This is a genomic window from Colwellia sp. 5_MG-2023 (assembly GCF_030547795.1).
Taxonomy (GTDB): Bacteria; Pseudomonadota; Gammaproteobacteria; order Enterobacterales; family Alteromonadaceae; genus Colwellia.
In genome coordinates, this window is sequence record NZ_JAUOPW010000032.1 from 1 (window position 1) to 41,966 (window position 41,966).

Consider the following 41,966-nt stretch of genomic DNA (forward strand, 5'->3'; position numbering starts at 1 on the left):
TTTATGCGCTCGCTTAATGAGCCCATTGCTCGAAAAGCAAATCAAGAAGATAAATGTACAGGTCATTTTTGGGAAGGGCGTTTTAAATCACAAGCACTCTTAGATGAAGGTGCAATAGTGTCGTGCATGGCGTATGTTGATTTAAATCCTGTTCGCGCTGGTATTGCACCAACACCAGAGCAATCGAATTTCACCAGTATTCAACTACGCATAAAAGCGGCGATAAAAGGTCAACAGCCAACCGCGTTATTATCATTTGCAGGTAATGAGCACGAAGACCAAACAACCGGCATTCGTTTTAGTTTACAAGATTACTTAACCCTTGTTGATGAAACAGGACGTATTTTGCGTGATGATAAAGGTGGTGCCATTAACAGCAAAACCGCAAGCATTTTAACAAGACTGCATATCAGTAATGAAAGCTGGTTAAAACTAACCACTAATTTTGAAGGTATCTTTACAGGTGCAGTAGGTACCGTTGAGCACTTATGTGAATTTAGCGAACATGTTGGTTTGCAACGTACACATGGCATAGGCAATGCAAGAGCCTGTTTGAATAGCGCATAACTCACACACTAAAAGCATTAGTTATTAAATTTGATGTTATTTCAAAATAACGGTTTTAACTCGGCTTAAATTCAACCATTTCAGCAACATTCATAATATGTCAGCAGATAATCTTAATTCCCTCGACTTAATAGATATTTAAGTAACCGAAAAAAAGCTAAAGAGGCTGTCTATTATTGCTTGCTGTTATTATGGATGGCCTAATTATGTGATATGTCAGCAGATAATCTTAATTCCCTCGACTTAATAAATATTTAAGTAACCGAAAAAAAGCTAAAGAGGCTGTCTATTATTGCCTGCTGTTATTATGGGTGGCCTAATTATGTTGCCTAATTATGTTTCACGCTATTTACATAATAAAGCAGGCTCCGGGCTTGTCCAACACCCGAATAAGGTGTCGGCTTTGCGACACCTATTCTTATTTGTTAGGCATGATTTTTATCAGGTTGGATGTCTATTCCTTTGATTAATAACCAAAGGCCAAACGTTATTTCAAAAACAGCTCCCGGCATCATGAAGTAACTCAATATTTGAGGTGGATTAAGTAGAACAATATTTGAAAAACCATACACCACCATCGAAATATAAGTGAATGTCCCCCAAAGAACCAACCACTTAGGTACGTAATTGGAGACGTAGAACAAATACATGAAAATCGTGGCACCAATACCCATAATAATTAAAAGAACATCCCACATCGAGCCACTTATTTTCACAAATATGCTAGCTAATGTATGCAACTGCTCATCTTGAAATACAGTTGAAAATTCTGGATTCTTTAAAACTGCTATCACTGCTAATGTAATGATTGTTGCGACAAAGCCGAGAAGCCCTTCTCCAAACCTGAAAAGTAGTGCCACGAGAGCAAAATTTTTGTTTATCGTTTTAGTAACTAAGTACTGTGCCCATGAAGCCCAAATAACAGCTATAAACATAATAATATCTATAGTTTGAGCAAGTCTGAACTTTATCTCAACCTCATCAAAGGCCCCAAAGTTGTATATACCTTGCTTAAATAGTAGTGAATTAAACATCCCTAAAATTATATAAATCAAGTACGCAGCACCTAAATGCTTAACATACAACTTAAATGATGAACCGTTATTCCCCATTGATAATTATCCTGTGATTGCTGAGTGTTTAAATGCCTAACGCTTGCAGCAGCGGAGAGCGAAGCGAATCCGCTGACTGCATTTGTTAGTGTTTAATTCTCCCCAACAAGTCGATGACTTCCTGAACGACCATATCTGGCTCATCTTTCTGTGGGAAATGGTAACTCTTGTTTGTTAATACAGCCTTTCCTTGTGGAAATGCGTTTGCCCATTCAGAGTGTAATTCTCCCCACATTTCCCGGGCTTCATCTGTGAAAAAGAGTAATGGAGGATTTTCATATTTTTTTATTGATGCAATGACTGTTACAGGAATATCCTGTATCTCTGGATAACCGGGCAGTGGTCGTTTAGCCCAGAAATCTAGGTATTGGTTAGACATTCCGTTTTTCATATCGTCCAGTTTCACTTGAGCAATTTCTTTTTCTGCTTTAGTAAGATCAATTCTTCTCATAATATCAACATCATGTTCTGAAGCTGGCTCAACTAGCATTAACCCGGAAACCCATTCAGGATAGGTAGCAGCAAAGCGTCTAGCGATGTAAGCGCCATATGAATGGGCCACATAAACTACTGGTTTTTTAATGTGAAGAGCTTCAAGAACTAAACGAGCCTCTTCAGCATACTCCTCAGAGCTATAATTCTTCACAACGAGCTCTGAGCCACCATTACCAATTCTTGAGTAACGAATAACTTTAGCGTCTTGAGCTAGGTTATCGAAAATAGGATCCCAATCAGACAACCCAGCAGAGCCACCAGCTTCTAAGAAAACAACATGCTTTCCATTACCTTTAATTTCATATTCAACATCAAAGCCTTTTACTTTAACGAAACTAATTTCAGCCGAAGCACTAAAAGCAATTATAGAGATTAAAAACAACAATCCGAATTTCACGTATTTTCCTTAAACACTAACGAGTTTGTAGAATAACTCGTTTATTATAAATTTCCCCATAAAATAGGGGTACTAAATACATTACCTGTATCGCGTTAACACTCTACAGCCTGCTACAGGAGCTAAAAAAACTCGTCGTTTTGACTGAGTTAGTTATTCTACAGCCTCAACGCCCGCATAAACTGCGGAGTGAACTTGGCGGCTTTTTTGCGTCCCTTTGCAAAAAAGACGACAGGTTTACGGAGTCAGATTTAATGCGTTTGTTAGGCAAATTTAAATCCCCTTGCTAGACTAGATTTAAGCTCATTCACGTAGTCATCATTTAGCGATGCTGGAATTAATCTAGATAACTCATTACCTGCTTCGGTAAATTTTAGTGTTAACATGCCTATTTTTGTTCTTTTGCAAATAGCAGTTATAGTCGTATCGTTATTATAAACTGTGACTTTTTTTCCATAAGATGTGCTACCACTTATTAATGACTCATTGTGAATCAAGCCTATCGCCTGCAATGCAAATAGATCAGGGAGGCTTAGATAGTTATTCAATTCAAATTCATGTCTAAATGTCGGGAGCAGCATTAGCATAGAGAAACTTGTGTACCCATTTATAAGCACTTTTTGGCTAGATCGTTCTAAAGTTGATGCTATAGAACATGCGCGTTGAAATGCATCAGCTTCTTGTTGGGTCATATTCTTCAGAATGTCTAATGATTTTAAAGAAAAACTACCCGGCGTACTTACTTCCCCTGCTAGGACTTTACCCCACAACCTCTGCATTTTTTCAGTAGAAGCATTTTCTGCGTAGTTAGTTAATTTATTTATCCAGTCGTCATCAACTTTTTCTTTAGAAACATTTTCCTCTACATTATTTAATCCATGTTCAATGACTTTTTCTAAATTTATTTGTTTCCGGTATTCCTTATATTCTTTTTTTGCAGCAATCCTGTCTTGTATTGTGTGCTTAGACTCACTTATTTTTTCGAAAGCTTCTATCTTTGCTTTAGTTATTAGTGTTATTTCATTTGCTTTTGAATCTAACTTTGCCATGGCAATTGCACTTTCTTTATAAGCCAAGGCATCTCCTTGCCGCCGTATTCTATTAGGCTCATACAAAACACCAATCGCGTTACTGACAGCATCGATAAGTTTTTCAACACCTTTCCCTAGCCCTGCAATGTCACCCATACTTCCATTTCTCCTTTTATTTGCCTAACGCCGCATTAAGCGGACTAAAATTGTTGGTTATAATGTGTAGCGAAGCGAAACCTAACCAACTGTTTTAGTTCCGTTTAAATGCCTTGGTACGCCCAGCATGGGCATGAACTAATGAGGTGAAAGTCCTCTGTAGGAAGATCACCGTTTAATGAGTTTTATTAAACGCTAACTACTAGCGAATGGCAAGGGCTTTTCTGTGAAGAATGGTCTGAAGGAAGCCGCTAGCAAATTTGTGAGCTGATGAACAAGAACATCATATGAGGCGTAGACTAGAGGTGAGTTAGCCAAGCATAACGAAACCATGTGATCTAATGGTTACCGTAAATGATGCAGCAGTGCAAAGAAAGTGCATGTTCTTATCTGGGGAGATCTGCTTAACTAGCATTCAACCTTAAACCATTCAGGCTATGGTACAAATAAGTCTTGGCTTTTAAGTGTGAGCAACTTAAAAGAACGAAATTGCTCAATATGAACGCGCGATAATAGGTAACTATTCTCGTGATTAAGCAGAAGTCAGCAGACGGCATAGTAGCCAAATGCCCATCGTAATGGTTGGGACATGGTGAAGGCCTGAACATTAACTTAAGGAGGAACATTTATGCATTTGAATACATCAAGATTACCGTCAGGTAATGATGTTATTGAGCATGGCATATCAACCCCAGCCTTACATGAAAATCTCATCGAAAAACTGTTGAGCCCTGCTAATTTGGATAGTGCTTGGAAACGAGTCAAAGCCAACAAAGGTAGTGCAGGTATTGATGGGATGACGATAGATGATTTCCCCGCCTTTGCTAACGCAAACTGGGAACACATCAAAACACAAATAACTCAAGGAACATACCGACCTAGCCCCGTGCTACGGGTCAACATTCCCAAGCCTGATGGTGGCATGCGAAAACTGGGTATTCCTAATGTACTCGATAGGTTTATCCAACAAGCAATCCACCAAGTACTCAATCCACTATTCGACCCACATTTTTCACCTTACAGCTATGGTTTTCGCCCAAACTGCAATGCAGCACAAGCGGTAGCACATTTGCAAACAGGTATTAAATCGGGTCGTAAAATAGCTATTGATATTGACTTATCTAAATTCTTTGACCGAGTTAATCATGATTTACTCATGCATAAACTCGGTTTAAAAATAAAAGATAAAGTATTGATGAAACTGATTGGGCGGTACTTACCCGCAAGGATTGTTGAACACGGTAAACGAGTAAAACCAACCCAAGGCGTACCACAAGGAGGGCCATTGTCACCGTTACTCTCTAATATCATGCTTGATGAGCTTGATAAAACGTTAGAAAAACGAGGACATCACTTCGCCCGTTATGCGGACGACTTCACCATTTTGGTGAAAAGTAAACGAGCAGGCGAACGCGTTTTAACGAGTATTAGCGTGTTTATAAAGCAAATCCTTAAACTCATCGTTAACGAGAAGAAAAGTCGTGTAGGCGCGGTAAAAGAAACCAAGTTTTTAGGTTTTGGTTTCAAATACGGGCGCATCAAAATACATGATAATTCATTGCAGCGTTTTAAATACCGTGTGCGAGAGTTAACTAACAGAAATTGGGGAATTGCCATGAGCAGGCAAATTAGTAGCCTTAATCGATACCTGCGAGGATGGGGGAACTACTTCCTCATCGCCAACGGCTATCAGTTATGTGTCGATTTAGATCAATGGATCCGCCGAAGAATACGGATGTGTTATTGGCGGCAATGGCGAAAGCCTAGATCCAAAGTGAAAAATCTATTAAAACGAGGTGTTCCATTAGCGCTAGCGGTGAGCTGTGGGTCGACAAGAAAAGGGGTATGGCGAAGTGCGAAAACGAAAGGGATAAATCAGGCATTGAGCAACGAGTATTTAGCCAATGCAGGTTTATTGTCACTTAGGAATATTTGGGTCAAAATCCATCATGGTTAATGAACCGCCCTGTGCGGAGCCGCATGCAGGGTGGTGTGGGGGCTGGAGGGTAGAAACCTCCGGCTACCCGATTTAGGTATACTTTAACTGCACTATTTTTTTTAGGCGCCTTTTAATCAATCTTTGTTCACAATAAAGTCCAATAAAATCGCCAACACCAAAAGAAACAATAACTAGCAACCAATATAAAGGACTGGTAAATGATTGAATACCAGAGATATAAAGATATAGGTTAAACGGGAGAATAAAGAGCAAACCTCCTAAGACTTTAATAAACTCTCTAAGAAGTTCAGTATCAGATTTCGCTTCATCAACATATGAGATAATAATTTCATTTGGGGTATCTTTCAGTTTAGGAAATACCTTTTGTAACCAATTTAAATAATTCAATTATGCACCCTTGTTTGCTTGTATACCTAACGCTAAGCTAAGCGGAATAATACAGTTAGGCTAAACTGCGCGAAGCGCGAGCCAACTGTAATTTTTCCGTTTAAGCGCCATGTTATGTGAATTATTTACCGTACCTGCGAATTACTGATACTTTACCATTTTCTAACTCAAGAACATCTAGTACCACTTTGCTATAGCTAAACTCTGAGCCGTCTGAACGTAAGCCTGTAGCGGAGAAAGTATGTTTAAGTGCTATGGAATTATAACCAACAATATACTCAAGAATTTTTGCTTTATAATCGGTATGAACGCCTAGATATCGAGACATACCTTCACGCATTAATTTTTTACCATCAGGCTCTCTTGAGTCATCTGGCGCGTTAGGAAAATGTTGATTACCAACATCATCAGTTAAGAATGACAAGTAAATCTCTAAGTCTTCTTTAGATGCTCCTGGTTGTTGTGTATTAGTCATTGCTTGATGGTATTGCTTAACAAAATTCTCATAATCAAATTTATCATCACTCGCAAAAGCAATGGTTGAGATTAGAGAGATTGAAATAGCTAGAATTGAAATATATTTGTTCATTGGTACTCCTTACCGTGAGATTCACATAACGCTTTGCTAAGGGGCAATTAGCAGGTGGCTATACTTGCGCGAAGCGCCAACTGTTAATTGTCCCAGTGAGTTTACGAACGAACTTGAGCAACTTGTTATATTCCGCTCTAGCCACTACACCTTTTATTATTTTTAGCCTGATTACATATTTCATTTAGAATACTTTCACCAGCCTCTTTATACCCATTACTAGATAAATAATCAGATATTTCAAATAGTGAGTCTATACCTTCTGATGATTGATTAATTGTGAAAGCTATATGTTTATAAAGTTCTTCAGTCGCATTTTCAGAAATTGCATAATGAGCGGTTAGCTTTTGTAAGGTTTCTGTAGGGACAAGTACTTTAAATCCATACTTTTTAGATAAATCAGTATAGTGTTCTTTTAAGCCATCTAACCCTGAAATTTTTACTTCGTAAGTTGGTTCCCAGCCAGCGAATGTTGATTGTAAAGCATACTGCATCGAAGGGTGTTTAGTCGTTCTGTGAGATTGGTTTGGGAAGTTTTGGAATTCAAAAGAACCTTTGGGTAGATTACTTAGCTTCTTAGTTAATTCTGTAAAAGGGTTTTGCATATGTTCACCTTCATTTGCGATGGTGATCGTAAGAGGTGCTTTTGTTTTTAAAACTTCAGAATTTGATTTAGATACTTTGTCTACGATGTAGCCATCATCAAGAGAGGAGCTAAAAGCAAAGTATTTCGAAAAAACGGGGTTGTCACTTAACCAATAATCCAATACGAAGCGCCCTGAATTGGAGTGTCCAGACAAAATGCTATAAGCCGCAACTCGATAATTTTCATTAACATATGGAACGACTTCTTTTGCTAGGAAGTTAGCAAAAGGTGTTGTTTTTCCATTTTCAGGACTAAGTTCTTTTCCTCTACTTTCGATACCGACAACTATAAAGTTTGGAACTTGGTCTTCTAAAAGATCAAGAGTCGATAAAGTTGAAAGCATATCCCATTGCCCGTGAAGTACGTATAAGACAGGATATGAATTATCTTCATTGTGATATTTCTTTGGAAGTTTAATTAATAAGTTTCTTTCTTCACCAAGTGAATTGGACTGTAACTTAATTTCCTCAGCTAACATTAAACCTGATGCAAGTGAAAACTTTGAACAAAGTAAAACAATACTAAAAAACAATACTCTCATTTATAACTCTCCATATTGATGAAACTCTGGAATATAACGCCTCACTAAGAGGCGAGTAATTGTTGGCTAAAATGTGAAGCGTAGCGGAACCGAGCCAACTGTTACGAGCCCTGCTTTAGTGACTTGTTATGGCAACAAACGCTTAATGTAGGCATATAGGTCAACACTTTTGGTCAGTAACTTCCATTTTAATCTATCATCCTGATGAAGGCTTAGAGCTGAATATAAACCTGATGGGTTCTTAAGGTTTTCTTCTTTTATCAGCGATAAAGCATTACAAGAAAACTCTAACTGCTCTTTGATTGAACTATACGCAGTATCTTGACTTGAGTTATCAAGCTTTAATTCAATTTTCAGGAATTCACCTTTGATTTCAGTGAATAACAACAACATTGGGATATTTTTCGTATCTTCGATTTCAAACAGTTCTATTAACTTTTTATTCTCAGCTGGTTCTTTCCACATTTGAACCATCATTCCAATTGTACCCGGAGGGAAAGTTGGAAATTCATATTTTCCTTTTGCTGGCTTCACCGAGAATACACAAAATCGATCGCCTGTTAGCTCATTAAAGGAAAGCCAATAATCGTCATCTCTTAATACTTTTTTTATATTAGGGTGTTGATCAGTATAAAGTAAAACACCGAACAACTGGGCTACCCCCTCTTTGCCTTTATACTCTTCAATTAATGTGCGAAATGAATCCAAAGCAAACTCCTTGTTGCTATAACGCCTCATTAAGAGGCTAAAAATAGTTGGTTAAAATAAGCGAGGCACGAGCAAAAACCAACTGTTTTTTGTCCTGCTTTAATGACTTGTTATATCTCAAGTCCTAGTTTTTTGGCATTTCTTTGTGTTATGCAAAAGAATATATCAGGGTACTCTTTAAATTCTATTTTAAATTTAAATATCAAATTGCGCTTTTCAATAGAAAACGATAGATCTTGAATTGGCACAAGTAAATTTGGCGTAAAGAATTTAAAGAATGGATTTATAGATAAATGCATAAAACTATCGTTAACACCAATATTTAAAATCCCATTAAAATAATCATTTTTTGTAAAGTTTGCCGATATATTTTTAATTATTACATCATCAAAATCTTCTTTATTTTTATACTTCTCACTCAATTTTAACCATCCACTGGTTTTCGAAAAAGATGAGAAAATAAACAAGAAGAAGCAAATAAAAATAAGTAGGAAGATTAACTCGAAACTCAACGCTCACTCCTTGAGATATAACAGTATATTATCCATAATTCACGATAGTAACGGATTATGAAATAAAATAATAACAAAACAATAATAATTAAATTATTACTTGTCAAAGCTTTATAGTAAAATAGGTGGTTTTATTTTAAACATTAAGTTTGTAGAAACTAAGCACTGCGTCATACTCAGCTATTTTGTGCTGAGTATGACGCAGTCCTTAAAAAATTAAATAATAAAAATCAATAAATTAGAAGTTTACCTATGTAGAAAGTGAGCATATTCGTGCTCACTTTCTACACAAAAAATTGTGTTTTTGGGGAAAATACATTATAACTGTATATAAATACAGCTTGGTAAAGTGTTTTTTTATGATCATAAAATCTCCTTTTTTACAGCCTCTTCGAGATGTAATTCGAGTTAAACGCTATAGCTTACAAACAGAAAAAATTAACGGGGACGCCACTCAAAATAACTAAATTTCTATCCGTCATTTTTTCTCCATCTATTTTCGCAGCGCCTTATTTAATCATGCGGTAAGCATCTGACGTACTTCCCACTAAACCAGCTTCTTTTAATAAATTCTTGATGAGCCACTTCCGCTGCTGCTTGATCATGGAAACGTGCGATTAACTCTTTTGCTAAGTCAATTTTAACATCGCGTGGGTTTTTACCTTGTTCAATTTCAGTTTTATACCCTTCAATTTCTGTTAAAGGTTTAAAGCTTAATAATTCATAATAACGTCACATAAGCACATCGGAAATCGACATTATTTTGCTAAACATATCGGTAGGACTATCGGTAATATTACCTTAACAGCTAAAGCAAAGGCCGACGCAGCATCCTGTTTCGACCTTTATTTTAATGGATATTTACCAACTTACTCTTTTAATTCATGACTGACAGAGCTGTCTGATTGAATAGCAAGCCCCTCTAAAAGCATTTTAGCTGCTCGGTCTGCTGTATCCTGAAAAGGCTCTAATATGAGTTCAACATCGAGTAAGTTTAATTCTTCGGTATCTATACTGCTTTGTGAAACAGCAGCTAATTTACCCTTATACCCAGCTGATCGGGTTAATTGAATCACGGTTCTTCTAATATCTTCTGACGACAAGCCTGTATGTAAATGTGGGATTGTTGAAACAACCCAATTTGCATGATTTAATGGTAACTCGATGATAAATTCAGCATCGGTTGCGTCGCCATATTTACATTCTAAACCTAACAGTCGCCAATGTTTTATAGCAGCAGGGTTGAAGTCGATACCTAACACGCTAATACCTTGTTCTTTAAGTCGCATCGCAATGGCAGTGCCAAGGCGACCTAAACCAAAGATAATAACGGGGTAGTGAGCATCAGTATGATCATCCGTCATATTTTCGCGAGGAACGCTTGAACGTTCAAACATACCAATAACGGGCGCAAAAATAGAATAGAGTTGATGTGAGTAGGTGATCATATACGTTGATGCGGCAATGGTGATAATGCCAACTAATGTTACTAATCCCAGAATATCTTGTGGTACATGTCCTAAGCTAATACCCATCGCAATGAAAATTAATGAAAATTCACTAATTTGAGCTACGGTTAAACCAGCAAGGAAACCTGTTCTTTTACCATAGCCCATAAGCCCCATAATAATCATGACAATGAGTGGATTACCAATAAGTACAAACAGTGAGAAAAGCATTGCGCCTGGTAGATGCGCGCCTAATAAAGACAAGTCTAATGTTGCGCCTAAGGCGATAAAGAAAAACAGCAATAAAAAATCACGTAAGGGCGCAAGTCTGGCAGCGATACTTTCTCGATAAGGGGTTGAAGCTAAGGCAACACCTGCGAGTAATCCACCCACTTCCATACCTAAACCAACGATATCTCCTATGGCGGCAAAAAGGGCTGCTTGTGCAATGGCGTATATTACTAATAGCTCAGGCGCTTTAGCGAGCTTTTCAGTAAGAGGATTAGCTATGTAACGCACAAAAATAATAACAAAACCGAGTAATCCAACACCTGAAATAGCGACTTGCCAAACGGATGAATTATTTGAGTCGCCATGCCCAGAGCCAATGCCGATAGTTGCCAGTATAATCATAGCCACTACAACAACGAGATCTTGAACAATTAAAAAACCCAGTGCGATTTGACCATGTAATGATTCAATTTCTCGTTTATCAGAAAGTAACTTTACAATGATAATAGTTGAAGAAAAAGTAAGTGATACTGCAACATAAAGACTAGTGATATGGTCTAGGCCAATACCTAAGCCTATGTAATAACCAAATAAGGATGTGAAAGCAACTTGACCAAGACCCGTTAGAACAGAAACGCCACCAATAGACTTAATTAACTTTACATCTAATTTGATACCAACAAGAAATAACAGTACCGCGATGCCTAATTCAGAGAGTAGCTTGATTTGATCTTTGGAATGAACAATATCCAGTACGGAAGGTCCTGCTATTAACCCCACTGCAATGAAACTTACAATAAGGGGTTGCCTTAATAATAGTCCGATAAATCCCATGAGTGCAGCTAACACGAGCAGCGCTGCTATTTCAGTAAATGACGACTGTGAAATTAGTTCAATTAAATTCATTACATAATCCCTATCCTGTGAATATAGTATTAGATAATTTTACATTAATAGAGGGGGGAGTGAATATATTAATTATTGAATAACATAGTTTTTATAAGGTTATTTGATCTGGATACTTAATTATAATAATAACGATGAAGTTAGCGCGTTAATTTACGCTAAAGTGTTTGTTAGTTATTTAAGCTTTTTAGTAATCATTCGGTGTTTATTCTCTGAAATACATGGTGTTCAATTCCTGCTTGTGGTTAAATTTAGGGTATCAAGCTTTATACGGTAAACACTACATTGATCAATCTTTATCCCGCTAACAAAATGGAAAATTTGTTACTGCTGCTTAATAAAATTTCCCAACTATCTCCCCTAGGTGTATTCAGTCAAGAAGTGATTGTGGTGCAAAATCCAGGGATGCAGCATTGGTTAAACCTCGCTATTGCCGAAGAACGTGGTATTAGCATGAATATGGGTTACGCGTTACCAGCTCAGTATCTATGGAAGCTAATAAGAACGCTGGCTAGTGATGAAGATGTACCAGAACAGTCACCTTACTCAAGAGAAGTGTTAACTTGGCGTATTTATGCTTTATTAGCGACAAAAAGTGTAATTGATGACAGTGATTTTATCGCTGCAACTCGGTATTGGCATAAGTCATCAGCAACAGAAAATGCTTATTCAAATCAAGAGCAGCCGAACGCTAGCAAAGAAAATATTTTCAGCAGTCAGGAGAATTTAAAGCGCTATCAGTTAGCAGAGCAAATGGCTGATTTATATGAACAGTACTTAATATTTCGTCCTGAATGGTTAGACTCTTGGCAAAAGGGACAAGAAGTTGACTTACTGTCTAATGACAGTAGGTGGCAAGCTAAATTATGGCAACAACTTATTAAACAACTCGCTTATAACCCAGTAGAGTTATTAAATAATGCTATTGCTAATATTGAGAATAAGCTTGCAGCAGATCCCTTGTTATTACCTAAACGGTTAAGTTTTTTTGGTATTAACAGCATGGCTCCGATGTGGTTGACCTTTATAAACGCATTAAGCGAGTATATCGAAGTAGACTTTTATCATCTCAATCCTTGTTTTTCTTATTGGGGCGATATTATTAGTGAAAAACAAGCTATTAGTAAACTCTCTCACTGGTCTAACGGTGTTGATGATGAGCATCTATTTGTTGGTAACCCTTTATTAGCTAATTTAGGACAGCAAGGGCGTGAATTTTTAGCTTTATTACAAGATTACAGTACGGTTAATGTTGAGCTATTTGTTAAAGCGAGCTCGGATAATCAAGGTGCAGATAATAATTCAATCAGTAGTGACAATGATAGTGATAGCAACAAGCCAGCAGAGCGAATTTTACATAAGTTACAAAATGATATTTTAGCGTTAGATGATGCCACGAAAGCACCAGAGGTGTTAATTGATGACTCTATTACATTCGTTAGTTGTCATAGTGCTTTACGCGAAGTACAAGCATTACATGACTTTCTCCTTCATCAATTCAATGAATCTGCTAATCAGTCAAACAATACAGATAAGTTAACACCAAAAGATGTTTTGGTTATGTGTCCACAAATTGAGCAATATGCACCTTATGTAAATGCAGTGTTCACGCGGGGTTGGCAAGATTTAAATGACGAAGTACCGCCATTACCTTGTTCTATTGCTGATCGCAGTGCAAAAGATAGTGATCCCTTGATTGCTGCGTTTAGTGAGCTGTTAACCTTACCAGACTCTCGGTTTCAAGTGTCTCATTTATTAAGCTTTATTCGTTTGCCTGCCGTTGCTAATAAATTTTCTATTAATGAAGAAGACGGCGAAAAAATAGCGGTTTGGTTGAAACAAGCAACTGTTCATTGGGGCTTAGATAAGTCGCATAAAGCTAAAATACTGGGTGATAATGTCAGTAATAGCTTTACTTGGCAGCAAGGGTTATCTCGTTTATTAAGAGGGTTCGCTTTTTCTGATAGCGATAGTATTTATCAAGAGCAACTCTTACTGGCAGCAGTTGAAGGTGATGACGCAATATTACTTGGGCAATTAATGTTATTTATTGAACAACTACAAAGCTTAGCCCAACAGTTAAATACACCCAGAACAGCTAAAGATTGGCAGACTTTCTTACTAAGCCAACTGTCATTGTTGTTTACTACTAATCGTTATTTTTCTAACGACACGAAATCGAAAAGTGCTTCACAAGCAATAAATGCACAGCTAAATAATCAAATTGAAAATAGCTTAGCGATTATCGAACAGGCAATCAGTGCCTTGGTTGAATATTGCTCTCATGCACATTTTGAAGAAGTAATTGATTTAGCCATTGTTGTAGACTTTCTCAATAACCACTTCAGTCAAGGTGATGCTAGTCGTCAATTTATGGTTGGACAAGTAACATTCTGCTCTATGCTGCCTATGCGTAGTATTCCATTTAAAATTATTGCGGTCTTAGGTTTGAATGATGGTGAATTCCCAAGACAACGACAACCATTAGGTTTTGATTTAATGGCAACTAGTCCAGCAAGGTTAGGGGATAGATCTCGTCGTGGAGATGATCGTTATTTATTTCTAGAAGCAATCATCTCAGCAAGAAATTCACTGTATTTAAGCTATCAAGGCCGTAATATTAAAAACAATAACGAAAAGCAGCCTTCACTCGTGCTTAAAGAGTTAATGGATTATCTTACGCAAGGTTATGGCTGGAACTTTGATAAAGACAATGAAGATGAAAATCCACCGAATCAATTGCAGCAAATGCCTATGCAGCCTTTTAGTGAAGGTAATTACTTGGCCGCGCCAGACTTAACCGCTAAATCGTCAGCAGCTAATTCTTCCATAGTAATTACTGCTTCACCAATAAAGGCGAGTTTTAATGCTAACTGGTTTAAGTTAGCACAAAATAATGGTCAAAATGTCCAGCGTGATAAAACGTCGTTAGTCATAACAGATGAAGAAATTGAGTTAGAATCAATCACCGCAAACGATTTAATACGGTTTTTTCAACACCCAAGCAAGATGTTCGCTCAAAAGGCATTAAACTTATACTTAGATGATAATAGCGTGCAACTACATGATGTAGAGCCTTTTAGCGCAGATTATTTAGATCGCTATTTATTAAAACAAGATTTATTAACTGCAAGTTTAGCAATGCTATCCGAACAAACCACAATACCGATGGTCAATAGCATAGAGCAAGTATTACATGCTGCTAAATTATCCGGAAAATTCCCTGATGCCCCTAGTACTCAAGCTGATTTTGATAATTGGTTAGACGAAACGCAACAATTTAGCCAAGAAATTGTTGATCACGGCTGTGATAATCCAGAATTAATTGATTGCCAGATAACCGTCAATCCACATAAAACAGCAAATTCTAGTAGGAGTCTACAGGCAAGCGCCCCTATTATTTTGATGGCAAAAATACCGGTTAAACAGACTCATGATGGTGTTCAGTTAGTCTTTTATCGTAGCTCTGTTGCGAAAGTGAAAGATTTATTTACGTTATTTTTACATCATTTGATTGTGCAGTTATGGCAACAACAAAATATGGGCACCAAAGATTATGCGAGTAATATTCTTAGTCAAGTACAGAGTACCTGTGGTTTCTACTTTAACGCTAAAGCACAAAGTGTCGAACATTATAGTGTTTCTAGTATCGAAAATGCTGAAGCTGAGCTGAATATGCTATTAAGCACTTATGAACAGGGCCAAAAACAAGCCTTGTTATTGAATAGTGAATTAGCGGCTCATGTGTTTAAGCAAGTACGCGGTAAAGCTGTGGAAATGACACAAGATCGTTTTGAAGGTATTTGGTATGGCGATGATTCTGTTCCAGGGCTTAGTCATGATCCTTATATTGCGTATTTTTGGCAACAATGTCCTGACATTACCGCATACTTACCGCAATTAAATACTGTTTATCAAAGTTTATTTAAGCATGTAAGCAAGCGTAAAAGTAAGGCTAAAGGTGAAAAGTCATGAGTCAGTCATCAAAATTTACCTTAACTAATTTAGATTCATCCACCATCCCATTAACTGGCCGACATTTAATTGAAGCCAGTGCTGGTACAGGAAAAACTTACAACATAACTCGTATTTATTTACGTTTATTGCTTGAGCGTGAGTTGAAAGTTGAAGAGATTTTACTGATGACTTTCACTAAGGACGCGACTCAAGAGCTAAGAGGGCGTATTGATGCCTTTATTCGTGAAGCGCTTAATAACTGGCCTACCTTGTGTAGTCAGGATCCTTATTTTAAAGCCATTGATAAGCGAGTGAACCCAGATAACGCTAACCCTAATAAAATCGAGTTTTTATTAAAACGTGCATTATTGTTTTTAGATGAAGCGGCCATTTTTACTATCCATGGTTTTTGTCAACGCGCGTTAACGCAACATGCTTTTGCGAGTGGTTTACCTTTTAACGCGAATATGTCGACCAATAGTAACGAATTAGTACTAGAAGCAACGCAAGATTGGTATCGTCAATTGGCGAAACAAAGTATTGAAAATTTTGTCTTAGTTGAAGCTTTTTGGGCAACGCCTACGGCCTTTGTTTCAAGTTTTGCTAAAGCTATTTCACATCGAAGTGAGTTGTCGGTTATTGATGTACAAAGCTTAGTGGCTAATTTTATCCAATTAGCCAAACATGCCAGTGTAGCTTTAAATAATAATACAAGCTTACTTGATGAAGGATTAGTGGCACACAAAAAACCAGAAGAGCAAGAAAAGCGCGCTGAAGAGCTTGTTAAATTAAAGCAATGGTTAGATAACATCGCGCAGTGCCAAGACCACAACGCTTTATTGGACGCTGCCGCCTATCCTATGCCAGATTACTTGCTAAATGGTAGTCGCCATCCTAAAGCATTTAAAGTGCAATTAGCGCAGGTTTTAGCCAGTGCTAAAGAAATTAAAGCGCAAGTGAAAAACTTAGCTAAAAACATCAATAAAGCCCAAGCTTATCAAATTGTAAGAGGCGCTATTTATCAAATCAGACAACAAGTAAAACAAACAAAAGAGCAGCTTAATTGTTTAGATTTTGACGACCTTATTAATACCTTGGCTGATTGTTTGCAACAAACGCCTAAAAAGGATTCCTCAAGTTCACAGCAAGCAAGTAATATTTTAGCGCAAACTTTATTAGCGCAATACCCTGTGGCGTTAGTTGATGAATTTCAAGATACAGATCCTCAACAATTTGCTATTTTGCAGGGAATTTATTATCAAAAAGATCAATCAGGTGTGAGCAGTGATAACACTAGCAGTGATGAAGAGAGTAAAAATGCACTCTATTTAATTGGTGATCCTAAACAAGCTATTTATGGTTTTCGTGGTGGTGATATCTTTGCTTATTTAAATGCTCGTAGTGATTGTGATTATCATTGGTTGATGGATACTAATTGGCGCTCAAGTCCTGATGTTGTCGAAGCGTATAATCAGGTGTTTTCTGGCTCGGCTACTGAGAGCAGTGTGAAACAATCAGTTTTTGGTTATGGCATCGACTATCAACCGGTACTTGCAGGGAAGAAAGCCGATGCTAAGGTTGACTCATTAACCAATAAGGGACGAGCATTAAGGTTTGTACATTTTACTGGCGAGGGGTTTACTGACAAAGTGCCGCAGTCGGTAAGACCATTAATGGCTACCTGGTGTGCTAATGAAATTGTCAGTTTACTTAATAAAAATGATATTACTAATCTTGCTGCTGAGCAGACAACAGATAATAAACAAATAAAACCAAAAGATATTGCCATTTTGGTACGTGATGGACGAGAAGCAAGTGCTATTAAAGAAGCGTTGTTACAAGCTAATTTAGCGAGTGTCTTTTTATCTGATCGGGCTAATTTATTTGATAGTGAACAAGCAGAGCAGCTGATTAAATTATTAAGAGGTATATTAGCACCAGAAGACGAACGTCTCTATTTAAGTGCTATTACTTGTGGATTACTTGGTATTAACGCTTCTGCGTTGTATAAACTGCAACAAGATGAATCGGCATATCAAACATTAAAATTTCACTTCTTCGACTATCGAGAACAATGGCAGCGTCAGGGTTTTATCTCAATGGCGATTACTATTATGCATCAGCATTTTGATTTCTCTGGTGCTAATGACAGCGGTAATAAATCTCGTGCATTGACCAATCTTTTGCATTTATTTGAGATTTTACAATCAGCAAGCCAACAGTTTTTACAACCACAAGAATTACTCTATTGGTTTGAACAACAGTGCCATGATGATAATGCTCGGGCAACAAATGATTTAGAAACAGAGCAACGACTTGAAAGTGATGGCGATCTAATTCGTATTGTTACGCAACATGGTGCTAAAGGTCTTGAGTATCCAATTGTTTTCATTCCTTTTGCCACTCGTCATAACGATCCACTTAAGTTTGGTAATAAATCCGTTAGTTATATTGAATACCATAATGAGCAAGGACAGTTATGTCTTAGTCTAGATGGCGATGAACAGGCTAAAATTGCTATGGCAAATGAAGCTTATGCTGAAAGTATTCGCCTTTTATATGTTGCCATAACACGAGCTGAACGTCGGTGCTACATTTTAAGCACAGCCTTTGATAAGTATGCATTGTCGCCTTTAGGTAAAACCCTGCAATGGCAACCTGAGCAAGATATTGTTCAAAGTCTTAACCAGTTAGTGGCTAGTTCACCAGAGACTATTAGTTTACAACTTGAATCGTTTGATAGTCTTGCTAATGATATTGCTAGCAATGTTATTTCGCAAAAACAGCAAGTTGAAAAAACAGCTGAACTAGAAGTTAGTAAATTTATTGGTAAAATTGAACGAGATTGGTGGCTAAGTTCATTTTCTGCCTTAAGTAAAAACTTACGCCATGGTGGGATTTCTTCGCCGGATAGAGACTCAGTAGAAGTCGTTGATAGCAGTGTAACAAATCGGAAAAGTGAAAAAGCATTACTCCGCTTTCAATTAGTAAAAGGCGCACATAGTGGTAATTTATTACATGATATTTTAGAGCACAGTAATTTTAAAAGCAGTGATGTGATTGAAAATAACATGCTTGAAAGTACTAAGTGGCCTTTACTTAAATATGGAGAGCTAACAACAGGTTTTACTGACGTTGATCTAGTGTGTTGGCTCGATGAAATTGTAAAAACCCCAATGACTAATAAAAGCGATACGCTTGATACTTTTTGTTTAGCTGATATTCCTGTACAGAAAACCCTGCGTGAAAATGAGTTTTACTTCCCAATGAATGAAGCCAATATTACAGATTTAGAGAAATTGTTAACCGATCATCGAAATACTAATACAACTACAGTGAAGCAAAATAATGTTAGGTTACCAAGCTATAAATCCTTAAAGGGCATGATGCATGGCTTTATTGATTTAGTGTTTGAGCAAAACGGTAAATATTATGTCTGTGATTATAAGTCTAGCCATTTAGGTGATGACTATAACGATTATGATTACAATGCATTGCGTGATGATATAGAAAAAAACTACTATGATTTACAGTATCTTATTTATAGTTTAGCGTTACATCGTTATCTTCAACAAAACCTACCTGATTATGATGTAGGGGAACATTTTGGCGGTATATATTATTTATATCTACGTGGTATGACAAACGATGCCAGCCATCAAGGGAAGGGCGTTTATTATCGACAGATCACGGAGAATGAGCTAATTCAATTAGATGATCTTTTTTTGGGCAAGCCGTTAGCTAACAAGTTAATGAAGGAGCAACAATAATGGCTCACATAATCGTTAACTTTAACCAAGCGCAACAACAATTAGCTAATATAGAGGCGATAGATTATTTTTTTGGGAAAGAATTACTCGCAGCGTTAACTGCTAGTGCTGATTTATCTGACGAACAACAACAGATTTTAATGCATTTATTAATAGCATTAAGTGTTAGTTTACGTGCAGGACATACATGTCTACCAATAACTAAAATTGCTGGGGAGCATTGGGGTGTTGCTTTCGATGAACTCGGTGAGTGTAGCCATCAAGGCTATCTTTTCCCAAGTATTGATATTTTAGAAGGGCTATTAGTAGCCCTTAATCTTTCGGCTGAAGAACATCAACCCGTAGTTTTCGATAATAATAGCTTATATATGCGTCGCTATTACCAATTTGAATGGGAGCTTGCTCAAGGTATTCATAAACGTTTAACGCAAAAATCTGCCGTGTCAGTGAATGATATTAGTAGCATTGTTAGTCAATTATTTCCAACAAGTCAGGGAAAAGATATCCTTCAGAATGAAGCTGTTAATATTGTAGAAAATAAGCGTGAAGAAATTGATTGGCAAAAACTGGCTGTTGCTAACGCCATTGATAAAAATTTCACTGTTATTGCTGGTGGCCCAGGTACAGGTAAAACTTATACGGTAACCAAACTACTTGCTGCGCTCTTAATGTTACATGAAAAAAATCAGTTACAAGAAGATGCACCGGCTTTAGAAATTGCCTTAGTTGCCCCAACAGGTAAAGCTGCACAACGATTATCTGAATCTATCATAAACGCAATAGCTGGCTTTAAAGGGCTTATTGATGATGATATTTTGGCTGCTATGCCAACACAGGCAAAAACTATTCATCGATTATTAGGGGTTATTCCTAATAATCATAATTTTAGACATAATCAAAATAATTTATTGTCTTGTGATGTGTTATTGATCGATGAAGTGTCTATGGTTGATTTACCTATGATGACACGTATATTTCGTGCCTTAAAACCTGAAACAAAAGTTATCCTATTAGGTGATGCTGATCAGTTACCTTCTGTGGCTGTTGGCTGTGTACTCGCAGATATTGCGCCAAGGCCTCATTCTGGTTACAGCAAGGAAAACTTAGCTTATTTGGCAAAGGTATGTGAAATAGAGCAGACATTTCTCGCCAGCCAATTTCATCAAGCTTCTGCAGAGCCGATGACTTATCATGATCATTTAAGCTTCTTAATGAAAAGTCGTCGTTTTGATGGAGAAGGTGGAATAGGCATATTAGCAAATTATGTTATTCAAGGTGAGTCAACGCTCAGTTGGCAGCTGTTAACGGCTTCAGCAAGTGAAGGAGCGTTAGCTGATAATAACCAGTTAAGCCTTGCGGATAATACCTTAAGTAGTTGGTTGGCACCTTTAATTCAAAAGTATTACCAAGGCATAGCACAATGTCGTGATGTTTCTGGTGCTTTTGCATTATTGGCTAAATTTCGTGTTTTGTGTGTTACTCGCCAAGGTGAGTTTGGTGTAGATGCGTTAAATCAATGGATAAAAGAGCAATTATTTTCTCGTTTTCATACTGAGGTTAATTATCATGGCATGCCAATTATGATCAATGAAAATGACTACCGATTAGGGCTATATAATGGTGATATTGGTTTGCTTTGGCGTACTGAAGAAGGCCAATTAATGGCATATTTTGAAGACACTGAAGACGGTTATAAACTGTTTATGCCATCACGTTTACCTAAATATGACATGGTTTACGCCATGACTATTCATAAAACCCAAGGTAGTGAGTTTGATCATGTTGCTATGGTAATGCCAAAACAAGCTGAACATCAATTATTATCACGTGAATTACTTTATACAGGGATTACTCGAGCAAAAACAATGTTAACGATTTCGAGTAATAAGCCAACTTGGCAACATGGTGTAAAAACCAAAATAAAACGTTACTCAGGACTAACACTTTAATTTATAATTTACACTACACAGCATACTTTTATTTTCTAAGGAAAGCGTCTCTTAATGCAGTTAATCAATATAGGTAAACAACGTTACAGAAAACATTTAAACATAGTAATAGCCGGATTTATTGGTACTTTATTAATTTTGTCTTTAATTTTTGGTCAACTGCTTATTGCCAGTTTTGCCCAAGAAGGGGTAAGTAACTTTAGGTATAATCTACTTGGCGTGATTCTCGCTTTGCTTGCATGTGCTGGCATTATGCATACATTAAAAAGCTCTGATGCATTTAAAGAGATTTACTATGTATGGCAGATAAAACAACTACAAAATCTAATTTATCGAAAATTGAAAAAAATTAAAGTGGGTGTAAGTAATGATGAGCACAATGCTTTAATTATTTTAGTTTTTTATTATCAAAGTTTAATACAAGTTTATCGACTCGATGATAATACCCTAACTATTTCTGAAGTAGAAAAAAGGCTCAGTGACTTACAAGATACTATTGCTGAAAAAAATCTAACGGTAAGTGCTGACCAGTTTGAGCAGAAGTTACTAGATGATTATCGTTAATCATTGTCCTTATTTATTATGAACAAAAAAACCAGTATTTAATTAAATACTGGTTTTTTAATTTTTAACATTAACTAATAATAAGTAACTATAAAAATTATTAGTGGTAGTGCTATATTATCTTTAGCGCAATAAACTATCTGGCACGGAAAATAATGCGACCTTTAGATAAATCATATGGCGTTAACTCAACAGTTACTTTATCGCCAGTTAAAATACGAATATAGTTTTTACGCATTTTTCCTGAAATATGAGCAGTAACCACATGGCCATTCTCTAATTCAACTCGGAACATAGTGTTAGGTAACGTGTCTAAAACCGTACCTTGCATTTCAATATTTTCTTCTTTCGCCATGGGGCGCTAAACCTCTATATGTTGTGCAAACAAGCAATAAGTTCAAATTAAATTGTTATAAATTATTGCCGATAAAAAAAGCTGCGCGAATAATGCCTAATTGTGCAGCTAATGTAAAGCTTTGTGGCGGTTTATTTATGAGAGATATTAAATAACATTAGAGAAATTATATTATTTTTGAACAAGTAACCATTGTTGCTTGGTAAATATTTCATAAGGAAAATATCTATTTTTGTAATTCATTTTTTTACAATCATCTATTTGATAACCTAAGTATAAAAAGGGTAAATTGAATTTTTTACAAAACTCTATTTGAGTCAGAATAGAAAAAACACCTAAACCATTTGCTCTATAATCAGGGTGATAAAAGGTATACACCGCAGACAAACCATTAGTTAATACATCAGTTACTGCTAGACACACTAACTTTTTGTCGTTATTTTCTTCTAACCAAGTCTCAATAAATAATTGTTTAGTTAACTTACTAGAAAGAAAGGTTTGAAATTGCTCATAATTTGCAGGAAACATGCTGCCGTCTTGATGACAGGTATTAATATAAGTTTCATACAAAGGGTAATATTCATCTTTTAATTGCTCAGAGGTCGTAATTTTGAAATGTGCATTTCGTTTTAATGAACGTTTTTGGCTTTTAGAAGGTTGAAATTCATTCACAATAACCCGCACAGAATTACAAGCATTGCAGCTAGGGCAATGAGGCCGATAAGATTGGTCGCCACTGCGACGAAAACCTTCCATCATCAATATGCTGTAACCACGATTATTTTGTAATCGTTCATCAATAGCAATTAATAAACGCTCTTCTTTGTTAGGCAAGTAACTACAAGGAAAGGTTTTTGTTATACCTACTTTAAAAGTATCATCATTCATAGAGGGTTATTATTTATCTGCGATTACTCACTTAAGTTTAGTTCACGAGTATGCCAAAAATTTTTATCGATCGTTAGATCGATAGCTTTATTTTTTAAATCAATAAAATCATCTCGAGTCACCTCGCTTGCGCCCATGTCGGCTAAAAAAGGGTTAAGTAACTGGCAATCAATAAAATCTACGTTAACCGAACTTAATAATTTACTTATTGCTACCAAGGCAAATTTAGAGGCATTAGGTTTGCTATAAAACATGGATTCACCAGAAAAGAAACCATTAATAGCGATGCCGTATAAGCCACCGACAAGCTCTTCTTTTGGTGATAATGTGTCATCATTATTTATTTGCCAAACTTCGATTGAATGGGCAAAGCCAAGTTGATGTAAGTTGATATAAGCTGATTCCATTTCAGGCAAAATCCAGGTGTCATCATTACGAAAGGGAGCATTAGCACATTGTTTAATAACTTGTTCAAAGGCTGAATTAAGGGTGATTTTATAAGGTGATTTTTTTATTGCTTTACGCAAGGTACGGTTCACATGTAAATCAGAAAATTTAATAATGGCTCTAGGATTTGGAGACCACCACATTAGCGGGTCACCTTCACTAAACCAAGGAAATATTCCATGGCTGTATGCATTTATTAATCGATTAGGTTGTAAATCGCCGCCTAAAGCTAATAAACCATTAGGATCAGTGAGCGCAGAGCTAACAGGAGGAAAGGCCACGTTATTATCGTTGAGTTGATATAGGCGCATATTATCCTAAAAATTTTATGCTAAGAGAATTGTAAGGCTTATTATAAGCATATAGTTCATCAAGCTAGTAAACTATATGCTTAAACTTTTTTTGGTTACTACTGAGCGTCTAGGTAGCGTTCAGCATCTAAAGCAGCCATACAACCAGCACCAGCAGAGGTAATGGCTTGACGATAGATGTGGTCAGCAACATCACCTGCCGCAAAAATGCCTTCTACGCTTGTTTGCGTTGCATTACCTTGCGTACCACTTTGAATAGTTAAGTAACCATTTTCCATTGCTAATTGGTCTTTAAAAATATCGGTATTTGGTTTGTGGCCAATGGCGATAAATACACCTGCAACATCAATAACTTCAGTAGCATCAGAGTTGGTTTCTTTTAAACGTAAACTTGTTACACCCATGTTATCACCTAAGACTTCATCTAAGGTGCGATCGGTGTGTAAAACGATATTACCGTTTTTCACTTTTTCGTATAAGCGATCCGTTAATATTTTTTCAGATTTAAAAGTATCACGACGGTGAACAAGGTGTACTTCGCTAGCAATATTTGATAAGTACAGTGCTTCTTCAACAGCAGTATTACCACCACCAACAACAGCAACTTTTTGATTTTTATAAAAGAAACCATCACAAGTAGCACAGGCTGACACACCACGGCCCATAAAGGCTTCTTCAGAAGGTAAACCTAAATATTGTGCCGATGCGCCAGTACAAATAATTAATGCATCACAAGTATATTCACTGCTGCCTGTTAATTTATAAGGTTTAGAAGAAAAATCTACTGATTCAATATGATCAAAAACAATTTCAGTATCGAATTTTTCAGCATGCTTCTGCATACGTTCCATCAATGCTGGACCGGTTAAATCGTCAGCATCTCCTGGCCAGTTTTCTACTTCTGTTGTTGTTGTTAATTGACCACCTTGTTGCATGCCGGTGATTATTACAGGTTTTAAATTTGCACGTGCTGCATATACAGCAGCAGTGTAACCTGCAGGGCCTGAGCCTAGAATAAGTAGTGGGCAATGTCTAACGTCGCTCATGAATGAGTTCTCCAGAATTTTTGATAGTAATATATTTGAAAGATGTATAGCTTTATTAATTGGGATGATAAGAGGTTCTATCAAGGGTGTATAGTGAGAATATGCATTTTTCGAAAAAGAAATAAAAAAAAGAGCACAAATTTTAATTTGTACTCTTAATAAAATTTACCTTTAAAGACTTAAATACTAAAAGTTAAGTGCTGTCTTTGCTTCGACAAACTCATAACCTAAAACATCAGCTACTGGCTTATAAGTAATTTTACCTGCAGCAACGTTTAACCCTGCTAATAAATGCTCATCTTCAAGTAAGGCTTGTTTAGCACCTTTATTGGCAATAGTAACAGCAAAAGGTAATGTTGCATTAGTGAGTGCCATTGTAGATGTTCTTGCTACGCCACCAGGCATATTAGCAACACAATAATGAACAACATCATCAACCACGTATGTTGGGTCTTGATGAGTTGTTGCTTTGGATGTTTCAAAACAACCGCCTTGATCAATCGCAACATCAACTACAACAGCGCCTTTTTTCATTGCTTTAATGTGTGCTTTAGTGACTAATTTCGGCGCTTCAGCGCCAGGTATTAAGACGGCACCAATGACTAAATCTGCTTCAACAATTAATTGTGCCATTGCATCAGCTGTTGAATAAACTGTTTTTAAACGTCCGTCAAATTCAGTATCTAATTGACGTAAACGTGTTAATGAACGATCTAATATTGTTACGTCTGCACCCATACCAACAGCCATACGAGCCGCTTGAGTACCAACAACACCACCACCAACAACGAGTACTTTTGCTGGTGCCACGCCAGGCACACCACCAAGTAAAGCGCCTAAACCACCTTGTGCTATCTCTAATGCATGTGCACCTGCTTGGATAGACATGCGACCAGCGACTTCAGACATAGGTGCTAGTAAAGGTAAACCACCGGTAGGAGACGTTACAGTTTCATAAGCAATACAAGTAGCACCTGAAGCAATTAATAACTCAGTTTGTTTAGGGTCTGGTGCTAAATGCAAATAGGTAAATAAAATTTGGCCAGGTCTTAGCATTTTACATTCAATAGGCTGTGGCTCTTTTACTTTAATTATCATATCTGCAGTTGCAAATATCTCTGTAGCGTTATCAATTATTTTTGCACCAGCTTCTATATATTGTGCATTGTCAAAACCAATAGCGGCGCCGCCATTATTTTCAACAAGTACTTGATGACCATTTACCGATAACTCTTTAACACCTGCGGGTGTTAAACCTATACGGTACTCGTGGTTTTTAATTTCTTTAGGTACACCAATAATCATAATCTTATCTCTCTTAAGTTAAATTATGATACCCAAGCTACCTCAAAATATAGTGTTGTGTACTACATCTAAGCTAGCTTGGGTATCAGGCAGCTTATTAAAGAAAACTGCCTCGTTAGAGTGAGTAGTATAAAAGTGTTTTAATAGAATAACCTGTCGAAATTTATCGTTTTCCATTATATAATCCTAGAATCAAATAAAAATATAGTGATATATCCAGTATGCCTTTAGTAACAAATAAAGTGATAGATCGTATTGATAAGAATATTCTTGTTGAACTGCAAAAAGACGGTAGGTTATCAAATGTAGAATTATCAAAGCGTATAGGTTTAAGTCCAACAGCTTGTTTAGAAAGGGTTAGACGACTTGAAAAAGAAAAATATATCACAGGCTACCAAGCAAATTTGAATTCAACAAAGTTAAACCTTGCTTTATTGGTCTTCGTTGAAATAACCTTGTCTAAAACTAGTCCTGATGTTTTTGATGATTTTGCTAGTGCAGTGCATGATTTAGATGTTATACAAGAATGCCATTTAGTTTCTGGAAATTTTGATTTTCTTCTAAAAACCCGTGTAAAAGACATGCTAGCTTATCGGCAATTATTAGGCGATATCCTCTTAAGGTTACCTGGCGTAAGTGAAAGTAGGACTTATGTTGTTATGGATGAAATTAAATCCAGTAATATCTTACCAATTAAGCGATAATTTGTTATTTTAACCGTACCATTGCTTCTTCAAAATGCCTATTAGTCTATTTTGGGTTAACATGGTTACATATAACACTCATCTTCTTTTATCATGGAATTTTAATTGTCTTCAGAACTCGTAAAAAATACTGACGAAACCAGTCAAAAATCTGTTAATACGCCGACTGACGAGCTAACTACACAATTAAGCGGTGTACAACGCTTATTAGAAACAGGCTTACTGTTTTTTAGTGTCTTGGCTATGTTTTTAATGTTGGCATTATTTAGCTTTGATCCAGCTGATCCCGGCTGGGCACAAACTGGTTATCAAACCCAAATTAGAAACCTTGGTGGTGCTGTAGGCGCTTATCTTTCTGATTTATTATTAAACCTTTTCGGATATATTGCTTATACCTTACCTTTTGTTGTTGCACTTATTGGCTGGCTATTATTCCAAAAATTTCATCAATTAATGCAATTAGATTATTTGACTATTGGCTTGAAACTGATCGGTTTTATCCTTTTTTATATGGGGATAACTTCATTAGCAAGTATGAATTTTAACGATATATACTATTTTTCGGCCGGTGGAATTTTAGGTAATGTATTAAGTGACACCTTCCGTCCTTACTTTTCATTTGTTGGTAGTACATTAATTTTCTTAATGTTTACTTGTTCAGGCTTTGTATTATTAACTGGTTTTTCGTGGTTGAACTTTATTGATGATGTAGGTCGTTACTGTATTTCTTTCTTTATGCTGTTAAAGAACCTTCCACAGTTGATAAAAACTCAGTTTGGTACGGGTGATGCCAATACAGATGAAAAAATTGACAATGAGTTAGAAAAAAATTCAATAGCAGAAGAGCTCAACAATGATGAACCGGTAGTTGAAGAACCTGCTAAGAAAAAAATATCAATACCGTTTTTTAATAAGAACTCAACCCCTGAAGTGTCAGAAAAACCTGAAACTCAAGAGCCATTTGTTGATATTGACGACTTAATGGATGGTCCTTTTAGTATCAATGTTCAAGAGCATGTTGATGATTCTGAAATTACAGCTGCTTTTAGCACAGTTGAAAAAATTGATGTGGCTGACGATTTGCAGCCACGTGGTAAACTGTCAGCTAGTTCTGATACCAGCCAAGTTAATTTGGTACCCAGTGTTGAAGATAAATTTGAGGGTATGCCGTCAATTGATTTATTAGATAGGGCAGACAAAGCGAAAAACCCAATTAATCAAGAAGAACTAGAGCAGGTTAGTCGTTTAGTTGAAGCTAAGTTACTTGACTTTAAAGTAGTGGCACAAGTTGTTGCTGTGTATCCTGGGCCTGTTATCACCCGTTTTGAATTAGATTTAGCACCAGGTATGAAGGTGAGTAAAATTAGTTCATTATCAAAAGATTTAGCGCGAGCCTTATCTGCTATAAGTGTCCGTGTAGTTGAGGTGATTCCAGGTAAGTCTGTGATCGGTTTAGAGTTACCTAATAAGCACAGAGAAATTGTTCGGTTAAGTGAAGTTATTTCTTGTAAAGAATTTGAAGAGTCAAGTTCATCATTAACTATGGTATTAGGTAAGGATATTGCGGGCGAGCCGGTTGTTGTTGATTTAGCAAAAATGCCTCATTTACTCGTGGCAGGTACTACAGGCTCTGGTAAGTCTGTTGGTGTTAATACCATGATTGTAAGTTTATTGTATAAATCGACTCCTGAAGATGTTCGCTTAATTATGATTGACCCTAAAATGCTTGAATTAAGCGTTTATGAAGGTATTCCACATCTGTTAGCTGAAGTGGTTACAGACATGAAAGATGCCGCTAATGCTCTTCGTTGGTGTGTTGCTGAAATGGAACGTCGTTATAAGCTTATGTCAGCTTTGGGAGTTCGTAATTTAAAAGGCTATAACAAGAAAGTTTTAGGGGCGATGAAAGAAGGTGAGCCTATTATTGATCCGTTATGGCAACCTAGCGATGGTTTAGATCAAACACCACCACAATTAGAAAAATTACCGAGTATTGTTGTTATTGTTGATGAGTTTGCTGACATGATGATGATTGTTGGTAAAAAAGTAGAAGAATTAATCGCACGAATTGCACAAAAAGCCCGTGCTGCAGGCATTCATTTAATACTTGCAACGCAACGTCCTTCTGTAGATGTCATTACCGGGTTAATTAAAGCAAATATTCCGACACGTATGGCGTTCCAAGTATCATCAGGTTTAAACTCTCGAACAATTTTAGACCAACAAGGGGCAGAGCAGTTGCTTGGTATGGGCGATATGCTTTATTTACCGCCTGGCACAGGCGTTCCTACCCGTGTTCATGGTGCCTTTATTGATGATCATGAAGTACATGCTGTCGTTAAAGATTGGAAGTTACGCGGTGAGCCAAATTATATTGAAGAAATTTTAGCAGGTGGTAGTGATCCTGATATGTTACTACCTGGTGAGCAGCCTGAAGGCAGCGAAGATGAAGAATTAGATACACTTTATGATGAAGCTGTTAATTTTGTTACTGAAAAGCGCCGTGTATCTATCTCGAGTGTCCAAAGACAATTCAGAATTGGTTATAACCGTTCAGCAAGAATTGTTGAACAAATGGAAATTCAAGGCATCGTATCTACTGCTGGCAATAACGGTGCTCGCGAAGTACTCGCCCCACCACCAATTAGAGATTAATTCGGATTAAAATGAATATGAATTATGTGAATATTATTACCCTAGCGCTAACATTAAATGTTGCTATAAATAACGTAGTGCAAGCAAATCAACTTGAACTCAATACCACTATACCCGCAAATAATGACGTGGCAGTAAAAGCACAAACTATGGCGAATGAATCCGTGATCACTACACAAACATCAGCCGCTAAAATCGAACTAATGGCTAAACTTGCTAATTTACATCATTTTAGCGCTAAGTTTGATCAACAAGTACAGAGCGAATCAGGCGATATACTTGAACAAAGCTCAGGAAAGTTAGCCATTAGCAAACCAAATTTAGCTAATTGGCATACGGCAGAGCCAGACGAGCTTTTGATTGTGTCTGATGGTGAGAATGTTTGGTTTTATAACCCATGGATCGAGCAAGTGAGTGTGTATTCTTTATCAGCTGCGATTGCACAAACGCCTATTTTATTGTTAACCAGCCAAGATGAGGCAATGTGGCAAGAGTATAGTGTTACTAATGAGGAAGATAACAGTTTTGTTATCACAGCAAAGGATGTAAACAGCCAAATTAAAAGTTTAACTTTGCTTTTTGATACAGACAAAGCTGGGGGGAAATTGAAACAGTTTTCCTTTTTAGATGCTACCGGTCAATTAAGTCATATTAAGCTAAGTGATTTTGACGATCATACGCTTCCTGAGGCAAATTTATTTAACTTTGTCGTGCCAGAAGGTGTGCAAATAGATGATCAACGCGCCAATTAGCTTATAACAGGAATGTGTGACTATTGTGGAAGACAATCAACAAACTAATTTATTTGGCTTAGCGTTAGAAACTTTTGATAACGAGCCAGTGAAAGATACTGTCTTAAGTTCAGCGTTATCTTCTAACGCGCCACTGGCAGCAAAAATGCGTCCTAAAAGCTTAGAGGACTATGTTGGGCAACAGCATATTCTTGGGGAAGAATCCCCTTTAAAACAAGCCATTATACAAGGCCATTGTCATTCGCTTATTTTCTGGGGCCCACCTGGCAGTGGCAAAACGACCCTAGCAGAAATTATAGCAACCCATGCTAATGCTAAAGTAGTTCGATTATCTGCAGTAACGTCAGGTATTAAAGATATTCGTCTTGCTATCGAACAAGCCAAAATTAGAGCTAATAATTCAACAACAGAAAGTAAAACAGTACTCTTTGTTGATGAAGTACACCGTTTTAATAAATCTCAACAAGATGCTTTTTTGCCCTTTATTGAAGATGGCACCATTATTTTTATTGGTGCGACTACTGAAAATCCAGCGTTTGAATTAAATCAGGCTATTTTATCTCGTGCGCGTGTTTATACGTTAAAAAAACTTAATGCGGATGAGTTATCTCAAGTACTTACAAGAGCAATCACCTTAGTCTCACAAGAACAAAGTATTAACATCAGCATAGACCAAGATGCTAAGCAGAGTTTATTAAACCGCAGCGATGGCGATGCTAGAAGACTACTTAACTTGTTAGAAAACTGTCTTGATAGCCAAACCGCTTTTTTATCGGGAAAAGAGCACCAGATAACAATATCTGTTGAACTAATAGCACAAGTAGCAGGCAGTAAAATAGCGCTTTATGATAAAGGTGGTGATGCCTTTTATGATTTAATTAGTGCCTTTCACAAATCCGTCAGAGGCTCAGATCCTAATGCTGCACTTTATTGGTATGCTAGAATTTTAACCGGCGGTGGTGATGCACTTTATGTAGCAAGACGCTTACTTGCGATAGCGAGTGAAGATATAGGTAATGCCGATCCACGTGCGATGCAATTAGCGATTAATGCCTGGGACACGTTTCATCGAGTAGGACCAAGTGAAGGTGAACGAGCTATTGCTCAAGCTGCGGTATACATGGCATTAGCGCCAAAAAGTAATGCCGTTTATATGGCTTTTAATCAAGCTAAAGTGTTAGCGGAGCAAACCTCAAGTTTAGATGTTCCCGATCACTTAAAAAATTCAACCAGTGAAATTACTAAAAATTTAGGCCATGGCGTTGATTATCGTTATGCTCATAATGAAATTAATGCTTTTGCCGCAGGTGAAAATTATTTTCCAGAAGCATTAGCGAAGGCGAATGAACAAGCCAGTGGCTATAATACCGATCTTTATCAACCTAGCGATCGTGGTTTAGAAAAACAATTAAAAGAAAAGCTCGATTATTTAAATCAGCTAAATCAAAACAGTAGTGAGCAACGCTATGAATAATGCGATTAGTAACCTAACTTTATATGCTTTTGTTGCTTTAGGTGGTGCTTGTGGTGCTAGTTTGCGTTTTTATATTTCGCAATTAGTGTTAAATTGGCTAGGAAAGGGGTTTCCTTTTGCAACATTGATGGTTAATATCACCGGCTCATTTATTATGGGTTTGTTATACCAATTAATAGAACATGAAATTTTAGATATTAATGTTCACAGAACTTTAATAGGTATTGGATTTTTAGGTGCTTTTACCACCTTTTCAACATTTTCATTAGACTCCTTGTTATTAATTCAACAAGGAGACTTACTAAAAGCCGGCATTAATATTATATTGAATGTGTCGCTTTGTATTGCTGCTGCTGGTTTAGGACTTTATTTAGTCTCAGCAATAGCCAAATAATATAACTTTTGTAGATTAATTTTAATCTTAATTTTAAACCAGAAATAACGTGAATAATTATGCTTGATGCCAAACAACTTAGAACAGATACAGATAACATTGCCACACAACTGGCAAAGCGTGGTTTTACCCTTGATATTGAAACCCTAAATGCGCTAGAAGAACAACGTAAAGCGATTCAAGTTAAAACCCAAGATTTACAAAATGAACGTAATACCCGTTCGAAATCTATTGGTCAAGCAAAAGCCCGCGGTGAAGATATTGCCCCATTACTTGCTGCTGTTAGCCAACTCGGTAATGACTTAGACGCTGCTAAAGCCGAGCAAGATGAAGTACTTGCTAAAATTAATGATATTGCCAGTGCAATACCTAATTTATTAGATGAATCAGTACCAGAAGGTAAAGATGAAGAGGATAACGTTGAAATTAAGCGTTGGGGTACACCACGTGAATTTGATTTTGAAGTTAAAGACCACGTAGACTTAGGCTTCTCTGTCGATAAAGGATTAGACTTTGAAAGCGGTGCAAAATTAGCAGGCACACGTTTTGCTGTAATGCGCGGTAAAATCGCTAAGTTACACCGTGCATTAGCGCAATTTATGCTTGATATGCACACAGAAGAGCATGGTTATCAAGAAATGTACGTACCATACTTAGTTAATGCTAATTCTTTATATGGTACTGGACAATTGCCAAAGTTTGGTGAAGATTTATTTCATACCGATTTATCAGGTAAAAAATTCTCTTTAATACCTACATCAGAAGTACCGTTAACTAATATGTACCGTGATGAAATTGTTGAAGAATCAGAATTACCAATAAAAATGACCGCGCACACACCTTGTTTCCGTAGTGAAGCTGGCTCAGGTGGACGTGATATCAGAGGTCTAATTCGCCAGCATCAGTTTGATAAAGTAGAAATGGTGCAGTTGGTGAAACCTGAAAATTCATTTGAAGCACTAGATGAATTAACTAGTCATGCAGAAGCTATTCTGGAAAAATTAGAGTTACCGTATCGTACTATGGCATTGTGTAGTGGTGATGTAGGTTTTAGCGCAACTAAAACATTTGATTTAGAAGTTTGGTTACCAGCACAAAATACTTACCGAGAAATTTCTTCTTGTTCAAATATGGGGGCTTTCCAAGCGCGTCGTATGCAAGCTCGTTTCCGTAATAGTGAAACTAATAAACCAGAATTATTACATACTTTAAATGGCTCTGGTTTAGCCGTAGGTCGAACGTTAGTTGCGGTATTAGAGAATTACCAACAAGCCGATGGTAGTATTAATATTCCAACAGCATTACAACCTTATATGAATGGTTTAACCAAAATTGGTTAATTAGTTCGTAAATTACCGTTAGTCATTATTGTCGTTATTACTTTACGTCGTTATTCCGTAGGTGACTTAATACGGAATCTCGTACAGCTAGTTTTGTAAAGAAATAGAGCCTGAATCAAGTTCAGGATGACAATAAGTCGTTGTTCGGATTGACGATAAATAGTTATTTAGGTTAATGGTAAACAACTATTTAGGTTGGCGTTAAATCGTTATTTAGAATAGTAATAGAACTACATTGATACTAACGATAATCCTTTGGAAAGAGCTATTAACACTTTATTAATAGCTCTTTTTAATAGCTCTTTTTAATAGCTCTTTTTATTATCTATTGAAATATTTCTGTAATAAATTATCACTTATCGGGTCTACTCCTTGTAACCTAAAATTTAAAGGAATATTCACTTGCTTACTACACTCCGTAATTTGTTCATTCAAGCGTTGATTGTTGTTGTCGTTTTTCAAACTGTATCTTATCTTCGCGAAACCAGCATGCTATCTTCTGATACTAAAATAACGCCAACGAGTGCATTATCATTTACGCAAGTGCCAACACTGTTAGGCGAGACAGTGTCATTAAATTCACAAGGTAAAAAAACAATTATTTATTTTTTTGCGCCGTGGTGTAAAATTTGTCATGTCAGTATTAGTAATTTGCAATCACTGTATGAAAAAAATAGCAATATTGATGTTATTGCAGTTGCGTTAGATTATAGAAAGCTTAGTGAAGTATCTGATTTTTCAAAAGACAAAAAATTAACCTTTCCTATAGCACTGGGAAATGAAGAAATTAAAAATGCTTTTTTAATTACTGCATACCCTAGTTACTATGTTATCGACGAAGAAAATACAGTTATTGGCAAATCTTTAGGGTATTCTTCTGAACTTGGTCTTTATTTAAGATCTCTATAGTGATCTTATTTATGTTTGTGTACACTGTTTCCTTACTCTTTAGTCCATACCGAGCAATAGATAAGTCGGTATGAAAGAAAAAGGCTTTCAATTTTATGCAAATATCTGACAACTTTGACAGCGGTAATATCCGTGTTATTGATGCAAGTAATATCAACAATATTCAATTAGAAATAAAACACGATAATCAATCTGAATTTTATCAGTGGTTTCATTTCAAACTCCAGACAGATACTAGTCCAAGTAATACTCGTCAAGAACATGTTCTTAATATTATTAATGCTGGAAAATCCGCTTATGTTGAGGGTTGGAAAGGTTATCAAGCGGTAGCATCGTATGATCGTGACCATTGGTTTCGTGTTCCTACCACCTTTGATGGTGATAAATTAACAATAACGATGACTCCTGAATTTGATTCTGTTTATTTCGCTTACTTCTCACCTTACAGTTATGAACGTCATCAAGACTTATTACATAATGCCCAAATGGATCTTGACTGTCAGTTACAAGTGTTAGGTCAAACAATTGATGGCAGAGATGTTAGTTTATTAAAAATTGGTGAAGAAGGTGAGGGTAAGCGTGTTATTTGGTTAACAGCACGTCAACATCCAGGTGAAACCATGGCCGAGTGGTTTATTGAAGGATTTCTAGATCGTTTACTTGATGAAGATGATGGTGTTGCACGTGCCTTATTAAATAAAGCAGTATTTTATATTGTGCCTAACATGAATCCCGATGGCAGTGTTCGTGGTCACCTGCGTACCAATGCTGTAGGTACCAACTTAAACCGTGAATGGTTATCGCCTTCAATGGAGAGAAGTCCTGAAGTTTATTTAGTACGTGAAAAAATGCTTGAAACAGGTGTTGATATGTTTTTAGACGTACATGGTGATGAAGCATTACCTGTTAACTTTGTAGCAGGTTGTGAAGGTGTAGTTAATTATGATGAACGCCATAAAGCACTTGAAGACAAGTTTAAAAACATTTTATTGTCATTAACACCTGAATTTCAAGATGAACGTGGTTACGACAAAGATGAGCCTGGTCAAGCAAACCCTACAGTTGGAACAAATTGGGTAGGTAACCAATTTAAATGCTTAGCTTATACTATTGAAATGCCTTTTAAAGATAATGACTTACTTCCTGATTATAGTGTAGGTTGGTCTGATATTCGAAGTAGTCTACTAGGACGTGACTTCTTAACAGGTATCTATCACATGGTTGATGACTTAAGATAGATAACGCTTTACTGTATTCGTCAATGAAAATGTCACTAGAACATATAAATTGACGAATACATTTTCAAACTAAACACTATTTAATAAGTGTATAAAATAATAAAAATAAAGAGGAAGTTTACGTGCAAGATTTAGTCAATACTATTAATGGTTATATTTGGAGTAGTGCTCTGATCTACCTGTGCTTAGGTGCGGGTTTGTTTTTTACTGTGTTAACACGTTTTGTTCAAGTACGACAGTTTTCAGAAATGTGGCGTTTATTAATGTCAGGCCAAAGTTCAGAAAAGGGCATATCATCGTTTCAAGCTTTAGCCGTATCTTTATCTGGTCGTGTTGGTGCTGGTAATATCGCTGGTGTAGCTGCAGCTATAGGTTTTGGTGGGCCAGGTGCAGTTTTTTGGATGTGGATAGTTGCTTTTTTTGGTGCCGCGACAGCCTATATTGAATCTGCTAATGCACAAATTTATAAAGAAGAGCATGATGGTAAATATTATGGCGGTCCCGCTTATTATATTGAAAAAGCAATGGGGCAAAAATGGTATGCATGGACTTTTGCCATAGCCACAATTCTTGCTACGGGTGTGTTATTACCTACCGTGCAATCGAATACAATAGGTACAGCTGTAGAGCAAGTTTTTTCTAATAGTGGCAGTATTGCAACAGGCATTGGTGTAATAAGTTATGCCAAACTCTATACAGCAACAGGTATAGTATTATTGCTTGGTTTTATCATTTTTGGTGGTATTAAACGGATCGCTAATTTTACACAAGTTGTTGTGCCATTTATGGCGCTAGCCTATATTTTAATTTCATTAATTATTATCGCGTTAAATATCACTGAACTACCCAGAGCATTTATGATGATTATTACTGATGCCTTTACGCCAATGGCCGGTTTTGGTGCTGCAATAGGTTGGGGGGTTAAACGTGGTGTCTATTCTAATGAAGCTGGTCAAGGTACTGGGCCTCATGCCGCAGCTGCAGCTGAAGTTGATCATCCTGCTCAGCAAGGGTTAGTACAATCATTCTCAGTATATATCGATACGCTATTTATTTGTTCTGCTACTGCATTTATGATTATTATTACCGGTGCTTATAATGTTCATGGTGTAGGTGATGGATTTATTGTGCAGAATGTAGCAAGTGATATTGCAGCCAATGGTCCAGAGTTTACGCAAATTGCAGTGGAAAGTGTTTTTACTGGCGTGGGTAAACCTTTTGTTGCTTTGGCATTATTCTTCTTTGCCTTTACAACTATATTGGCATATTACTTTATTGCTGAAAATAATATTTACTACATTAAGCGAACGTTTAAACTCCCAGGGGCTGTATTTATCCTAAAAGCCGTCATTATGATCGCTACTTTTTATGGTACTGTGAAAGCCGCTAATATTGCTTGGGGCTTAGGTGACATCGGTGTTGGGCTAATGGCTTGGTTAAATATTATTGGTATTATCATCATTTTCTTTATGTCGAAACCCGCGATAAAAGCGTTAAAAGATTATGAAGAACAACAAAAAGCCAATGTTGATAAATATACTTTTGATCCGCAGAAACTAGGGATTAAAAATGCAACATTTTGGGAAAATCGTTTAGCAAAAGCTAAGAGTAACAAGATTAACGAGCCATAGTGCTGTATTAAGAGAAATAATAGTAAAAAACGTCTTTAGGGACGTTTTTTTTTGCCTGAAAAAGGGTAGAATATTGATAAAATAATGCGTTACAAAGGTTTATCAAAATGGCAGTAATTAATTGCCCTAGTTGCAAAAAAAAAATATCAGATAAAGCAAAAGACTGTAGCCACTGTGGATTAGCTTTACAAGCATTAGACAGTGAAAAGATCGCTAGTATAAATCGCGTCAATAGAATTAATAAAGCACAACGATTAATGAATTATTCTTTTGTTGCTATGTTAATGTTTTGTGGCGGCTTTTTGTTTATGTTTTGGGATAATGTTGAACAAGGCACTTGGCAACATACATTAGCGATGATTTGTACCATTATTGGTTTTATTATGTATTTAGTTATCCGAGTAAAATTACTTCTCTTTAAACGAAAAAAATAACCTGAGTCTCTTATGAATTTACAAGATACAATTGAACATATGCCAGAGGCAATGTATTTACGTCTAAAATGTGCAGCTGAAACGGGTAAATGGCCAGAAGGCACAGTGGTAGAACAAGCTCAACGTGATACGGCGCTACAATTAATTATGGCCTATCAGGCTCGTCACTTAAATAGTGATGAAATGTTAACCATTGGTAGTGATGGTCAAATGGTACACAAAAATAAACGTCAATTAAAAGAACAATTTTCCTCCAATACTAAAGAAGAAACTGTTAGCGCAAGCTCCATAGCTAACTCAGAAAATGAAAGTTCAATTAAGAGCGATATTGCTCATTTTACCAACCTATAATAATCAAAAGTATATTTTCTAATTCATTTTTCTTAGAAGTATTGGATGTTTATTTATCATCAAAATGTGATTTCCTATGATTTTCAATTTGTTTAAAAGTAAAAAAAGCTGGCAACATAAAGATAGCAATGTACGTATCGGCGCTATAAATGATGAATTAACTAATAATAATAGTGAGGATAAAGCGGTATTATTATCGTTACTACATGACGATGATAGCGAATTAGTCCGTCGTGCTGTGTTATTAAAACTCAATAGTTTAGAGCACTATTTGAACGAGAGTGTTGTTAATAATAATAAAAATGTAAGAGCATTTGCTAAAGCGCAAGTACAAGATATTTTATCTGGCAAACATAATATTATTTTATCCACCAAGGAAAAACAGGATTTTCTATCTAAAGTAATTGAATCAACAAAAACGAATCAAGAACTTGGTGTTGATAGTTCGGTGTTAAACCAATGGCTTGATCATGAAAATGAACCGTGTTTGGTGGTAAGCTTATTTGAAATTTTGGTTCACAATAAAAATACAGCGCAATTTCTATTACAAACGTTTACTAAAAAACAATCAGCTGAAATACAAAAGCACTTAATGTCGCTAGAACTTAATGAACTCAACGATGTGTCATTACTAACAAAGTTAAGTAAAAAAGCAATAAATGATGAAGTTGTTCAAGTTATCAACACCCGTTTATCACAGCTAATTGAAGAAAAAGAAAAGCCTATACGCGTACTAAAACAAAAACAATTAATACTTTCAAAGTTATTAGCACTGAAAGATCAATCAGATTATGCACATTACTTAACAAACAAATCAGTGTTAGTCGAAGCGTGGGAGCAAGATAATTCTGATATAACTTGTTTACCAAAAGAAGAGCAAGAAATTTTATTAAATAAATTTAATAAAATTATGGGGCAACTAACGCAAATTTTTGCGCCAAAAGAAGAGGCATACCAACAAGCAAAAATTGCAGAAAAATTGCTTAATGAAAAAAAATCAGCGAAAGAACGTTTTAATAAAACTATTGCTCAGTTAAATGAAAAAATAACCGCAGCAGTTTTCGATGGTAGCTTAGAAGGGGCAACTTCTGATAAACAGGGTGATAACAATACAGAAGAAAAATTTCTAACCACCTTGGATACACTTAACGATAATATCACTGCAAGTGTTTTAAACAATAAAGAACAAAATGAGTTTTTACAAAAAAGCGAACAATTGAGAGTACGATTAACGCAATTGCCTGAAATTGCTCAATCGGTAAGTGAAGCAACTTACCTTATTTCCAATATTTCTCAATTGACGTTACCTGAATCACTTAATGAGTTAAATGAACGTCAACAAACATATAATGATTGGTTAAGTAATTACAAAGCGGTAAATAAAAAGGCACACGGTGTGTTGCCACAGTCTATTACTGAGTCTTATAAAGAGATTACACAGAGTTGGCAAAATGGCTTACGACCTTTGCAGCAAGAGCAAAAAAAATTATTTGAGCAAACTAAGAAAAAATTGATTGATTTAAAACGTTTATTACTAGGCGGCAAGTACAAAGTTTGTTTCGGTTTATTTAAAGGTGTTAATCAAGCAATTACCTTATTATCGATCCAACAACAGCAACAATTACAGCGTGATTTTGATAATGTCAGTAAAAGAATGGCCGAAATTAGCGATTGGGAACATTATATTGCAACGCCACGCAAACAAGAGTTATTAGTTGAAATAAATGCTTTAGTAACAACACCGTTAGATGATCCTAATGCGCAAGCGAATAAAGTAAAGAAATACAGAAAAACGTGGAATTCATTAGGCCACGCAGATGAAGACATTGATAAAGAGTTAAATGAGCAGTTTAACCTTGCGTGTGAACAAGCATTCGCGCCATGTCGCTTATTTTATGCTGAACAAGAGAAAATGCGAGCGCAACATTTAGTTACTCGTAATGAAATAATAACTCAAGCGCAAGACTTAGCAGAAATGTTACAACCTGAAAATACTGACAGCACTACAGTAGACTTTAAAGCAATTGATGGAAAATTAAATAAATTACAACAACGCTGGCAGCAAGCAGGTGAGGTTGATAGAGAACAATATCAAAAATTATTTAAACAATTTAAAAATATCATTCAGCCTATTAAAAATGCAATTAAAGGTTTTCACGATGCTAATAGTAATAAAAAGCACGCATTAATTGTTGAAGCTGAACAGCAACTTGCTAATGAAGATACTTATCAAGCAATCGAAAATGTTAAGAAACTACAAGCGCAATGGCGTGATATTAGTTTTGCAGGTGCTCATCAAGAGTCTAAACTTTGGCAAAAATTTAGAGCGATTAATGATCAAATTTTTGCCAAACGAGATCAAGCTAAATCTGAGCAAAAATCAGAATTAGCGCAGGTAGCTGAAGCGTTTAATAAAACGCTTATTGATATTAAAGTAAGTCTTAATGATGTAGCTGACGATAGCACAGAAAACAGTATAGAAAAAAATACTATTATTAATGCTAAAAAACAGGCGGAAGAATTATTATCACAAGTGATTGCAAATAAGCCTGTTATTAAATCAGTGGCCAGTGATATTGAATTGTTTATAAAACAACTCAATAAAAAAATCGTACAAATAACCGTTGATGAAGAAAAGCAAAGTTGGCAGAGTTTATTTATTATGCTTGAGAAAGTAGCAAAGTCAGAAATTATGGCTGAAAATCTTATTAGTTTACCTGAGTATCAAGCGCTAACGAGTTTTTGGCAAAAACGATTATCAGATCTATGTTTGACCACAGAGCAGGCTGATCCAAATGAACGTGCTGAAAAAACATTAGAGCTGGAAATTTTGGCTCAAGTTGAATCACCTGATGAACTTGCGTCACAACGAATGGCAGTACAAGTAAAGTTAATACAAGAACAAATGCAATCATCAGGTATTATTGATTTAAATAAACGTTTAATTGATTGGTTAGCATTAGGAAAATTAAATGCGTCAGATGTTGAATTATTGATTCGATTAAAGAAAGTATTTGTTTAATAATAACCTAAATAAGCATGGCTGCTCAGTTAAAACTGCTAATGCCGTTTACCGATAGTGAACGGCATTACTAATTAAAAGCCTTTATATTGTTTTATTTAAATGAATACATTGATTTTTAATTACATACAGCTTCCTAAACAAATTAAACCTCCTCCTTCTCTTTCTACACAAGAGACAGTAACTGGAATACATGAGTGTTCCCATTGAAGTGTAATTCCCCAATACCCCAAATATTGACTAAAACTTTGGGTATTTTCTTTTGACGAAAAAATATAATTTCCATTTACAACAGCTTTAGATAGTGGAATTGTATTCCCATCTGACTCCTGAGCAGAATTAGCAACAATGTCATATGTTTCTGTTTGTGGATTAGGAATAACTGTCAAAAGACTATCATCATTAAAAATTAACTTAATGCCCAATTTTATATCTTTTAAGTGAATAGATCCTAAACTTAGTTTAGATGTAATGCTGTTAACAACAACGGAAAACGCATTTACTTTTGTTGCTAAATGCAGTTGATACAAATCAGATCTCATCTTGCTTGTTTTAATGAAATCATAAGCGCTATCTCCATTAGGACCACTTGCTATTACAATATCCGCAATTAATTCACCAGAATGACTGTTTCGGTATTGTTTTCCGGAATAAAGTTCGCTAATGCCTTCAAGTAATTCAGTACCCGCTTCTTGTTCTAAACTAGTTAACCCCAGATCGGGTTAAGCCCTAACCATAGCATTCTTCTCTACGTCATTAATATTAAGGGTTGGCTTATTTTCTT

32 protein-coding genes and 2 pseudogenes are annotated in these 41,966 nt (G+C 36.3%); 18 read left to right on the forward strand and 16 right to left on the reverse strand.

Annotated elements, in window-relative coordinates:
* Window positions 1-567: pseudogene (locus Q4496_RS16030) on the forward strand (transposase); the annotation flags it as partial.
* 425 nt (window positions 568-992) lie between these two features.
* On the opposite strand, the gene Q4496_RS16035 reads toward Q4496_RS16030, so the two are convergent.
* The 3 genes from Q4496_RS16035 to Q4496_RS16045 form a co-directional block, all read right to left on the reverse strand.
* Complete coding sequence (locus Q4496_RS16035; RefSeq protein ID WP_303610811.1) at window positions 993-1,679, reverse strand: DUF4386 domain-containing protein; 687 nt, start codon at window positions 1,677-1,679, stop codon at window positions 993-995.
* 85 nt (window positions 1,680-1,764) lie between these two features.
* Window positions 1,765-2,571 carry an alpha/beta fold hydrolase gene (locus Q4496_RS16040; RefSeq protein WP_215972840.1) on the reverse strand — a complete coding sequence of 269 codons (807 nt, stop codon included), beginning with the start codon at window positions 2,569-2,571 and terminating at the stop codon, window positions 1,765-1,767.
* 263 nt (window positions 2,572-2,834) lie between these two features.
* Window positions 2,835-3,758 carry a TIGR03899 family protein gene (locus tag Q4496_RS16045; protein WP_303610812.1) on the reverse strand — a complete coding sequence of 308 codons (924 nt, stop codon included), beginning with the start codon at window positions 3,756-3,758 and terminating at the stop codon, window positions 2,835-2,837.
* 628 nt (window positions 3,759-4,386) lie between these two features.
* Between Q4496_RS16045 and ltrA the strand changes: the two genes are divergently transcribed.
* Entirely contained in the window at window positions 4,387-5,715 is a 1,329-nt protein-coding gene (gene ltrA, locus Q4496_RS16050) for a group II intron reverse transcriptase/maturase (RefSeq protein ID WP_303610813.1), read from the forward strand.
* A 72-nt stretch (window positions 5,716-5,787) separates the two neighbouring features.
* Here ltrA and Q4496_RS16055 read toward each other — a convergent pair whose 3' ends face one another.
* From Q4496_RS16055 to Q4496_RS16085, 7 genes and pseudogenes are all read right to left on the reverse strand, one after another.
* Entirely contained in the window at window positions 5,788-6,105 is a 318-nt protein-coding gene (locus Q4496_RS16055) for a hypothetical protein (protein WP_303610814.1), read from the reverse strand.
* A gap of 121 nt (window positions 6,106-6,226) precedes the next feature.
* Window positions 6,227-6,694 carry a nuclear transport factor 2 family protein gene (locus tag Q4496_RS16060; RefSeq protein ID WP_182820186.1) on the reverse strand — a complete coding sequence of 156 codons (468 nt, stop codon included), beginning with the start codon at window positions 6,692-6,694 and terminating at the stop codon, window positions 6,227-6,229.
* Between the two features lie 137 nt (window positions 6,695-6,831).
* On the reverse strand, window positions 6,832-7,881 hold the full coding sequence (locus tag Q4496_RS16065; protein ID WP_303610815.1) for an alpha/beta hydrolase: 1,050 nt from the start codon (window positions 7,879-7,881) through the stop codon (window positions 6,832-6,834).
* Between the two features lie 126 nt (window positions 7,882-8,007).
* Window positions 8,008-8,589, reverse strand: a complete 582-nt coding sequence (locus tag Q4496_RS16070) for a hypothetical protein (protein ID WP_303610816.1) — start codon at window positions 8,587-8,589, stop codon at window positions 8,008-8,010.
* Window positions 8,590-8,699: 110 nt separating this feature from the next.
* Window positions 8,700-9,011 carry a hypothetical protein gene (locus Q4496_RS16075; protein ID WP_303610817.1) on the reverse strand — a complete coding sequence of 104 codons (312 nt, stop codon included), beginning with the start codon at window positions 9,009-9,011 and terminating at the stop codon, window positions 8,700-8,702.
* Between the two features lie 512 nt (window positions 9,012-9,523).
* Window positions 9,524-9,896, reverse strand: a pseudogene (locus tag Q4496_RS16080) (tyrosine--tRNA ligase); the annotation flags it as partial.
* 74 nt (window positions 9,897-9,970) lie between these two features.
* Window positions 9,971-11,686, reverse strand: coding sequence for a cation:proton antiporter (locus tag Q4496_RS16085; RefSeq protein WP_303610818.1), 1,716 nt, complete (start codon window positions 11,684-11,686; stop codon window positions 9,971-9,973).
* A 285-nt stretch (window positions 11,687-11,971) separates the two neighbouring features.
* Here Q4496_RS16085 and recC point away from each other — a divergent pair, with 285 nt between their 5' ends.
* From recC to Q4496_RS16105, 4 genes are read left to right on the forward strand one after another with little or no spacing between them, the layout of a single operon-like run.
* Window positions 11,972-15,661: an exodeoxyribonuclease V subunit gamma gene (recC, locus tag Q4496_RS16090; RefSeq protein WP_303610819.1), complete on the forward strand. Its 3,690-nt coding sequence runs from the start codon at window positions 11,972-11,974 to the stop codon at window positions 15,659-15,661.
* Window positions 15,658-19,413: an exodeoxyribonuclease V subunit beta gene (recB, locus tag Q4496_RS16095; RefSeq protein ID WP_303610820.1), complete on the forward strand. Its 3,756-nt coding sequence runs from the start codon at window positions 15,658-15,660 to the stop codon at window positions 19,411-19,413. The genes recC and recB overlap by 4 nt, the downstream gene beginning before the upstream one ends.
* Complete coding sequence (gene recD / locus Q4496_RS16100; RefSeq protein ID WP_303610821.1) at window positions 19,413-21,362, forward strand: exodeoxyribonuclease V subunit alpha; 1,950 nt, start codon at window positions 19,413-19,415, stop codon at window positions 21,360-21,362. The genes recB and recD overlap by 1 nt, the downstream gene beginning before the upstream one ends.
* Before the next feature lie 54 nt (window positions 21,363-21,416).
* Window positions 21,417-21,926, forward strand: coding sequence for a DUF3087 domain-containing protein (locus Q4496_RS16105; protein WP_303610822.1), 510 nt, complete (start codon window positions 21,417-21,419; stop codon window positions 21,924-21,926).
* A 136-nt stretch (window positions 21,927-22,062) separates the two neighbouring features.
* On the opposite strand, the gene infA is transcribed toward Q4496_RS16105, so the two are convergent.
* The 5 genes from infA to ald all read right to left on the reverse strand — a co-directional run bounded on the left by infA (window position 22,063) and on the right by ald (window position 26,278).
* A complete protein-coding gene (infA, locus tag Q4496_RS16110; protein ID WP_011043571.1) occupies window positions 22,063-22,281 on the reverse strand; it encodes a translation initiation factor IF-1 in 219 nt (72 codons plus the stop codon).
* A gap of 171 nt (window positions 22,282-22,452) precedes the next feature.
* Entirely contained in the window at window positions 22,453-23,169 is a 717-nt protein-coding gene (locus Q4496_RS16115) for an arginyltransferase (RefSeq protein WP_303601602.1), read from the reverse strand.
* A gap of 23 nt (window positions 23,170-23,192) precedes the next feature.
* A complete protein-coding gene (gene aat / locus Q4496_RS16120; protein ID WP_215974126.1) occupies window positions 23,193-23,927 on the reverse strand; it encodes a leucyl/phenylalanyl-tRNA--protein transferase in 735 nt (244 codons plus the stop codon).
* Between the two features lie 98 nt (window positions 23,928-24,025).
* Complete coding sequence (gene trxB / locus Q4496_RS16125) at window positions 24,026-24,973, reverse strand: thioredoxin-disulfide reductase (protein ID WP_215974125.1); 948 nt, start codon at window positions 24,971-24,973, stop codon at window positions 24,026-24,028.
* 186 nt (window positions 24,974-25,159) lie between these two features.
* Entirely contained in the window at window positions 25,160-26,278 is a 1,119-nt protein-coding gene (gene ald, locus Q4496_RS16130; RefSeq protein ID WP_215974124.1) for an alanine dehydrogenase, read from the reverse strand.
* A 221-nt stretch (window positions 26,279-26,499) separates the two neighbouring features.
* On the opposite strand from ald, the gene lrp reads away from it, so the two are divergent.
* From lrp to Q4496_RS16195, 12 genes are all read left to right on the forward strand, one after another.
* Window positions 26,500-26,982, forward strand: coding sequence for a leucine-responsive transcriptional regulator Lrp (gene lrp, locus Q4496_RS16135; protein ID WP_215974123.1), 483 nt, complete (start codon window positions 26,500-26,502; stop codon window positions 26,980-26,982).
* Between the two features lie 105 nt (window positions 26,983-27,087).
* Window positions 27,088-29,637: a DNA translocase FtsK gene (locus tag Q4496_RS16145; RefSeq protein ID WP_368411061.1), complete on the forward strand. Its 2,550-nt coding sequence runs from the start codon at window positions 27,088-27,090 to the stop codon at window positions 29,635-29,637.
* Between the two features lie 11 nt (window positions 29,638-29,648).
* The gene (lolA, locus tag Q4496_RS16150) at window positions 29,649-30,389 is read left to right on the forward strand and encodes an outer membrane lipoprotein chaperone LolA (protein WP_303610823.1); all 741 of its coding nucleotides are present in this window, start codon (window positions 29,649-29,651) and stop codon (window positions 30,387-30,389) included.
* A gap of 145 nt (window positions 30,390-30,534) precedes the next feature.
* A complete protein-coding gene (locus tag Q4496_RS16155) occupies window positions 30,535-31,863 on the forward strand; it encodes a replication-associated recombination protein A (protein ID WP_303610827.1) in 1,329 nt (442 codons plus the stop codon).
* A complete protein-coding gene (gene crcB, locus Q4496_RS16160) occupies window positions 31,856-32,257 on the forward strand; it encodes a fluoride efflux transporter CrcB (RefSeq protein WP_215974120.1) in 402 nt (133 codons plus the stop codon). Before Q4496_RS16155 ends, crcB begins: the two co-directional genes overlap by 8 nt.
* A gap of 59 nt (window positions 32,258-32,316) precedes the next feature.
* On the forward strand, window positions 32,317-33,597 hold the full coding sequence (serS, locus tag Q4496_RS16165) for a serine--tRNA ligase (protein WP_215974119.1): 1,281 nt from the start codon (window positions 32,317-32,319) through the stop codon (window positions 33,595-33,597).
* A 402-nt stretch (window positions 33,598-33,999) separates the two neighbouring features.
* Complete coding sequence (locus Q4496_RS16170; RefSeq protein WP_303601597.1) at window positions 34,000-34,506, forward strand: TlpA disulfide reductase family protein; 507 nt, start codon at window positions 34,000-34,002, stop codon at window positions 34,504-34,506.
* A 95-nt stretch (window positions 34,507-34,601) separates the two neighbouring features.
* Window positions 34,602-35,744: a M14-type cytosolic carboxypeptidase gene (locus Q4496_RS16175; RefSeq protein WP_303610824.1), complete on the forward strand. Its 1,143-nt coding sequence runs from the start codon at window positions 34,602-34,604 to the stop codon at window positions 35,742-35,744.
* 122 nt (window positions 35,745-35,866) lie between these two features.
* On the forward strand, window positions 35,867-37,375 hold the full coding sequence (locus tag Q4496_RS16180; RefSeq protein WP_303601596.1) for a sodium:alanine symporter family protein: 1,509 nt from the start codon (window positions 35,867-35,869) through the stop codon (window positions 37,373-37,375).
* Between the two features lie 107 nt (window positions 37,376-37,482).
* Window positions 37,483-37,809, forward strand: a complete 327-nt coding sequence (locus Q4496_RS16185) for a hypothetical protein (protein WP_215974116.1) — start codon at window positions 37,483-37,485, stop codon at window positions 37,807-37,809.
* Between the two features lie 12 nt (window positions 37,810-37,821).
* On the forward strand, window positions 37,822-38,160 hold the full coding sequence (locus Q4496_RS16190; RefSeq protein WP_215974115.1) for a YeaC family protein: 339 nt from the start codon (window positions 37,822-37,824) through the stop codon (window positions 38,158-38,160).
* A gap of 76 nt (window positions 38,161-38,236) precedes the next feature.
* Window positions 38,237-41,182, forward strand: coding sequence for a DUF349 domain-containing protein (locus Q4496_RS16195; protein WP_303610825.1), 2,946 nt, complete (start codon window positions 38,237-38,239; stop codon window positions 41,180-41,182).
* A gap of 122 nt (window positions 41,183-41,304) precedes the next feature.
* On the opposite strand, the gene Q4496_RS16200 is transcribed toward Q4496_RS16195, so the two are convergent.
* Window positions 41,305-41,724 carry a hypothetical protein gene (locus tag Q4496_RS16200; protein WP_303610826.1) on the reverse strand — a complete coding sequence of 140 codons (420 nt, stop codon included), beginning with the start codon at window positions 41,722-41,724 and terminating at the stop codon, window positions 41,305-41,307.
* Window positions 41,725-41,966 lie beyond the last annotated feature (242 nt).

Excerpts from the sequence above, each read along its gene's own strand:
- Q4496_RS16035 (WP_303610811.1), bottom strand. The coding sequence starts at position 1,679 with ATGGGGAATAACGGTTCATCATTTAAGTTGTATGTTAAGCATTTAGGT.
- Q4496_RS16045 (WP_303610812.1), bottom strand. The coding sequence starts at position 3,758 with ATGGGTGACATTGCAGGGCTAGGGAAAGGTGTTGAAAAACTTATCGAT.
- ltrA (WP_303610813.1), top strand. The coding sequence starts at position 4,387 with ATGCATTTGAATACATCAAGATTACCGTCAGGTAATGATGTTATTGAG.
- Q4496_RS16060 (WP_182820186.1), bottom strand. The coding sequence starts at position 6,694 with ATGAACAAATATATTTCAATTCTAGCTATTTCAATCTCTCTAATCTCA.
- Q4496_RS16065 (WP_303610815.1), bottom strand. The coding sequence starts at position 7,881 with ATGAGAGTATTGTTTTTTAGTATTGTTTTACTTTGTTCAAAGTTTTCA.
- Q4496_RS16085 (WP_303610818.1), bottom strand. The coding sequence starts at position 11,686 with ATGAATTTAATTGAACTAATTTCACAGTCGTCATTTACTGAAATAGCA.
- recB (WP_303610820.1), top strand. The coding sequence starts at position 15,658 with ATGAGTCAGTCATCAAAATTTACCTTAACTAATTTAGATTCATCCACC.
- recD (WP_303610821.1), top strand. The coding sequence starts at position 19,413 with ATGGCTCACATAATCGTTAACTTTAACCAAGCGCAACAACAATTAGCT.
- Q4496_RS16105 (WP_303610822.1), top strand. The coding sequence starts at position 21,417 with ATGCAGTTAATCAATATAGGTAAACAACGTTACAGAAAACATTTAAAC.
- infA (WP_011043571.1), bottom strand. The coding sequence starts at position 22,281 with ATGGCGAAAGAAGAAAATATTGAAATGCAAGGTACGGTTTTAGACACG.
- Q4496_RS16115 (WP_303601602.1), bottom strand. The coding sequence starts at position 23,169 with ATGAATGATGATACTTTTAAAGTAGGTATAACAAAAACCTTTCCTTGT.
- aat (WP_215974126.1), bottom strand. The coding sequence starts at position 23,927 with ATGCGCCTATATCAACTCAACGATAATAACGTGGCCTTTCCTCCTGTT.
- trxB (WP_215974125.1), bottom strand. The coding sequence starts at position 24,973 with ATGAGCGACGTTAGACATTGCCCACTACTTATTCTAGGCTCAGGCCCT.
- ald (WP_215974124.1), bottom strand. The coding sequence starts at position 26,278 with ATGATTATTGGTGTACCTAAAGAAATTAAAAACCACGAGTACCGTATA.
- lrp (WP_215974123.1), top strand. The coding sequence starts at position 26,500 with ATGCCTTTAGTAACAAATAAAGTGATAGATCGTATTGATAAGAATATT.
- lolA (WP_303610823.1), top strand. The coding sequence starts at position 29,649 with ATGAATATGAATTATGTGAATATTATTACCCTAGCGCTAACATTAAAT.
- Q4496_RS16155 (WP_303610827.1), top strand. The coding sequence starts at position 30,535 with ATGCGTCCTAAAAGCTTAGAGGACTATGTTGGGCAACAGCATATTCTT.
- crcB (WP_215974120.1), top strand. The coding sequence starts at position 31,856 with ATGAATAATGCGATTAGTAACCTAACTTTATATGCTTTTGTTGCTTTA.
- serS (WP_215974119.1), top strand. The coding sequence starts at position 32,317 with ATGCTTGATGCCAAACAACTTAGAACAGATACAGATAACATTGCCACA.
- Q4496_RS16175 (WP_303610824.1), top strand. The coding sequence starts at position 34,602 with ATGCAAATATCTGACAACTTTGACAGCGGTAATATCCGTGTTATTGAT.
- Q4496_RS16185 (WP_215974116.1), top strand. The coding sequence starts at position 37,483 with ATGGCAGTAATTAATTGCCCTAGTTGCAAAAAAAAAATATCAGATAAA.
- Q4496_RS16190 (WP_215974115.1), top strand. The coding sequence starts at position 37,822 with ATGAATTTACAAGATACAATTGAACATATGCCAGAGGCAATGTATTTA.
- Q4496_RS16195 (WP_303610825.1), top strand. The coding sequence starts at position 38,237 with ATGATTTTCAATTTGTTTAAAAGTAAAAAAAGCTGGCAACATAAAGAT.
- Q4496_RS16200 (WP_303610826.1), bottom strand. The coding sequence starts at position 41,724 with ATGAGATCTGATTTGTATCAACTGCATTTAGCAACAAAAGTAAATGCG.